33 protein-coding genes and 3 tRNA genes (1 of these 36 only partly in view) are annotated in these 44,070 nt (G+C 37.6%); 6 read left to right on the forward strand and 30 right to left on the reverse strand.

The annotated features are described in order from the left end of the window. The 4 genes from sufD to PVV70_RS02035 form a co-directional block, all read right to left on the reverse strand. A protein-coding gene (gene sufD, locus PVV70_RS02020) for a Fe-S cluster assembly protein SufD (RefSeq protein ID WP_273757743.1) crosses the window boundary here: on the reverse strand, window positions 1-312 show its 5' end (the start). It extends 951 nt beyond the left edge of the window; 312 of the gene's 1,263 nt are visible here — the first part of the coding sequence; its start codon is at window positions 310-312; its stop codon lies beyond the left edge, outside the window. 11 nt (window positions 313-323) lie between these two features. Then, the gene (gene sufC / locus PVV70_RS02025) at window positions 324-1,079 is read right to left on the reverse strand and encodes a Fe-S cluster assembly ATPase SufC (RefSeq protein ID WP_273757744.1); all 756 of its coding nucleotides are present in this window, start codon (window positions 1,077-1,079) and stop codon (window positions 324-326) included. A 159-nt stretch (window positions 1,080-1,238) separates the two neighbouring features. After that, on the reverse strand, window positions 1,239-2,750 hold the full coding sequence (sufB, locus tag PVV70_RS02030; RefSeq protein ID WP_273757745.1) for a Fe-S cluster assembly protein SufB: 1,512 nt from the start codon (window positions 2,748-2,750) through the stop codon (window positions 1,239-1,241). 158 nt (window positions 2,751-2,908) lie between these two features. After that, window positions 2,909-4,066 (reverse strand): cysteine desulfurase family protein, encoded by a 1,158-nt coding sequence (locus PVV70_RS02035; protein ID WP_273757746.1) that lies wholly within the window; start codon window positions 4,064-4,066, stop codon window positions 2,909-2,911. A 161-nt stretch (window positions 4,067-4,227) separates the two neighbouring features. On the opposite strand from PVV70_RS02035, the gene PVV70_RS02040 reads away from it, so the two are divergent. From PVV70_RS02040 to PVV70_RS02050, 3 genes are all read left to right on the forward strand, one after another. Beyond that, a complete protein-coding gene (locus PVV70_RS02040; RefSeq protein ID WP_139413204.1) occupies window positions 4,228-4,908 on the forward strand; it encodes an alpha/beta hydrolase in 681 nt (226 codons plus the stop codon). 318 nt (window positions 4,909-5,226) lie between these two features. Beyond that, window positions 5,227-6,480 (forward strand): tyrosine--tRNA ligase, encoded by a 1,254-nt coding sequence (tyrS, locus tag PVV70_RS02045; protein ID WP_273757747.1) that lies wholly within the window; start codon window positions 5,227-5,229, stop codon window positions 6,478-6,480. Between the two features lie 214 nt (window positions 6,481-6,694). Further along, window positions 6,695-7,180: a peroxiredoxin gene (locus PVV70_RS02050; RefSeq protein ID WP_273757748.1), complete on the forward strand. Its 486-nt coding sequence runs from the start codon at window positions 6,695-6,697 to the stop codon at window positions 7,178-7,180. Window positions 7,181-7,506: 326 nt separating this feature from the next. Here PVV70_RS02050 and prfB read toward each other — a convergent pair. From prfB to PVV70_RS02065, 3 genes are all read right to left on the reverse strand, one after another. Further along, a protein-coding gene (prfB, locus tag PVV70_RS02055; protein ID WP_273757749.1) for a peptide chain release factor 2 occupies window positions 7,507-8,635 on the reverse strand; the annotation gives its coding sequence in 2 pieces (ribosomal slippage) (window positions 7,507-8,565 and window positions 8,567-8,635; 1,128 coding nt in all). 168 nt (window positions 8,636-8,803) lie between these two features. Next, window positions 8,804-11,272 carry a penicillin-binding protein 1A gene (locus tag PVV70_RS02060; RefSeq protein ID WP_273757750.1) on the reverse strand — a complete coding sequence of 823 codons (2,469 nt, stop codon included), beginning with the start codon at window positions 11,270-11,272 and terminating at the stop codon, window positions 8,804-8,806. A gap of 170 nt (window positions 11,273-11,442) precedes the next feature. Beyond that, complete coding sequence (locus PVV70_RS02065) at window positions 11,443-12,672, reverse strand: N-acetylmuramoyl-L-alanine amidase (protein ID WP_273757751.1); 1,230 nt, start codon at window positions 12,670-12,672, stop codon at window positions 11,443-11,445. A gap of 611 nt (window positions 12,673-13,283) precedes the next feature. Between PVV70_RS02065 and PVV70_RS02070 the strand changes: the two genes are divergently transcribed. After that, window positions 13,284-15,914: an Rne/Rng family ribonuclease gene (locus PVV70_RS02070; protein ID WP_273757752.1), complete on the forward strand. Its 2,631-nt coding sequence runs from the start codon at window positions 13,284-13,286 to the stop codon at window positions 15,912-15,914. An 88-nt stretch (window positions 15,915-16,002) separates the two neighbouring features. On the opposite strand, the gene PVV70_RS02075 is transcribed toward PVV70_RS02070, so the two are convergent. The 23 genes from PVV70_RS02075 to PVV70_RS02185 all read right to left on the reverse strand — a co-directional run bounded on the left by PVV70_RS02075 (window position 16,003) and on the right by PVV70_RS02185 (window position 42,428). Then, a complete protein-coding gene (locus PVV70_RS02075; RefSeq protein WP_273718327.1) occupies window positions 16,003-16,614 on the reverse strand; it encodes an invasion associated locus B family protein in 612 nt (203 codons plus the stop codon). Window positions 16,615-17,516: 902 nt separating this feature from the next. Next, window positions 17,517-21,017 carry a transcription-repair coupling factor gene (mfd, locus tag PVV70_RS02080; protein ID WP_273757753.1) on the reverse strand — a complete coding sequence of 1,167 codons (3,501 nt, stop codon included), beginning with the start codon at window positions 21,015-21,017 and terminating at the stop codon, window positions 17,517-17,519. A 5-nt stretch (window positions 21,018-21,022) separates the two neighbouring features. Further along, window positions 21,023-21,310 (reverse strand): succinate dehydrogenase assembly factor 2, encoded by a 288-nt coding sequence (locus tag PVV70_RS02085; RefSeq protein WP_273757754.1) that lies wholly within the window; start codon window positions 21,308-21,310, stop codon window positions 21,023-21,025. Window positions 21,311-21,376: 66 nt separating this feature from the next. Continuing rightward, window positions 21,377-22,057 (reverse strand): ABC transporter ATP-binding protein, encoded by a 681-nt coding sequence (locus PVV70_RS02090; protein WP_273757755.1) that lies wholly within the window; start codon window positions 22,055-22,057, stop codon window positions 21,377-21,379. Beyond that, window positions 22,057-23,325, reverse strand: a complete 1,269-nt coding sequence (locus PVV70_RS02095; protein ID WP_273757756.1) for a lipoprotein-releasing ABC transporter permease subunit — start codon at window positions 23,323-23,325, stop codon at window positions 22,057-22,059. Before PVV70_RS02095 ends, PVV70_RS02090 begins: the two co-directional genes overlap by 1 nt. An 11-nt stretch (window positions 23,326-23,336) precedes the next feature. After that, a complete protein-coding gene (proS, locus tag PVV70_RS02100) occupies window positions 23,337-24,662 on the reverse strand; it encodes a proline--tRNA ligase (RefSeq protein ID WP_273757757.1) in 1,326 nt (441 codons plus the stop codon). A gap of 201 nt (window positions 24,663-24,863) precedes the next feature. Beyond that, a complete protein-coding gene (locus tag PVV70_RS02105) occupies window positions 24,864-26,540 on the reverse strand; it encodes a ribonuclease J (RefSeq protein WP_273757758.1) in 1,677 nt (558 codons plus the stop codon). A gap of 47 nt (window positions 26,541-26,587) precedes the next feature. Next, window positions 26,588-27,397 (reverse strand): biotin--[acetyl-CoA-carboxylase] ligase, encoded by an 810-nt coding sequence (locus tag PVV70_RS02110; RefSeq protein WP_273757759.1) that lies wholly within the window; start codon window positions 27,395-27,397, stop codon window positions 26,588-26,590. After that, window positions 27,397-28,851, reverse strand: a complete 1,455-nt coding sequence (gene nuoN / locus PVV70_RS02115; RefSeq protein WP_273757760.1) for an NADH-quinone oxidoreductase subunit NuoN — start codon at window positions 28,849-28,851, stop codon at window positions 27,397-27,399. The genes PVV70_RS02110 and nuoN overlap by 1 nt, the downstream gene beginning before the upstream one ends. A gap of 17 nt (window positions 28,852-28,868) precedes the next feature. Continuing rightward, on the reverse strand, window positions 28,869-30,338 hold the full coding sequence (locus tag PVV70_RS02120) for an NADH-quinone oxidoreductase subunit M (protein ID WP_273757773.1): 1,470 nt from the start codon (window positions 30,336-30,338) through the stop codon (window positions 28,869-28,871). Then, entirely contained in the window at window positions 30,338-32,302 is a 1,965-nt protein-coding gene (gene nuoL / locus PVV70_RS02125) for an NADH-quinone oxidoreductase subunit L (protein ID WP_273757761.1), read from the reverse strand. The genes PVV70_RS02120 and nuoL overlap by 1 nt, the downstream gene beginning before the upstream one ends. A gap of 6 nt (window positions 32,303-32,308) precedes the next feature. Beyond that, a complete protein-coding gene (nuoK, locus tag PVV70_RS02130; protein ID WP_120102367.1) occupies window positions 32,309-32,617 on the reverse strand; it encodes an NADH-quinone oxidoreductase subunit NuoK in 309 nt (102 codons plus the stop codon). A 13-nt stretch (window positions 32,618-32,630) separates the two neighbouring features. Next, window positions 32,631-33,251: an NADH-quinone oxidoreductase subunit J gene (locus tag PVV70_RS02135; RefSeq protein ID WP_273757762.1), complete on the reverse strand. Its 621-nt coding sequence runs from the start codon at window positions 33,249-33,251 to the stop codon at window positions 32,631-32,633. 95 nt (window positions 33,252-33,346) lie between these two features. Continuing rightward, a complete protein-coding gene (nuoI, locus tag PVV70_RS02140) occupies window positions 33,347-33,838 on the reverse strand; it encodes an NADH-quinone oxidoreductase subunit NuoI (protein ID WP_004860049.1) in 492 nt (163 codons plus the stop codon). A 14-nt stretch (window positions 33,839-33,852) separates the two neighbouring features. Then, window positions 33,853-34,899, reverse strand: coding sequence for an NADH-quinone oxidoreductase subunit NuoH (gene nuoH, locus PVV70_RS02145; RefSeq protein ID WP_273757774.1), 1,047 nt, complete (start codon window positions 34,897-34,899; stop codon window positions 33,853-33,855). A gap of 22 nt (window positions 34,900-34,921) precedes the next feature. After that, window positions 34,922-36,991: an NADH-quinone oxidoreductase subunit NuoG gene (gene nuoG / locus PVV70_RS02150; RefSeq protein ID WP_273757763.1), complete on the reverse strand. Its 2,070-nt coding sequence runs from the start codon at window positions 36,989-36,991 to the stop codon at window positions 34,922-34,924. A gap of 63 nt (window positions 36,992-37,054) precedes the next feature. Then, the gene (gene nuoF, locus PVV70_RS02155; RefSeq protein ID WP_273757764.1) at window positions 37,055-38,362 is read right to left on the reverse strand and encodes an NADH-quinone oxidoreductase subunit NuoF; all 1,308 of its coding nucleotides are present in this window, start codon (window positions 38,360-38,362) and stop codon (window positions 37,055-37,057) included. 145 nt (window positions 38,363-38,507) lie between these two features. Beyond that, on the reverse strand, window positions 38,508-39,182 hold the full coding sequence (gene nuoE, locus PVV70_RS02160) for an NADH-quinone oxidoreductase subunit NuoE (RefSeq protein WP_273757765.1): 675 nt from the start codon (window positions 39,180-39,182) through the stop codon (window positions 38,508-38,510). Next, a complete protein-coding gene (locus PVV70_RS02165; protein ID WP_273757766.1) occupies window positions 39,182-40,372 on the reverse strand; it encodes an NADH-quinone oxidoreductase subunit D in 1,191 nt (396 codons plus the stop codon). The genes nuoE and PVV70_RS02165 overlap by 1 nt, the downstream gene beginning before the upstream one ends. A gap of 120 nt (window positions 40,373-40,492) precedes the next feature. Continuing rightward, entirely contained in the window at window positions 40,493-41,101 is a 609-nt protein-coding gene (locus PVV70_RS02170; RefSeq protein ID WP_273757775.1) for an NADH-quinone oxidoreductase subunit C, read from the reverse strand. 17 nt (window positions 41,102-41,118) lie between these two features. Beyond that, entirely contained in the window at window positions 41,119-41,700 is a 582-nt protein-coding gene (locus tag PVV70_RS02175; protein WP_273757767.1) for an NADH-quinone oxidoreductase subunit B family protein, read from the reverse strand. Then, entirely contained in the window at window positions 41,691-42,056 is a 366-nt protein-coding gene (locus tag PVV70_RS02180; protein ID WP_254474079.1) for an NADH-quinone oxidoreductase subunit A, read from the reverse strand. Before PVV70_RS02180 ends, PVV70_RS02175 begins: the two co-directional genes overlap by 10 nt. A 295-nt stretch (window positions 42,057-42,351) precedes the next feature. Further along, window positions 42,352-42,428, reverse strand: a tRNA-Asp gene (locus PVV70_RS02185). A gap of 173 nt (window positions 42,429-42,601) precedes the next feature. On the opposite strand from PVV70_RS02185, the gene PVV70_RS02190 reads away from it, so the two are divergent. After that, a tRNA-Val gene (locus tag PVV70_RS02190) sits at window positions 42,602-42,677 on the forward strand. 1,114 nt (window positions 42,678-43,791) lie between these two features. Beyond that, window positions 43,792-43,881: transfer RNA gene (locus PVV70_RS02195), tRNA-Ser, on the forward strand. The last annotated feature ends 189 nt before the right edge of the window (window positions 43,882-44,070 follow it).

Below are 44,070 nucleotides of genomic sequence, written 5' to 3' on the forward strand. Positions count from 1 at the left end.
TTTGTCTACCTTTGGCTGTATCGATGTTTTTCCATTGTTCATGGAAAAAACAGCACTATCTGAGAATAATGCGTCAACAGATTGATTGTCTTGAATTTTTAAAAAATTGCTCACAGACTTCAATAATGTACGCAAATTGGTATAATGCCAACTTTCAATTTTACGGGAAGGAAGCCGTGACCTTTGAAACTGCTCAATAGCTTTCTTGCGGATTGCTCGCACAGCTTTATCACCAGGTAAGTCGTTGACATACTGATTGAAACTCCTGAGTATATCTTCTTCAACTGCTAACAAATTTTGCTGTGTCTTCATACTCAATATCCTCAAACCGCTTCCTTGATAAGATCAGCATATCCATTTTGCTCTAAATAGAGTGCTAAGGATTTATCTCCGCTTTTGATAATTCGTCCTTTATAAAGAACATGTACCGTATCAGGGATAATATAATTAAGTAGCCGTTGATAATGGGTAATCACCAAAAATGAACGTTTTGAATCTCGAAGTTTATTAACACCGTCTGCAACAATTTTTAGTGCATCAATATCTAAACCAGAATCCGTTTCATCTAAAATGCAAAGTTTAGGTTCAAGAAGTGCCATTTGCAAAATTTCAGCGCGTTTTTTTTCTCCCCCTGAAAAACCTACATTTAATGGACGTTTTAGCATATCCATATCTATTTCAAGTTTAGCTGAAACCTCTTTAACATATTTTATAAATTCAGGAATTTTAAGCTCTTCATCACCTCGCGCCTTGCGTTGAGAATTCATCGCAACTTTTAAAAATTCCATCGTTGCTACTCCTGGTATTTCCATTGGATATTGAAATGCAAGAAAAATACCATATGCAGCACGCTCTGCTGGATCCATTTCTAAAATTGATTGGCCATTATAGAGAATATCTCCTTCTGTTATTTCATAATCATCACGACCAGCAAGCAAATAAGACAAAGTTGATTTTCCAGCTCCATTTTGTCCCATGATAGCGGCAACTTCTCCATCTTGAACCGTCAAGTTTAAACCACGAATAACTTCTGTATCCGTCCCAACAATACGGGCGCGTAAATCTTTTATCTCTAACATTATTAAATCCTGTTCTGGCTGTTTTTTCAGATACCGATGCGTATTATTTCGCCTTAGCATCCATCTCTTTTTGTAATCACCATAGAGGTCATTTTTACATTATTTTCTACTGTTACAGCCTTTTTGCAACAAGTATTCTATTTATCTCATTAAATAAAATTATCCAACACTACCTTCAAGACTAATACCAATAAGCTTTTGCGCTTCGACAGCAAATTCCATGGGAAGTTTTTGAATGACCTCTTTTACAAAACCATTGACAATTAATGCGATAGCTTCTTCTTCGGGAATTCCTCTCTGCATAACATAAAAAAGTTGGTCATCAGAAATTTTTGATGTTGTGGCTTCATGTTCAAACTGAGCTGTTGCATTTTTTGCTTCAATATAAGGAACTGTATGCGCACCACAATCATTCCCGATTAACAAACTATCACATTGTGTAAAGTTACGCGCGTTTTTTGCTTTTCGATAGGCTGTGACTTGTCCTCGATAAGTATTATTTGAAAAACCAGCAGAAATGCCTTTGGAAATAATACGACTGGAGGTATTTTTTCCTAAGTGAATCATTTTTGTACCGGAATCAATTTGTTGGTAACCATTTGCAACAGCAATAGAATAAAATTCTCCACGCGCATTATCACCGCGGAGTAGACAGGATGGATATTTCCAAGTAATCGCAGAACCAGTCTCAACTTGTGTCCATGAAATTTTAGAGTTGTGCCCTCGACAATCTCCACGCTTTGTCACAAAATTATAAATACCGCCCTTTCCCTCTTTATCGCCAGGATACCAGTTTTGTACCGTAGAATATTTAATCTCTGCATTTTCAAGGGCAATAAGCTCAACAACAGCAGCATGAAGTTGATTTTCATCACGTTGGGGAGCTGTACATCCTTCAAGATAAGAAACATAGGAATCTTCGGCGGCAATAATCAATGTACGCTCAAATTGTCCAGTGTTACGTTCATTAATCCTAAAATAAGTTGAAAGCTCCATAGGACAACGAACCCCTTTGGGGATATAAACAAATGAACCATCTGTAAAGACAGCTGCATTTAAGGCCGCATAATAATTGTCCCCTACTGGTACAACCGTTCCCAAATATTCTTTAATAAGCTCAGAATGTTCAATAATCGCCTCTGAAATAGAACAAAAAATCACACCAGCACGTGCCAGCTCTTTTTTGAATGTTGTTACAACAGAAACAGAATCAAAGACCGCATCAACAGCCACTTGCCCCGATACAGATACATTATCATCAAAAGTAGAAGGATCAGACTGTTTTCTTACCCCTGCCAAAATCTCTTGTTCTTTAAGAGGAATACCAAGTTTTTCGTACGTTGCTAATAACTCCGGATCCACTTCGTCCAGAGATTTTGGTCCTGTATGATTTTTAGGAGCAGCATAATAATAAAGCTCCTGAAAATCAATTTTAGGATATTCAAGACGCGCCCAATGAGGCTCTTTCATTGTCAGCCAACGGCGGTAAGCTTGTAAGCGCCATGTTAGCATCCATTCAGGCTCGTTTTTTTTAGCAGAAATAAATTTGATAATATCTTCATTCAAACCTTTCGGCGCTTTATCCGTTTTAATTTTTGTTTCAAAACCATATTTATATTGGTCAACATCTATTTCACGGACTTGGCGTATCGTTTCTTGTACTGCCGGCATAAATCTTCTCCATTTTTTGGCATCAAAAACCGGTAACTAAAAGTCTTGTTTTTACAAGATTAAAATTAAGCAAGTTATCTCCTAGGCTATAGGTAAAGTGCTAAAATTTCAATCAAAGTTATTTTATTTTTAAAATAATTCTAATTTTTATAATTTTCTCACAATAAAATTTTATCCTTTTTTTTGCTTATCATTTGAGAAAAAAACAATAGAAAATCATCAATATCTTCAGAGGTTGTATCACGTCCCAGCGAAATGCGAATGGCACCATTTGGAACATGATACCCCATTGCTTCCAACACTTTGCTTTGTTTTACTTTTCCCGAAGAACAAGCAGAGCCTGCTGATACAGAAAAACCTTCTAAATCAAAAGCAATTTGCATAGTTTCAGCTTTTATATTTTTCATGGTAAAGTAAGTTGTATTTGGCAAACGTTGAACTCTTTTGCCAAAAATTTCAATATTTTGACTTATTTTTTGGAGTCCATCTTCTAATTTATTACGTAAATATAGTAACTGTTTTATTTCTTCTTGTGTGAGACAATCAGCCATTGCTGCTCCAAAAGCAGCAATAAGAGGCAATGCTTCTGTTCCTCCACGTAGGCCTTTTTCTTGCCCTCCTCCGATAATAAGAGGATGTGGCATCAGAAGATTGCCACATGAAACAAAAGCACCAACTCCTTTAGGACCACCAACTTTATGGGCAGATAGTATAAAAAAGTCTCCTCCTAGCTGATTAATATCAACAAAATTTTTATCGATATATTGTGATAAATCAACAATAAGAGTACCGCCTAAATCACGAACAATAGCCGCTATTTCTTTTAATGGTTGGATAACACCCGTTTCACTATTTGCAGCTTGAATAGCAACAAGAGGTAAACCTTTTGTTTTATCGTGAGCCCTTAAGAGTGATATTAATTTATCTTGTTGAATAAGCCCATCTTGATCAACAGCAATGACACTTATCAATTCTTTAGAGAAACGCCCTCCTTCTGCAACAGAGGGATGTTCAGTCGCTCCAAGGTAAAGATGGGAAAATTGAACCTTTGCATTCCCCATCGTGTAAAAGGGGGTTAACAAAGTCATTGCTGCTTCACTCGCACCAGAGGTAAAGACAACGTTATCCGGATCTGTTTTAATATTTTCAGCGATTTGTCGGCGCGCCTTTTGCAATAAAGTTTTAGCAGCACGCCCTTCCGTATGAACAGATGATGGATTACCAAATATCTCTAAAGATTCCAGTAACGCCATCCGCGCCACTTTTTTGAGCGGTGTTGTTGCGTTATGATCAAAATATCGGCGTTTTATAACCATTTTACGTCGCAATCATTAATCTTATGAATTGATGAAAAAAATAGCGCAATTTTCTTGAAAAGTGCACTTAAAAAAGAATATCTAATGATTATTTAAGAGATTCTATGGTAAAAGTCGACCAAGGTCAATGAGAGCGTTTTATAGCATTTAAGGAGCATTTTATGCCAGAAATTATTTTTAACGGTCCCGCGGGTCGGCTCGAAGGGCGTTATCAACCTTCACAACAAAAAAATGCGCCCATTGCAATCATTTTGCATCCTCATCCTCAATTTGGTGGAACGATGAATCATAAAATTGTCTATGATCTCTTTTATATGTTCCAACAACGTGGCTTTACAACTCTCCGTTTTAACTTTCGTGGTATTGGTCGCAGTCAGGGGGAATTTGATTATGGAATAGGAGAACTTTCAGATGCGGCGGCGGCTCTCGATTGGGTGCAAACACAACATCCAGACTCTAAAAATTGCTGGGTAGCAGGATATTCATTTGGAGCATGGATTGGTATGCAGCTTTTAATGCGCCGACCAGAAATTGAGGGATTTATCTCTGTTGCCCCTCAGCCTAATGTTTATGACTTTTCATTTCTTGCACCTTGTCCCTCCTCTGGGCTTATTATTCATGGTGGTATTGATAAAGTCGCCCCCCCAAAAGACGTTCAAATGCTTGTTGATAAATTGAAAACACAAAAAGGTATTATCATCACGCAAGAAATACTAGAAGGAGCTAATCACTTTTTTAGTGGATGCCATGAAGAGCTTATTGAACGATGTGCCCACTATTTGGATAATCATATTACCAATGAATTTCTCGCTCCCCCTCCTGAAATACTTTCACTCACTTAGGAAAACACAACAGATTTATAAAAAATCAGTAAAAATCGCCTCTGATCATAACTAAAGTGATTTTTTTTCAGATTGTATTCGTAACTTTTCTGAATTTTATTTTAGGATAAAAAGTGTCTTTTTTTATTTACTGGTTTCCGTTAAATTATCTTTTTAAGCGTAAAAAGGGAATAATACTCGTATTATTATCTTCATTGCCAATATGTCTGGTTCTCTTGTGGTTTATGTGTCATTCATGGTAGATAAGGCATTAATGATCTATTATATAATCACCTGTTATATAAAATGAAAACCCTCTTAAATTAGGAAATTGACTCTGTGTTTGCCTTTAAATCTGATTTTTTACACATTATGAACGAACGTGGTTTTATCCACCAAGTTTCAGATGAAAAGGGCTTAGATGATCTTTTTTCAAAAGAAACTGTAAGCGCTTATATCGGATTTGATCCAACAGCATCGAGTTTACATGCTGGAAGTCTTCTCCAAATTATGATGCTTTATTGGCTACAAAAAACGGGGCATCGCCCCATTGCTTTGATGGGCGGAGGGACAGGATTGATCGGTGATCCTTCCTTTAAAGATGAAGCACGACGGCTTCTAACACAAGATGATATTGCTACCAATATTGATGGTATTAAAAGGGTATTTGCTAACTATTTGACATTCGGTGATCGAGAAACCGATGCTTGTATTGTGAATAATGCTGAATGGTTGTGCAATTTAAATTACTTAGAATTTTTGCGTGATGTAGGAAAGCATTTTTCTGTCAACCGTATGTTGTCATTTGATTCTGTTAAACTCAGACTTGAGCGTGAACACTCTTTGTCCTTCTTAGAGTTTAATTATATGATTCTGCAAGCTTATGACTTTGTTGAACTTCATAAACGCTATGGATTGCGTATGCAAATGGGGGGGTCTGATCAATGGGGAAACATTATTAACGGAATTGAATTAGGGCATCGCTTAGGAACACCACAATTATACGCGTTAACATCACCATTGCTGACAACCTCTTCCGGTGCCAAAATGGGTAAATCATTGCATGGTGCTGTATGGCTTAATGCCGATATGCTTTCACCTTATCAATTTTGGCAATATTGGCGCAATACAGAAGACGCTGATGTAACACGATTTTTAAAGCTCTATACCACATTACCCATGGATGAGATTCTCAAACTTTCTCTCTTACAAGGGAGCGAAATTAACGAAGCAAAAAAAATTCTGGCAACAGAAATTACCACAATGTTGCATGGACGCGATCTTGCTGATGCAGCAGCAGAGACTGCTCGTAAAACGTTTGAAGAAAAAACACTTGGAGAAAATCTTCCAACAGTTGAAATGAACGCAATAGAATTAAAAACGGGTGCTGGATTACTCTCTCTTTTAGTAAAAGCAGGACTCGCCAAATCCAATAGTGAGGCGCGCCGTCACATTCAAGGTGGAGGGATACGTGTTAATGATCAAATCATAAAGGATGAAACACACCTTATTATTGAAAAAGATGTCACGACAAAAGGAATCATTAAACTTTCTTTTGGTAAGAAAAAACATGTATTGATCAAACCTCTATAATCTATTGATATATCATTCATTTTATAGATTTTTATCCCATGGTAGTGATATTTTTTTACGCTTTTTTTGTTCATTTTTTCATTTAGTTTTTATGACAGAATAATTTTTCTAGGATAGCGAAAAATCTTTGAAAATTTTATTCTAAAGAGTTGAAACTTTATTCCTTCTCTGTATGCTACTCATTGATCTTTTCACTCAAAAAGAAAGATAAAACATGACAAAATCAATGAAAGGGACTCTTGCTCCTGATTTTAACTTGCCACGTGATGGAGGAGAGATAGCCTGTCTTTCTGACTTTAGAGGCAAACCTGTTGTCTTATATTTTTATCCCAAAGATGATACAAGTGGATGCACAAGCGAAGCTCTTGATTTTACAAAATTAAAGACAAAATTTGATGAAATCGGTGTTGCTGTTATTGGCATTTCTCCAGATAATGTAAAAAAACACGATAAATTCAAAGTAAAACATGGACTTGATGTTATTTTGGTTTCTGATGAAGAAAAAACAACCCTTGAAGCTTATGGTGTTTGGGTAGAGAAAAGCATGTATGGACGCAAATATATGGGTGTCGAACGGAGTACTTTTTTAATTGATGCAAATGGAAAAATAGCAGAAGAATGGCGCAAAGTCAGTGTAGCTGGACACGCTGAAGATGTTTTAGCTGCTGCAACGCTTTTACATCGTAAGGATGGGATATGAACTACGGGGTATAATATATACTTTTAAAAGCAACAGACTCCCTCCCCAATAGATTTTATTTTTCCAACGGATTCAGTTTTTGCAATACATTGATTTATAAAAATAACTGATTATTTATATTTAAACCAACCTTCTGGATATCGTGAATTTTTCTCCAAATTCACTCGTTCCTGTCATAAGCATGATTGGCTTGTGAGAAAAAACTTTGAAAAAAGAACAATAAAATGTGAATCTTTCACGTATCAAGGGCTATCAATATATCACAACATCCACAAAACGAGCAATTTAAGAAATAAATCTGCATAGTTTGAAGGTGGAATATATCATTAACGAATATCCTCAACTTCTTTGTCTTTTCCATAAATACGTTGAGAAAGTGCGGCCTCTATAAATGCATCTAAGTTCCCATTAAGGACGGATTGTGGATCAGTATTTTCAATCCCTGTACGTAAGTCTTTTACAAGTTGATAAGGTTGAAGAACATAAGATCTAATTTGATGTCCCCATCCAATTTCTGTTTTAGAAGCTTCAACAGCATTGGTTTCTTCTTCTCTTTTTTTGAGTTCTTCTTCATAAAGACGTGCACGGAGCATCGACCAAGCCGTGGCGCGATTTTTATGCTGTGAACGCTCAGTTTGACATTGCACAACAATACCCGTTTTTATATGTGTGATGCGAACGGCAGAGTCTGTCGTATTAACATGTTGTCCTCCTGCTCCCGAAGCACGATAGGTATCGATACGCACATCTGCTTCTGAAACATCAACCTCAATATCATCATCAATAACCGGATAAACCCAAATGCTTGCAAAAGAAGTATGGCGCTTTGCATTCGAATCAAATGGGGAAATTCGTACCAAGCGATGAACGCCTGATTCTGTTTTTAACAATCCATAAGCATTATGCCCTTTTACAAGAATCGTCGCTGACTTTATTCCTGCTTCTTCTCCATCATGAATTTCTAAAACTTCAACCTTCATTTCATGTTGTTCAGCCCAGCGCATATACATACGCAACAACATAGAAGCCCAATCTTGGCTTTCAGTTCCCCCTGCCCCTGCATGAACTTCTAAATAGGTATCATTAGGGTCTGCCTCTCCTGAAAGAAGCACATCAATTTGCCTTTTATCGATTTCACTTTTAAGATTACGTATTGAATTTTCCGCATCAGCAATAATTTCAACATCACTTTCTTCTTCCCCCATTGCAATGAGCTCAATGCATTCTTCAAGTGTTTTTGTAAATGATAAAAGACCATTGATTGAATCATCAAGACGTTGACGCTCACGCATCATATCCTGTGCTTGTTGCGCATCATTCCATAATGATGGATCTTCTGCTTTTTGATTAAGATATTCGAGACGCTTTAGTGATTGATCCCAGTCAAAGATGCCCCCTTAGCAACTGAATTGCTTGTCGGATTTCATCAACTAACGTTTCTATTTCTGCTCGCATAATTTAACACCGTATTTTTTTACACTCTTTCTGATTATGTCCTCAGCATTCTATACAAATTTAATAGCCTTTATCAAAAAATGGAATGGATCCATCATTCTATTTACAGGACCAATACTGTAAAAAACAGATAAAAACCAAGACTCATAGCAAAGAAGATTTTGTTGGTTAATACAGTCCCCCTGTGCCACTTTCAAGGGCTTTATTGACTTGTGGAGAAGTGGTTATTGCTGGAACACCTTCTTGAAAAGAATTCGTCCCCCCAATGACTTGATATATATCAGCAGGACCAGTCCCTGGTTTAAATGCTTCTATAATGACATCCTGATCTCCTCTTTCCGCAAGCATTCCTGTTTTTCGATTAATTGGCATTAAAATCATACCTTTTGGCATCTTAAAGGGAACATCTGGCTTTCCTTTAAGAGCATCTTCCATAAATTCACCAAAAATAGGTGCTGCCAATGAACTTCCCGTCCCGTTGTATCCCAACGATGCTGGTTGATCGTAACCAACAAAAACACCAACAACGAGGTCAGGGGTAAATCCCATAAACCAGACATCTTTAGAGTCATTGGTTGTTCCTGTTTTAGCGGCAATATGTCTATTGAGATACCGTAAACGCGCTGCAGTACCACGCTGAACAACCCCTTCCATCATCGATGTAATCTGATAAGCTGTCATAGGATCAAGAACTTGATCTCTCTCATCAATTAAAGTGGGTTCACTTTGATTATTCCATGAATTCGCATTACAATTTTCGCAAATACGATCATCATGACGATAAATTGTCTTCCCATAACGATCTTGAATTCGGTCTATCAGAGAAGGTTTAATAGAGCGTCCCCCGTTAGCTATGACAGAATAAGCTGTAACCATTCGTAAAACTGTTGTTTCAGCGGCTCCTAGGGCCATGGGAAGATAAGGTTGCAATTTATCGACCACGCCAAAACGCTCTGCATATTCAGCGACAAGAGGCATTCCCATATCATTGGCAAGCCTTACTGTCATAAGATTACGAGAATGCTCAATACCATAACGCAACGTTGAAGGTCCTGCAAAAGTACCGCCATAATTTTTAGGTTGCCAAACCTCACCATTATATTGGCGAACTTCAATGGGACCATCTAAAATAACCGATGCTGGTGTATACCCGTTATCAAGTGCCGCTGAATACACAATGGGCTTAAATGCAGAACCAGCCTGACGATAAGCTTGTGTTGCACGATTAAATTCAGATGCAGCAAAAGAAAAACCTCCCACCATTGCAAGAACGCGCCCTGTGTGCGGTTCCATAGCAACAATCGCACCTTCAACCTTAGGGATTTGTTGTAAACGATAAGTGTTATTTGTATTGGGTAGTTTTTCAACAAAAATGACATCCCCAACTTGCAGAACATGAGACAAGCTCTGAACAGCTCTTCGATAACCATTTTCTTTCACAACATGAAGTGCCCATTTTGAATCAGCTTCAGATAAAACAGCAATTTCTCGTTTTTTTGAAAGCATACCAGAAGCTTCACGCTGCGGCTGTAAACCAATCTCTATTTTATTAGGATTTGCAGAAAGAACAACCGCTAAACGCCATTCAGGAACATCACTTAACTCTGTGATATTTGCAAGCTCAGCCCCCCAATCATCATCTTTCTTATCAAGATGCGCATAAGCTCCACGCCATCCATGTGCATGATCAAATTTAATTAATCCATTTTGCAAAGCCCGCCGAGCAATCATTTGTAAATGCGGATCAAGCGTTGTACGGATAGACAAACCACCTTCATAAAGTGTTTTAGCCCCATAGCGATGCATTAAACGGCGACGCACTTCTTCAGTAAAATAATCAGCCGCAAAAACATAGTTATCACTTCCGCGTATTGTCGCTCCCAAAGGTTTAGCTTTTGCTTTTTCGCCTTGTTCACGGGTTACATACCCATTTGCAACCATCCGGTCTATAACCCAATTGCGCCGATCAATAGCACGCTGTGTATTCTTAAATGGATCATAATTTGCTGGCCCTTTTGGAAGAGCTGCCAAATAAGCACATTGTTCTAACGTCAAATCATTGACGGATTTATTGAAATAGTTCAAAGAGGCAGCAGCTATACCATAAGTACCACGCCCCAAATAAATTTCATTGAGATAAAGTTCGAGAATATGATCTTTTGAGTAAGTTTTCTCAATACGCATTGCTAAAATAGCTTCCTTAAATTTACGCTCTAACGTTGTTTCTGAACTTAAAAGAAAGTTTTTAGCGACTTGTTGCGTTATGGTTGATGCGCCTTCTGGACGTCTTCCAGAACCAATATTACGAATATTATTGATCAAAGCGCGAGAAAGTCCTTCGGGATCTAAACCAAAATGATGGTAAAAATTTTTATCTTCAGCCGAAATAAAAGCATCTTTAACAAGCTTTGGGATTGATTGAATCGGTAAATAGAGGCGATGTTTTGTTGCAAACTCTGCCATAAGACGGCCATCAGAAGCATGGACACGGGTCATTACCGGTGGTTCATAAAGTGAAAGAACTTCATAATCAGGAAGTGCATTTGCTTGACCACTGGTCATAACACCCCATGTTATTGCGCCACAAAGTCCAGTCGCAACAAAAAAACGAAGAAGATATTTAAAAAAAATTATCATAAAAACGGCTATCGCTTTCTTAAGAATTGATCAAAGAAAAAATATGTTATTTCAATCACACCACGTGGATATCACCACAAGATTGAGAAAAAGAAAATTTGTTTTCTATCTTTATATTTATACTAGGCTAAACTAAAATCCCATATTAATTACTCTATTTTCTTACAAATTTAAAGAGGCTGTACCATTTTCTGTCTATATTCAGCGAATTGACGAATAGAATGAGCAATTGAGAGAGCCATTTGTTTTCTCCAATGAGGATCGTTTAATAACTTTTCATCCTCTTTATTGGATAGATACCCGATCTCTATTAAGACAGAGGGAATATCTGAAGCTCTTAAAACTTGAAAATTAGCATAGCGATGAGGATTATTGATTAAGTTGATATGACTCCTTGATAAACTTGAAATAACACTATTTGCAAAATTAACCGAAAATGTATGCGTTTCACGTCGTGTAAGATCCATCAAGATATCTGTAACTTCAAGTGTTTCATCTGCAGGCAAACCATCAAGCAAATCAACTTTATTTTCACTTTCAGCTAAAGATTTTGCAATGGCATCAGAGGCTTTATCTGATATGGTATACACTGTAGCACCGCGAAGAGAATGAACATCAATCGTATCCGCGTGAATGGATATAAAAAGATCAGCATCAAACTCTTGCGCTTTTTTAACTCTTTCGCTTAATCTTAAAAAAATATTAGAATCACGCGTTAAAGCAACGCTAATATGCGGGTCTTTTTGTAATTCCTCTCGCAATGCACGCGCAAAATCTAAAGTTACATCTTTTTCTAAAATTCCAGTAACCCCTCGTGCACCACCATCAATACCACCATGACCAGGATCAAGAACAACACGAAAATTTTGTACCGGAATCAACGGCAGTTTTGTATCAAAATTGCTTCTTTGCTGGCTCTTTAATATCTTATCAAATTTTTCTTGTGTACTTTTACGAATATCGACCAGCAACTGCCATAAACCATTGTCTAATTTTTTTACGATACTTTTTTCAACAACAAAAGCTGTTTTGCTTGTCAAAATAATGCGTGAAGTTTGTATGTCAGAGAAAGCATAACGGACATCTAAGAGCATAACGGACAACGCATTCTGTTTCTTTAAAGGCGTATTTTGCATCGAAAAGTCAATTGTAGGTAAATTGATAACCAAACGTGCAGGCCTATCTAAAATCTGCAAACGAATATTTGGTTTTGAATTGAAAAGCGCAATTATACGTGTATGAGCGCTATCACCAATGGTTCGAAAATTAATAAGTCTCAAAGGATCCGCAGCTTGAACAGTGGTTTGGCATAACAAAAAAAATAATAAAAAGCATATGAATTGCACAATAACATCCCAATAGGCTGTTTTCAGCTTTTGGGTAAAAAAAACTCTTATCATAAGCCCTCTTATCATAAGCAAAGTACTCTACACGACATTTGTAATAATTTATTTCGGTTATATAAAAACAATACACCAGATTTATTTTCTATTTTCAATAAATGTAAAACCTCTTCATTATAAACACTCAAAAATGAAATTAAGGTCATAAAAATATTATCATGATACATGATTTACATTGTTACTTGCCAAATGCATGATATCAACATAAAAGAATATTGGTGCTTCCTAGCTGATAATAGATCTAATTATCTGTAACTCATAGTAAGTTGTCTTTAAAGGGGTTATTGCATGTTATGCGTGGATACTTTGTTATGGATGAAAAATTTCTATGTTATAAAATTAGGATTGCGTTATTTAAGATTCGTTGGTTCGGATATCCGAACTGTTTTAAAGATTATTTTACCAGAGACTTTTAAGAAATATGAGTCATAAAAAACAGATGGAGATAATGATGAGAAATAGTGTAAATGCAGTCATGCATCTACACGTGGTGTTCCGTCCTGTTTTTCTGGTACCTCCCTTTTATGGCAGACAGCCCTTTACCTCTACGAATAATTACACCGTTCGTTTGAATAAAATTGTGCATGTCGCCTTCAGGATATTAACTTATGTCAAACAAAATGCTTATAGATGCCTCTCATCCGGAGGAAACACGTGTTGTTGTTATTCACGGCAACAAAATTGAAGAACTTGATTTTGAATCAGAACACAAAAAACAGCTCAAGGGGAATATTTATCTTGCACGTATTACGCGTGTAGAACCATCTCTCCAAGCAGCGTTTGTTGAATATGGTGGGAACCGACACGGTTTTTTAACATTTTCTGAAATTCATCCTGACTATTATCAAATTCCTATTGCTGATCGCCTTGCTCTTCTTGAAGAAGAAGAAAAGGCAGCTATAGGAGAAAATCCAGCAGATGTTTTTACGGAAGAAACAACTAAAAATAAAAAACGCTCCAGAAGAACAAAAAAAAATGCGAAAAACAATGTTATAGCAGCTGATGTTGAAAATGATAACACCTCCGAAACCGTAACTATTGATCATACAGAGGAAATATTAAATGCCGATGTTTCTTACGATGAGATCGAAATGGTTGGTGCTGAAGACATCCGTGAAGAACTCCCAACGTATCAAAGAAAACAAGGGCGCCAGTATAAAATTCAAGAAGTGATTAAACGACGTCAAATTTTGTTGGTGCAAGTTATCAAGGAAGAACGTGGGAATAAAGGTGCCGCCCTTACAACATATCTCTCTCTAGCAGGTCGTTATTCTGTTCTCATGCCCAACACAGCACGCGGTGGTGGCATTTCACGAAAAATTACGAATGTGCAAGACCGTAAGCGTCTTAAAGAAATCGTAAAAGAATTAGCCGTTCCAAAGGGGATGGGCGTTATCTTACGAACTGCCGGCGCCAATAGAACAAAAGCTGAAATTAAGCGCGATTATGAATATCTTATGCGGTTATGGGATACGATTCGCACTTTGACACTCGAGTCAACGGCACCATGCCTTGTTCATGAAGAAAGTAATCTCATAAAGCGTTCTATACGAGATCTTTATAATAAGAACATTAGTGAAATTCTTGTCTCTGGAGACCAAGGATATCGTGAAGCAAAAGACTTTATGCGTATGCTTATGCCAAGCCATGCAAAAGTTGTGCAACCTTATCGCGATCCTACGCCTATTTTTGCAAGAAATAATATTGAAATTCAGCTTGATAAAATGTTGCAACCACAGGTTTCTTTAAAATCTGGGGGGTATCTTGTTATTAATCAAACAGAAGCCCTTGTTGCTATTGACGTCAATTCTGGACGCTCTACGAGAGAATTCTCTGTTGAAAAGACAGCTCTACAAACGAACCTTGAAGCTGCAGAAGAAGTAGCGCGTCAATTACGCTTACGTGACCTTGCTGGTTTAATCGTGATTGATTTTATTGACATGCTTGAAGAACGTAATGTGCGACTGGTTGAAAAAAAATTAAAAGACTGTTTAAAAAATGATCGTGCTCGTATTCAAGTTGGCCATATTTCACACTTTGGCCTTTTAGAAATGAGCCGTCAACGTATTCGCATATCAGTTTTAGAAAGTACAACACAACCCTGCCCCCATTGCGCAGGAACGGGAAGTATACGTTCTGAATCATCAATTGCTTTACATGTCATGCGCTCAATTGAAGAATATCTTCTTCATAATTCGCAATATAATATTATTGTGCGCACACCCGTAGCAACAGCGCTTTATGTGTTAAATCATAAACGCAATATTCTTGTTAATTTAGAAGCACGCTTTAAACTTAATATTAGTATTGAAGCAGATGATAGTATTGGAACGCAACATCTTGTTATTTCTAAAGGCACAATAGCAGAAAGCATTTCTCAATCTTCATTGGAAGATGACAATAAGCAAGAAATTGAAGATTCTATTTTCATAAAAAGTGAATCTATTGAAAATTCTCCTTCCATTGAAACAAAACAAAAGTCTCAACACAAAAATCGCCACGATGAAATTACTGATCCGTCTCTTTCCACCGTTCATAAAAAAGAAGATACATTGAGTGATGATTCTTATCGTCGAGGACGCCGTCGAGGTCGTCGTGGTGGTCGACGCAATCAAGATAATAGTCTTTATCAGATTCGCATTCCTTACGCAGAACCAGTAGGAGATTTTGCTAAGCAGGCTTTAGCAGAAATTAAAGCTGCGCACCGCAAACGTCGTGGTCCATCCGCTAAATCTTCTAAACTTGAAGAAATAAAAAATGATACACAAGCTCTCGATGTAGAACAGCAAGATGAAGCAACAAAAGCTGATACAAGTGTTAAACCTAAAAAACGTAAAACACGTTCTTCAAAGGCGGTAGAAAATAATCTCTCTCTAGAGAGTGATCAAAATGTCGCAGAACAAAAATCTCTTGAAGAAAAGCCCAAAAGCCGTTCAGTACGTAAAATTAGAACAAAAAAAGCAGAGAAATCTGTTCATGAGGGTGAGGATAAAACCCCAGAAGACACTAAGAAATCAACACGTAGAACACGTAAAAATTCATCCTCTAAAGAAACAACAGAAATACAAAAAACATTAGAAAAAGAAACTGATATGAAGATGGAGAAAGCTGTCGAACCTTCTCCTTCCAAAATTGAAGAAACAATTAACCAACCTGTTGTTCTTTCATCAACACCTCATGATTCTCCTAAAACTGCGCGTATTGGTTGGTGGAAACGCAGAACTCTTTCAAAAAATTAACAATAAAAAGAGACCGCCACAAAAAATTGTGGCGGTCTAAATAAACAATCATAGAAAAAGTTTGAACCAATTCTATGACCTATGTGTATTATTTTTGTTTTGCTTTTTCTTGCTCAGCCCGCATACGCTCTTCAATTTCTTTTTGATTTGATTGAATAGCTTGCTGCAGCTTTATTTGCTCTTGTTGGAAATCTTTTTCTTCCATACCAGGACCGGTATACGCCGTTGTAAATCCATTAAGAGAAAATTCAATAGGATTAGCTGAACCACGGAAATTAACAGTAGTTACAACCATTTTTGTACCACTTTTCATAGCTGCAATAAGCTTATCATCTAAAACATCATTGGCAATACAACTTGGTCCATTACAAATGATATAAGGAATTTTTTTAGAGAAGCCATCACCTATTTGAATGTGAACACCTTCTGGCAAAAAACGACCTGTAGGCACTTGAATACCTATACGCTTTTCATTTTGCTTCCCTTTTATTTCAACAAGATTAAAAGCCGTTAAAGGTTGTCCCGTATTCGATAATACAGTATTCATTGTATTACAAATATCAACATCATGCTGCTTACTGCAAACTTTGTACCAACCTTGCGACAAAGTCTGCGCATTTGCAGAAATACCAGCTACAAGAAAAAGGGCAGCTGCTCCAACTAATACCGAAACAGCAGAATAAAAATTTTTATGCGACATGATTAAGTTAATCCTTTCAACGCGCTTTTAAGTAATTTTAAAAAATATTAAGTATAGTTCCAATTTAAATTTTATTAAATTATAATGAAATAAAACTTAATTTTATTATTTTTACTTCAATATAAAAAAAATCAAATTTAGAGAAAAAACTACGATGATCTATGTAAACTTTTATATACCCATATAGCTTTCCCCTCTTTATCACAATCACATGGGTATTTTATGCAATTTATCCATAATACACCTCTGTGCAATTGTGCTAAGATTACACAAACGAATCAATATTGCAATATCAATTAAAACAAACTCCTATGCACTTCTAAAAATCTTACGAATTTAAACTTTTTACTCTTCATGTTAGCCTATAAGGCTTTAGAAATAAGTATTGCAATGCATGAAGCTCAAAAATATTCGATAAAATGTATATTTCGAGATGTCCCTAATATAAAAGTATAAATGAAAAAGATAAAATTAACCTATAAGGACATTTGATAAACTAAATCCATTCCTAACCTGCAGTTTTTGAAAAATTGTAAGAAATTTTTTCTGTAGGCACTTTTCTATCCCTATTTATGAAACAATAGTGGTATGCTTTTGTCATAAAACCGCTTTCGTAGTGAAAACTGCGTAATGAAGAAAGCATGCTATTTTGATTTAAATTTTTCTTTTTAGAGAGTTTACAAAAAATACTTATATGCAAATGCTATTATTGTGGTTACACGATCTAAGATATTTTCTTTATTGTATCAATATGTATTATAATAAAGAAGGCCAAATTAATATGTTAAACAGTTCTTTTATTCTAAACTTAAATTTTTTTCTTATAAAAAATCAATAAGCGATTATTTTTATAGAATATTCTATAAAAATAAGAAATAGTTCTGAAAAGTAGAGAAACTGCTTTAAACAGAATGTTGTTCTGCCATTTCTACAAGCTCAGTCATAATCGTTGCTGCTCCAATAAGTCTTTCATCAACGGTAGACCAATCCCGAATAAGAGCAATACTTTGATCTGGACGAATTTTTGCCATTGAACCTTGTTTTCCCACCCACTGAACAAGAGCAATACTATTGGCGAAATAGTTATTGCGAAACTGTATGACAATACCCTTTGGTCCAGCATCCAATTTTTCTACATGGGCTTTTCGACACAATGTTTTGATATGAAAAACTTTAAGGATATGTTGAACTTCAAGGGGTAAAGGACCAAAACGATCGATTAACTCAGCTGCAAATTCATCAATCTGTTCTAAATTCTCGAGTTCTGTCAAGCGTCGATAAAGCCCCATACGTAATGATAAGTCAGGCACAAAACTTTCTGGTATCATCACGGTTGTAGCGAGTGAGATTTGAGGTGACCATTGCTTATCCTCACTTAGCTCTCCATCTTTTAATTCAGCAACAGCTTCTTCAAGCATTTTTTGATAGAGTTCAAATCCAACTTCTTTGATATGTCCTGATTGTTCTTCACCTAAAAAGTTCCCTGAACCACGAATATCCATATCGTGACTTGCCAATTGAAATCCAGCCCCCAATGTATCAAGAGATTGTAACACTTTAAGACGACGATCAGCAGCCGGTGTTAAAACTTTACCAGACGGAAAGGTAAAAAGTGCATAAGCGCGTTGTTTTGAGCGCCCTACCCTCCCTCGTAACTGATAGAGTGCAGAAAGACCAAACATCTCAGCGCGATGCACAATTAATGTATTGGCTGTTGGAATATCAAGACCGGATTCAATAATGGTTGTCGATAGTAAAACATCATATTGTCCATCGTAAAATGCATTCATAATATCATCAAGTTGTCCAGCCGGCATTTGTCCATGTGCTATAACGAACTTGAGCTCTGGAACATGTATTTTAAGGTATTCTTCTACAAAAGCCAGATCAGAAATACGAGGACAGACATAAAAACTTTGTCCACCACGGTAGTATTCTCGAAGTAATGTTTCGCGTATAACAAGTGCATCAAATGGTGAAATAAAAGTACGAACCGCCATTCTGTCAATTGGTGGGGTTGTTATTAATGAAAGTTCACGTACCCCCGATAATGCCAATCCTAAAGTACGTGGTATGGGAGTTGCTGAAAGTGTGAGAACATGAATATCACTTTTAAGCTCTTTTAAACGCTCTTTGTGTTTGACACCAAAATGTTGCTCCTCATCAATGATAAGAAGACCTAACCGTAAAAAATTAACTGCACCACTTAATAATGCATGGGTTCCAATGGCAATATCAATCGTACCATCTGAAATCCCCTTTTTGACTTGTGTGAGTTCTTTCCCTTTCACAAGCCTTGATACATGACCAATTTTAATAGGTAATCCTTGAAAACGCGAAATAAATGTCTTGTAATGTTGACGTGAAAGCAAAGTTGTCGGTACAACGACTGCCACCTGATATCCATTTAAAGCTGCAACAAAAGCACTTCGAATAGCTACTTCTGTCTTTCCAAAGCCAACATCACCGCATATCAAGCGATCCATCGGCTTTCCTGAGGCTAAATCATCTAAAACGGCATCAATGGCATTCATTTGATCTTCTGTTTCTTCATAAGGAAAACCAGCAACAAACTCATCAAATGGTCCAACTGGTGGAAGTAAAGAAGGGGCAGCACGGATCCTACGCTCCGCAGCTATACGAATTAATTGCCCTGCCATTTCCAATAAATGTTTTTTAAGCCGAGCTTTACGTGCTTGCCAAGCAACTCCCCCTAATTTATCTAAAATTACCTCTGTTCCTTCTGAGCCATAACGCGAGAGAAGCTCAATATTTTCAACAGGTAAAAAGAGTAAATCACCTCCGGCATATTTAATTTCAAGGCAATCTCGTAAAATTCCAGTCGTGGTAATGGTTTTTAGACCAACAAATTGGCCAATACCATGATCAATATGCACAACAAGATCACCAGAATTTAAAGCAGAAATCTCAGAAATAAAATTTGTATTATTCTTACGCCGCTTTGGCGATCTGATGAAGCGATCACCTAAGATATCTTGCTCTGCTATAATAGCTAAATCTTCAGCCTCAAAACCATGTTCTATCATGATAACAGCTGCTAATATGCGATCCCGTGGTGTTGCTTTGACTGTTTGCAAGGATTTTACAACTTCTATTTTTTTCAATCCATGCTCATCAAGAACTTGTACCAAACGATTAAGAGATCCTTCACTCCAACATGCTAAAAGTACTTTTTTGCCAGCAGCGCGTAAAGATGTGATGTGATCAATAACACTTGAAAAAACATTCTTTTCTTGCGCATTACGCTCTTTTACAAAATCATATCCCTGTTTAACTTGTGCGTGAATAACTGTTTGTTCCAAACTTTGTGGAATATTAAAAGGCGAAAAATCAATACGCTGTGAAGATTGTTGCACACATTTCAAAACACGCTCTGGCGTTAAATAGAGAAGACTAGGATCTATCGGATGATAAGACGTCGTATTTTCTTTATCATTTTCGCGCTCTTTACGCGCATTATAATAGTCTTCAATAAGGCGATAGCGCTCAATGAAGATTTCTTCTATGAGATGTTCAAAAACAAGCGGTAAGTTGCCACAGTGGTCAAAAAAAGTATCAAGGCTTTCATAAAAAAATGGGAGCCAATGTTCCATACCAGCAAAACGCCGACCTTGAGCAATTGCTTCATAAAGCATGTTATTTTTTTGTGATATACCAAATGTACGGGTATAATTGCTTTTAAAACGGTTGATGCCTTCAGCTGTCAAAACAACCTCGCTCATTGCCTGTAATAAAAGTTCAGTTTTTTGGCGTGTTGTTCTTTGACTTTCTGGATCAAATACGCGGATGGTTTCTAGGGTATCTCCAAAAAAATCAAGACGTAAAGGTTCAATATCCATAGGAGAAAAGATATCAAGTATCCCTCCTCTTACAGCAAACTCACCAACATCACGGACAACCGTAACGCGTTCAAAACCATTAGTTTCTAGGAATTGAATGAAATGCCTCATGTTATGGCGCTGGCCAACATGTGCATGAATAAGCTGAGCTTCTATCATTTCACGAGGAGGCAACTTTTGCATAATTGCATTTGCTGTTGTTAATATAATTGCAGGATGTGGATTTTGACGTAAATTGGCTAGGCGTGCCAATGCTGATAATCGACGTGCCATAATAGCAATTCCTGGTGACACGCGATCATAAGGCAAACAATCCCAGGCAGGAAATTGAAGGACGGGCAAATTGGGCTCAATAAAATTTAAAACTTGTTGTAAATGTGCAATTTTTGTTCCGTCTCGAACAACATAGATAAGTGGTTTACCTTGTGCAATTTCTGAACTTAATTTAGCAAGGGCAAAGGCTTCAAATCCATCAGTAACGCCATCAAAAATCATATGAACAGAACTATTTTGGGGAATGATATTTTTTTTAAATATAGGCATTTAAATCAATAAGTTAAGTAAGTACGGTAATTGGCAATATCACGAAAAAGTGGACTATCAATTTCAAAGGGTGGTGAAATTTCTCCGGTCATCCATGTGAGTAAGTCGCGATCATCAAAAGACATAATATACTCAAGTTCAGAAAGCGTTTTATCATTCATCCCTGTGATATGAGCATCAACATAATGTCCAAAAATGAGATCCATTTCACGAATACCGCGATGCCATGCACGAAAAATCAACCGACGACGACGCGTATCCAATTGATTTTTGTCAACGACAAAAATTGTCATAAACAGTCTCCTTGAATAAAGTAATATAAACCATTCAATTAGCCTTACAAAATTTATACCTTGCCTTTAAGGAAGTTCAATAATCTTCTGTTCTTTAAGTGTAATTCGACGATGCATTTGCTTCGCCAAAGCGTAATTATGTGTTGCAATAAGAGCAGAAAGACCAGACTGACGAACAAGGACAGATAAAGCTTGAAAGACATAAGCTGAAGTTACGGGATCAAGATTTCCAGTAGGTTCATCCGCTAAAAGAACCGAAGGACCATTTGCTACGGCACGTGCAATAGCAACACGTTGTTGCTCTCCTCCCGATAACTCTGAAGGACGATGGTTCGCCCGATGAGAAATGCGCAGATACGTCAATAATTTACGCGCACGATCTTCTGCGATGGACTTGTTTAATCCTGCTATCATTTGCGGTATCATGACATTTTCTAACGCCGTAAACTCTGGAAGTAAATGATGAAATTGATAGACAAAACCAATATCATTTCGTCTGATAGCTGTTCGCTCGCTATCAGAGCGCTTTGCACAAGAAACACCCCGTAATATCACATCACCGGCTGTTGGTTTTTCTAATAATCCCGCAATATGAAGAAGTGTTGATTTTCCAGCACCAGATGGTGCGACAAGTGCAACAAGCTCTCCACGATTAAGAATAAAATTCGCTTTATCTAAAACAATGAGAGGCTTATGACTCTCAAAAAAGCGTCTTTCAATTTCTACAAGCTCTAAAATAGCTGTCATTATTCATACCTCAAAGCTTGTACGGGATCTAGCTTAGCAGCACGCCATGCCGGAATGAGAGCAGCAAGAAATGACAAGAATAAAGCCATAAGAGCAACCAAAACAGTTTGTTTCCAATCAATTTGTGCAGGCAGTTTTGTTAAAAAATAAAGTTGAGGATTAAAAACATCGACATTAAATAACCAAGAGATAAAGTCTTGGATATGATTAATATTCGCGGTTGCGATAACACCTAAAATTAAGCCCAATATCGTTCCAATAAAACCAATCATCATTCCTGTGATGATAAATATACGCAAAATAGCACTCTGTTGAGCACCCATCGTGCGTAAAATTGCGATATCATGACTTTTATCTTTTACAAGCATAATAAGGCCTGAAATAATATTTAAAGCAGCAACAAGAACAATCAGAGAAAGAATGAAAAACATAACATTTCGTTCAATCTGTAAGGCTGAAAAAAAAGCCTGATTGCGTGTACGCCAATCAATTAAATAGACCTGTTGGTCAACAGCTTTTTCTACAACAGGTTTTATTTGATCAACAGCATCAGGATCGTTTAGAAAGAGTTCTAAAGACTGAACCTTATCGCCTAAATTAAAAAACATTTGCGCTTCATGGAGAGGCATAAAAATAAATATGGAATCATATTCAGACATCCCAACTTCAAAAATAGCAACGACTTTATAAGCTTTCACACGTGGGGTAACGCCAAAAGGAGTCTCATCACCATCGGGGGTAATAATACGAAGATCTCTCCCGACTGTAAGCCCCAATTTTTCTGCTAAGCCACTTCCAATTGCAACCCCTTCTTCTTGATCAAAGTGAGCAATTGATCCTAATTTAATGTTTTGAGAAACTGTTTTAAGCTTTTCTAGATCTTGTTTTCGCATACCACGAACTAATGCGCCAGAGCCACCTTGAGCTTCACCTTGAACAAGCGCTTGACCTTCAATAACAGGCAAAGCAAACTTTACAGCATTTTTAGATTCTAAAGAAGAAATAAGAGTCTTATAATCAGAAAAACCAGAATCAACTGTTTGAACGATAAGATGCCCATTCATACCAAGAATACGATTGAGAAGTTCTGTACGAAAGCCATTCATCACTGCCATAACAACAACCAGAGCAAAGACTCCCAACATAATCCCAATAAGAGAAATAATGGAAATAACAGATGCAACAACATGCTTTTTGTTGGGAATCATATAACGAAAAGCGATCATCCACTCATAAGATGAAAACCATTTATTTTTCAGCCTCTTCATAACATTTCCTATTAAATTATAGAAAGTTGGCTGAGCGCATCTTCAACCGTTAGAGATTTTTTTTCACCTGTTTTTCGATCTTTAATTTCAACTTCATTTTGTGCAATGCTGTTAGGACCAATAATGATTTGCGTGGGCAAGCCAATCAAATCCATTGTTGCAAATTTTGATCCAGGACGTTCATTTCTATCATCTAATAATGGATCAAAACCAGCATCCTTTAATCCCTGATAGAGAAACTCACATGCCTTTGTACAGTTTTCATCATCGGGTTTCATATTGATAATCCCAAAATCGAACGGTGCCATCGACTTTGGCCAAATAATCCCCTTTTCATCATGAGAAGCCTCAATAGCGGCCGCAACAAGACGTGAAGGTCCAATCCCATAAGATCCCATAGAGACCACATGCTCTTTTCCATCTTGTCCCATAACTTTTGCCCCCATTGGGGCAGAATATTTAGTACCAAAGTGGAAAATATGCCCAACTTCAATACCACGCGCTGAAAGACGATATTCTTCAGAAATTTTAGCCCACTCTTCTTCATCATGCATTTCTTCTGTCGCGGCATAAAAAGATGTCCATTGTTTAACAGTATCATCTAAAACAGCTTTATCACTAAAATCAATTGAACTGTTGGGAACGCTAAGTTCAAGAAATTGTCTATCACAGAAGATAGCGCTCTCTCCCGTTTCAGCCAAAATGATAAACTCATGACTAAGTTCTCCCCCTATTGGACCTGTATCTGCACGCATGGGAATGGCTTTTAAGCCGAGGCGAGAAAAAGTGCGTAAATAAGCCACAAACATACGTTTATAAGATGTTTTAGAGCCTTCATAATCAAGATCAAAAGAATAAGCATCTTTCATTAAAAACTCTCGTGCCCGCATCACACCAAAACGTGGGCGAATTTCATCACGAAATTTCCATTGAATATGATACAAATTAAGCGGAAGGTCTTTATAAGAACGAACATAGGAGCGAAAAATATCTGTCACCATCTCTTCATTGGTCGGGCCGTAAAGTAAATCACGCTTTTGACGATCTTTAATGCGGAGCATTTCCAAACCGTAATCATCATAACGACCACTTTCACGCCAAAGATCAGCAGATTGAAGTGTAGGCATCAATATTTCTATTGCGCCAGCACGTTCTTGCTCTTCACGAATAATTTTACAAACTTTATCAAGCACTTTTTTTCCCAAAGGAAGCCAAGAATAAATCCCGGATGTTTGTTGTCGAATCATCCCAGCACGTAACATGAAGCGATGAGAAACAATTTCTGCTTCTTTAGGATTCTCTTTTAAAAGTGGAAGGAAATATTGAGAAAGACGCATTGAAATAATTAACTCCTACTCAGATCTATCATATTGGAACAATTTAACATACCCTCTCTTCATCTATAGCCGCATTCTGAATACTTGCAAATATAACGATCTTATTGTTTAAAAATTTGTTGTGCTTTATTCTCTATTTTTCTTATTGAGCAATAAAATAAGAATGCTCTTCTTTTTTTAATAACGTAATATGGAAATGCTTTATTTTGACTGATGTAAAAAAACTGTACAGAGAGGTTTTTTTTGCCAAATTTCATAAACAGCCGCTCTCACTGCACGTCGTGTTGCCTCTCGAATAACTTCATTATTTTTCCGCTTCATGCGTGGAATATTATAAACTGTATTTTCCACAACCTCTAAAAGAATATCTTTCAATTTTTTCCCCTCTCCATTACTCTCAGGGAGTCCAAATATACTTAGACCGATATCATCCAATAACTCATGCTTGCTATTCATATGGAGAGAAACAGCAACATGACCAGCGTAACTTAATTTTCTACGCTCACGAATCCCTAGCTCATACTCATCTCCAAGAAGACAGCCATCTTTATAAATACGACCAACAGGCACTTGATCAATAACTTCTACAGGCGCTGGTGCAAGACGTAGCATATTACCATTTCTAATATCCCTAACAATTTTAATCCCTGCTTGACGCGCTAAAGCGGCTTGAGCAGTAAGATGTATTGCCTCACCATGCACAGGCACAAGTATCTGTGGTTTTATCCAATCATACATCTGTAAAAGTTCTGAACGACGGGGATGACCTGAAACATGAACAAGTGCATCTTCATTCGTAATAACTTTAATACCCAAATCGATGAAACGATTTTGTATCTCAAGAATCGCTTTTTCATTTCCTGGAATACTTCGCGATGAATAAATAACAGTATCTCCAATAGAAAGCGCAATATTCCTCATCCCCTCACGTGACAGTTTAGCCAAAGCTGCACATGGCTCACCTTGGCTCCCTGTGACAATTAAAACAAGTTCTTTTCGTGGGATATAACCATAATCATCTTCCGTTACAAATGGCGCTAACCCATCCATATAACCAAGCTCTTGCGCAACCATAATACTTCGCTTAAGGGAACGTCCAATGACAAGAACCTTACGCCCAGCAGCTTGAGCCGCAAGAGCAATAGAACATATCCGACCAATATTAGAAGCAAAAGTTGCTATTGCAACACGTCCTTCAGCTTTCGAAATAATCTCAGAAAGACTGGCTTGGACCTGCTGCTCTGATGGAGATATACCATCCCGACATGCGTTTGTGGAATCACAAAGCAATGCTAAAATACCTTTATCGCCTAACGCTCGGAATCTTTTTTCATCCGTTACAGCTCCAAGCGAAGGAGTATGATCAATTTTCCAATCACCCGTATGGATTACAGTCCCCAAAGACGTTGTAATGGCTAAAGATACAGATTCTGGTATCGAATGATTAACAGCAATAGCCTCTATGGCAAAGGGACCAACCTGAAAACAATCCCCTGCTTGAAAAATATTGAGTGAAATTTTTTGAGATTCAAAATCTGATTGCCTTTTACTTTCCAATAATCCTGCCGTGAAAGCTGTACAGTAAAGTGGAACTTTTAACTTTGGCCATAAATCAAGAACAGCCCCATAATGATCTTCATGTGCATGGGTTAACACAAGACCACGTATATTATGTTGTTCACTTTCTAAAAAACGAATATCAGGGAGAATAAGATCAACTCCTGGTAATTCAGAACCAGCAAAACTAACGCCCATATCAACAAGCAACCATTCACGAAGATTTTGGGAGCCAAATCCATAAGCAGCCAAATTCATTCCTATTTCACCCACACCTCCCAGAGGTAAAAAAACAAATTCACATCTATTGGTTGCAACCATAAACATCTCCCAAATCATTAAGATAATCGGATGGTAAAATAATTTTTTTAATAACGACCTGCATTAACAGAAGCAGCCGAACCAAAATGAACATCTCCAGCTGTTATAATGGCTGTCTGACCATTTTTTTGTTTTATGATGCAGTTAAAATCATGATCAAGACCATTAAAAATACCCTCAACGATTTTGTCATCATTCACTACTTTGACATATTTTCCAAGGTGAGCAGAATATAAAAGCCATTTCTTTCGGATTATTTCACATCCTTTTGGTTGTTTCCAAAGAAGATAATTTCTAGAAAAAGACTCCGTCAAAACCGTAAATAATTGTTCTGCCTCAACATGCAAACCGATATTCTGTAAGCTTGAAGTGGGATAGGGTGCATCTTCATAATTATATTTCACATTTATTCCAATACCAATAACCAATGCATATTGTTGTGATGGCAATTTAAAAATCTCGAGCAAAACTCCAGAGCTTTTCGCTCCTCTGAGTAAAATATCGTTGGGCCATTTTAAGCTCACAATATTGTTTGTTTGTTTTTCATCTTTTGTAAATTGTTTTATTGCCTCTGCCACACTAACTCCAGCAACAAAACCAAGTTGAGCAGCAGTTTGATGAACAATATCATCCATTAACAATAGACTAGAATAAAGGTTCCCTTTTGGACTAGACCAAGTCCTCCCCCTTCTCGCTCTTCCCTGCGATTGTTCTTGTGCAACAATCCAAAGATAACCTTGATGACCAATTTGCGCTTTTCGTTGCGCAATGAGATTGGTTGAATCAACACTTTCGTACGATTCAACAGTGTATCCTTGTTTCTGGGCAAAATCTGATAAAATATAAACCATATTCATTAAAATAACGCAGCGGCTGCTTTTTCTGCCAATTCGGCAAACCAAATTCCAAAAAAAGTGTAAAATAAAATAAATAATGCAGAAAGGCCAAGACAAAATTGAAGCTCATTTGATAAAGCAACAAAATGCGCTTTTGCGTCATCAAACCACATAATTTTAATGACTCGTAAATAGTAAAAAGCGCCAACGACAGACGCTATCATACCAACAATAGCAAGTGGTGTCAGACCAGCATGAACAGCAGCAGAAAATGTATACCACTTCCCAAAAAAACCAGCCATAGGTGGTATACTGGCTAGCGAGAAAAGCTGTATTGTCATGACAATCGCCATAAACGGATTGGTCTTTGCTAATCCTGAAAGATCATAAATATTTTCTACGTTACCATTCTGAGAGCGCATTCCAAGAATAAAAGCAAATGAGCCAAGAGTAACACCAAGATAAATGGTCATATAAAGAATAACACTTTTTATTCCTAGCATATCTCCAGCCGATAAACCAACAAGTGCATAGCCCATATGGCTAATCGACGAATAAGCCATTAAGCGCTTAATATTATTTTGACCAATTGCGGCAAACGCACCAAGTATCATTGATGCAAGTGCCATGAAGACCAAAATTTGTTGCCATGCAGGCATCACACTATCAACACGCCCTAGGGGAATAAAGGTCATCACAATAATACGGATAATTAAAGCCATTGCAGCAACTTTAGGCGCTCCAGCAAAAAATGCTGTAATCGGTGTCGGGGCACCTTCGTAAACATCAGGTGTCCACATATGAAATGGAACAGCAGAAATTTTGAATGCCAAACCAGCTAAAATAAAGACAATTCCAAAAATCACTCCCAATTGTAAATTTTCACCTTTTAAAGCAAGAGCAATTTCGTGAAAACCAATTTGACCGGTAAAACCATAAAGCAAAGAAATACCATAAAGAAGCAATCCGGAAGATAATGCTCCTAAAACAAAATATTTTATACCTGCTTCAGAAGATTTTACATTATTACGATTAATCGCCGCTAAAACATATAAAGCTAAAGATTGTAGTTCTAATCCCATATAAAGCGATAACATATTCCCCGCTGAAATCATAAACATCATACCAAGGGTTGCTAAAAGAACAAGCACTGGAAATTCAAATATATTGAACTTTTGTGCATTGGCAAAACCAACAGACATGATAAGAGCAAAGAGTGCACCAATAAGCATTAAAACTTTCATATAACGACCGAAAGAATCAATAATGAGCGCATTGGTTTGAAATAAGCCAGTTTTTGGAAAAACGATGAGAATAATAATGGTCGCCACAAGAAGTGCCATGGCTAAACCTGTTACTGTTAAAGAAGCACGTGCATTGGAATAAACACCAATCATAAGCAACACGACAGCCCCTAATGCAATCAAAATTTCTGGAAGAATTAAAACTAATTGCTCTATTATTTCAGTTTGCATGTACATTCTTCCCTTATCTAGTGCAGTTTATTGATGAGGGCTTCTACGGAAAACGCCGTTGCTTTAAGAAGTGGCGTTGGATAGATACCAAAGAATATTGTAAGAATAACCATCGGATAAAGAATAAACTTTTCTCTTAAAGAAAGATCTATAAGTACTTTTAAACTTTCTTTATCCAAGGAACCAAAAACCACGCGCCGATAAAGATAAAGGGCATAGGCTGCTGATAAGATAACACCTGTTGTCGCTAAAATAACAACCAATTTATTCACTTGAAAAACACCTATTAAGGTTAAAAACTCACCCAAAAATCCTGAAGTTCCAGGGAGTCCTACATTTGCCATCGTAAAGATTAAGAAAACAACAGCATATTTTGGCATATTATTCACTAAACCACCAAACGCTGAAATTTCACGTGTATGCAAACGATCATAGATTACTCCAACACAAAGAAACAAAGCTGCTGAAACAATTCCGTGCGACAGCATCTGATAAATAGCCCCTTGTATTGCCTGTTCATTCGCAGCAAAAATACCCATCGTTACATATCCCATATGCGCTATTGAGGAATATGCAATAAGTTTTTTGATGTCACTTTGAACAAGTGCAACCAACGAGGTATAAATAATTGCAATAAGCGATAATGTGAAAACAAAAGGTGCAAAATCTGCTGAAGCAATAGGAAACATAGGTAAAGAAAAACGAAGAAAACCATACCCCCCTAATTTGAGTAAGACACCAGCTAAAATAACAGAACCTGCTGTCGGTGCTTCCACGTGAGCATCAGGGAGCCAAGTATGAACTGGCCACATCGGCATTTTAACCGCAAAAGAAGCAAAAAATGCAAGCCATAACCATATTTGCATATGGGCAGGAAACTGATAATTGAGTAAAGTTGGTATATCAAGTGTTCCTGCCTGCCAATACATAGCCATAAGTGCAACCAGCATAAGCACTGAACCAAGTAAAGTGTATAAGAAAAACTTGATACTTGCATAAACACGACGTGCACCACCCCACACCCCTATAATGATAAACATTGGAATGAGGCTGCCTTCGAAAAAAACATAAAATAATATTGCGTCAAGAGCACAAAAGACTCCAATAATGGCAACTTCAAGAAGAAGAAAAGCAATCATATAAGCTTTTAATCTCTCTTTAACATTCTCCCAACTTGCTAAAATACAAAAAGGCAAAAGAAAAGCCGAGAGAACAACAAAAAGAATTGAAATACCATCAACCCCCATATGATAGCTAATACCATTCCCTAGCCAACTGAATTTTTCAACCATTTGAAAATTCGGGTTGCTAGAATCAAATCCTATCCAAATAATTAAAGAAATAATAAAAACAAATATCGTCGTAAAAAATGCGACATTGCGTATATTATGGCGCGCAACTTCACTATCATCTTTGATAAACAAAATAAGCAGCACACCCACAAGTGGCAAAAATGTAACCGTAGAAAGAATAGGCCAATCGGTCATTAGTTTACGCCCCCGATCATCATCCATGTAATCAGCAATGCAACACCTATAAGCATCGCAAATGCATAGTGGTAAAGATAGCCTGTTTGCATCCGAACAACTCTATTTGTGATATCAACAACACGCGCTGCGACACCATTAGGACCTAGACCATCAATAATTTTACCATCTCCCACTTTCCAAAGAAAAGAACCAATCTTAAAGATAGGACGAACAAACAAAAAGTTATATAATTGATCGAAATACCATTTTTGGTAAAGAAATTGATATGCTCTTGGCATAATACGAGCCATTTTCTTGGGAAGAGATGGAAAAGAAATATAGAACAAATAGGCAAACATAAACCCAAGAATCATTGCTATAAATGGCGACCATTTTACCCAATTAAAAACGTGGTGGGCATCATGAAGAATATGATTGTGGCTGCTTGTAAACAATGCTCCCTTCCAAAAAGCATCATAAAAGTCACCAAAAAAATAAGGTTGAAACACAACACCAGCAAATATTGCCCCAAGAGATAAAATAAAGAGTGGCATTAACATAACTGGAGGTGATTCATGAACATGATGCATAACATCAGCTGTTGCCCGTGGCTTCCCATGAAATGTCATAAAGATAAGCCGCCATGAATAAAAGCTTGTTAAAAATGCCGCAAAAACAAGGAGATAAAAAGCATATCCTGAAGCAATATTATGAGATACAAAAGCAGATTCTATAATCGCATCCTTTGAGAAAAAGCCAGCCGTTCCAAAAAGTGTTCCTGGAATCCCAACACCGGTTAATGCAATGGTTCCGACCATCATCATCCAATAAGTAACCTTTATATACTTGCGTAAGCCACCCATTTTTCGCATATCTTGTTCATCAGATACAGCGTGAATGACAGAACCCGCCCCAAGAAATAATAAGGCTTTAAAAAAAGCATGCGTAAAAAGATGAAAGACAGCAGCACTATAAGCTCCAACACCTAATGCCACAAACATATACCCGAGTTGAGAACATGTAGAATAAGCAATAACACGTTTAATATCATTCTGCACCAACCCCACAGTTGCTGCAAAAAACGCTGTTGTTGCGCCAACAATAATAATCACGGTTAAAGCAATCGAAGAAAGTTCAAAAATTGGCGACATACGCGCAACCATAAAAACACCCGCCGTTACCATTGTAGCGGCATGAATAAGTGCTGATACAGGCGTAGGTCCCTCCATTGCATCAGGAAGCCAAGTATGTAAAAGAAATTGTGCTGATTTTCCCATCGCACCAATAAACAATAAAAGGCATGTAATGGTAAGTGCAGCCTGTCCATCAAGCTGCCAACCTAAAAATGTCATATTTTGTACAAAGCTATTGTCTGCAGATTTTGCAAAAATAGTGGCAAAATCAACCGATTGGAATAAAATGAAAATACTAAAAATTCCTAAGAGAAACCCAAAGTCTCCAACACGATTAACCACAAAAGCTTTCATTGCAGCTTTATTAGCAGAATCGCGCTGAAACCAAAAACCAATCAAAAGATAAGAAGCAAGCCCCACACCTTCCCAGCCAAAAAACATCTGGATCAAATTATTGGATGTCACCAACATAAGCATCATAAATGTAAACAAAGAAAGATAAGAAAAAAAACGGGACCTTGAAGGGTCATTATGCATATAACCAATTGAATAAATATGCACTAATGCCGAAACACTGTTCACCACAACAAGCATTACAGCTGTTAATGTATCAATATGAAAAGCCCAGTTAAAGCTTAAATCACCAATGTCAAGCCAATGTAATACTAATACATCAATCGCTGAATTAGAACCAAGTGCAAGACTGAAAAATGCTATCCACGACAATATGGCAACAATCACCATAAAGCTACATGTTATCAATTCGCTTGCACGATCTCCTATCGTTTTTCCACCTAATGCAGCAAATAAAAAACCCAAAAGCGGAAGAAAGACAATCGTATAATACATCACGGGTTAGCCTTTCATTACATTAACATCTTCAACCGCAATGGAACCACGATTACGGAAAAAAACGACAAGAATTGCTAAACCAATGGCTGCTTCAGCAGCTGCAACGGTTAAGACAAATAAAGCGAATATCTGACCAACGAGATCATGAAGAAATGCTGAAAATGCAACAAAATTGATATTAACGGAGAGTAATATAAGCTCAATGGACATCAAGATAATAATTACATTTTTTCTGTTGAGAAAAATTCCAGCAATGCCAATCGTAAACATCAAAGCAGAAACAGTGAGATAATGCGCAATATCAATATACATATCCATAGCCCCCTTAAATGCCTTTACCTGATTCAACTTGCTTGATCTCAATGGCACTTTCTACCGTTCTAGAAACTTGCTCCGCAATAGATTGTCGTTTGACTCCCGACTTATGGCGAAGTGTTAAAACAATAGCACCAATCATTGCAACTAATAAAATTATTCCAGCAATTTGAAAATAGAAAACATAATCCGTATAGAGAATATCTCCTAATGCTTGTGTATTTGTTCGCTGCCCTAAGTCCGGCATTGGTTGCGTAACATGTGCTCTCAAGACTGGAGAAAAATGGCTACCCACAAAAACAACAATCAATTCCACAGCGATAATAACGCCAATAAGAGCTCCAATAGGCGCATATCGAAGAGCTCCACTCTTTAACTCAGCAAAATCAACATCCAGCATCATAACGACAAATAAAAATAAAACAGCGACAGCTCCAACATAAACAACAAGCAGAATAAGCCCTAAAAACTCCGCTCCTGCAAGTAAAAATAAAGCCGCTGCATTAAAAAATGCAAGGATTAAAAATAAAACAGAATGCACAGGATTGCGTGCTGTAATAACAATCACTGCACTTGTTAACATCATAAAAGCAAACAAATAGAAAAATGCCGCCGCTAGATCTGTTAGCATAGGCTTCTCCTTAATTATCCAAACAATTGGTACAAACTTTATACCAGATTACAATTTATCGGAAAAATTATCCGACACCTCATTGAGCGATACACTTAACGATAAGGTGCATCCATCAATATATTGCGAGCAATTTCTCGCTCCCAACGATCACCATTCATTAAAAGCTTTTCTTTATCATAATAGAGTTCTTCACGCGTTTCTGTTGCAAATTCAAAATTTGGACCTTCAACAATAGCCTCTACTGGACAAGCTTCTTGACAAAAACCGCAGTAAATACACTTAACCATATCAATGTCATAACGAACAGTTCTACGCGTACCATCATTACGTCGCGGTCCTGCCTCAATTGTTATCGCTTGTGCAGGGCAAATTGCTTCACATAATTTACAGGCAATACACCGTTCTTCACCATTTGGATAGCGACGCAATGCATGTTCACCACGAAAACGTTGAGAAACAAAACCCTTTTCATAAGGATAATTAATCGTAGGTTTTGGTGAAAAAAATTGACGCATTGCTAAGAAAAAAGCACTCACAAACTCCAATAAAAGGAGTGACTTTGCCGCCTGAATAAAACCTGACATCGTAAAATCTCCTCTTAAACGAAATTCGTAAACTTTAAAAAAGCCGCAGTTATCACAACCATTGCTAGTGAGAGAGGAAGAAAAACCTTCCAACCAAGCCGCATGAGTTGATCATAGCGATAACGTGGAACAAACGCTTTAACCATAGCAAACCAAAAAAATACAAAACAAACTTTTAAAACAAACCAAATAACACTAGGAACCCAATTAAGCCACCAAACATCCAAAGGAGGCAGCCATCCCCCTAAAAATAAAATGGTTGTCAAAGCACACATTAAAACAATAGCAACATATTCACCAAGAAAGAAGAGCATGTAAGGCGTTGAAGAATATTCTACCATATGACCAGCAACAAGCTCAGACTCCGCTTCCACCAAATCGAATGGAGGACGGTTTGTCTCTGCGAGCGCAGAAATAAAAAATATAATAAACATTGGAAAAAGAATAATCCAATTCCAATCAAGAAAACTGTTAAAAGGAAGACCAAGATTTGTTCCAAGCCCGTGACTTTGTTTCTGCACAATTGTTGTAAGATCCAACGAACCACTGACTAAAATGACGGTCACAAGCACAAAACCAATAGAAACTTCATAAGAAACCATTTGTGCGGCCGAACGAAGAGCTCCTAAAAAAGGATATTTTGAATTTGATGCCCATCCCCCCATAATAACACCATAAACTTCAAGAGATGAAATGGCTAAGATATAAAGCAATCCAACATTAATCTTTGCGACCTCCCAGCCCTCATTGACAGGGATAACAGCCCAAGTTGATAAAGCAAGTGTCGCTGAAACAAAAGGAGCTAAAAGAAAAACCCCCTTATTTGCACCTGCTGGGATAATAGGTTCTTTCACAACAAATTTAATTAAATCTGCAAAAGACTGTAGTAATCCCCACGGACCAACAACATTAGGACCACGCCGCAATTGTACTGCGGCCCAAATCTTTCTATCTGCATAGAGAAGATAAGCAACTAAAACCAACAGAACGACCAAAAGAAGAAGTGTTTTTCCAACAATAATAAGTAATGGCAACAGCCAAGTCATAAAGAAATCATACATCATTATTCCTTTTCCTTTGCCCTTACTTTACAGCTTGCACAGCGCGGCTGTTTGCAAGAGATGAACATTCAGCCATAACGGCAGAAGCACGTGCTATCGGATTTGTCAAATAAAAGTCCTTAACCATAGAAGTAAATGCTTGACTTTCTAGGGAAACCGTTTTTGAACCAAGTGCCTTAAGATCACTTATATCAGAAGGCATTATATCATCAACAGCATCAAGATGTGGATAATCATTAAACAAGCACTGTCTTAATTGAGAAAGAGAATCAAAGGGGAGCCTTTGTCCTAAAACATCCGATAAGGCACGCAAAATAGCCCAATCTTCTTTTGCTTCACCTGGAGCAAAACCAGCTCGATTTGTCATTTGAACACGCCCTTCTGTATTCACATAAAGTCCTGATTTTTCAGTGTAGGCCGATGCAGGTAAAATAACATCAGCAGCATGTGCACCATTATCACCATGGCTACCAATATAAATTTTAAAAGCTTTTATATTGGCCAACTCCACTTCATCTGCACCAAGCAAAAATAAAACTTCACAGGTTTTAAGAATATTTGCAACCCCAAGTTGAGATATAAAGCCTATATCCAACCCTCCAACGGTCGACGCTGCATTATGAAGAACCCCAAATCCATTCCATTCCTCACTAAGAGCTCCAATATTATTCGCTAATTTAGCAAGGCTTTTTAAAACAGATAACCCTTCATTCCCGCAAACAGCCCCCTCTCCGATAAGAATAAGAGGCCTCTTTGCTTCTTTTAAGACATTAAAAAAAGCATCCTCTCCACGAATAAGTGTCTTTAATGCGTCACTCCCAGATCCAAGGTAAGAATAAGGATACCGTAAATCGACTTCCTCTCCAATAAGCGCGATAGGAAAATTTCCCATCCGTTGGCGCTTTAAAATACGTGCATTTAAAACAGCAGCTTCATGGCGTGGATTAGACCCCACAATGAGCAGAGCATCAGCCTGTTCAATCCCCGCAATTGTAGGATTAAAAATATAACTCGAACGCCCAAACTCTGGCGATAAAGCAACTCCTTTTTGACGACAATCAAAGAGTTTTGAACCCAAAGAGATCAGTAATGCTTTAAGGGCATACATTTCTTCAACAGAAGCAAGATCCCCAGCAATAGCTCCAATTTTTTCTGGCAAGATCTTTGAGAGCATCATTTTAATGTTTGCAAAAGCTTCTGTCCAACTGACAGGTTGAAGTTTTCCGTCTTTACGTACATAGGGTCTATCAAGCCGCTGAGTCCGTAATCCATCCCAAATAAAACGGGTTTTATCAGAGATCCATTCCTCATTTACATCTTCATTCGTACGCGGCATAATTCGCATAACTTCACGGCCACGGCTATCAATACGGATCGCACTACCAAGCGCATCCATAACGTCTATCGATTCTGTTTTAATCAATTCCCAAGGACGCGCATGAAAGGCATAAGGTTTTGAAGTTAAAGCCCCTACTGGACAAAGATCAATAACATTTCCTTGTAATTCAGATGTCATCGCTTTTTCAAGATATGTCGTAATTTCAGCATCTTCACCACGACCGATTAAACCAAGCTCAGAAATACCTGCTACTTCCGTTGTGAAACGAACACACCGTGTGCAATGAATGCACCGTGTCATAACCGTTTTGACAAGAGGCCCAATATATTTATCTTCTACAGCACGTTTATTTTCTGTATAACGAGAACAATCACGCCCATAAAACATTGCTTGATCTTGAAGGTCACATTCCCCTCCCTGATCACAAACAGGACAATCCAAAGGATGATTGATGAGAAGAAACTCCATCACACCTTCACGCGCTTTTTTTACCATCTCGGTATTGGTAAAAATTTCCGGCGCTTCACCATTAGGACCCAATCGTAAATCGCGAACCCCCATAGCACAAGAAGCCTGAGGTTTTGGAGGTCCACCCTTGACCTCAACCAAGCACATACGACAATTTCCAGCAATTGATAAAGTTTCATGAAAACAAAAACGCGGGACTTCAGCACCAGCCGCCTCCGCTGCCTGAAGCAACGTGTAGTAATCAGGGACTTCAATCTCTTTACCATCAACTTTGATATTTATCATCACCCATCCAACCTGCGGACAATCCACTTAAAATTTGCATTCGGTTGCTCTTAAAAAAATCTTCTATCCCACTGCTTCCAAAGCAATATTCTTTCTTTGAACAACATTTCGCGTATATTCATCAATTCTACGCTCGATTTCCGGACGAAAATTGCGGATCAAACCTTGTACAGGCCATGCCGCCGCATCACCAAGCGCGCAAATTGTGTGCCCTTCAATCTGTTTAGAAACCTCAAATAACAGATCAATTTCACGCTTTTGCGCTCTTCCCTCAACCATACGTCCTAAAAGGCGCATCATCCAACCTGTGCCTTCACGGCATGGTGTACACTGACCACAACTCTCATGTTTGAAAAAAGCCGATATCCGCCAAATTGCCTTGATGATATCAGTCGATTTATCCATCACAATCATCCCCCCTGTGCCAAAAGAAGATCCGACATCGCGCATGCCATCAAAATCCATGATTGCATCAACCATATCCTCACCACGAACAACCGGACAAGAAGCGCCTCCTGGAATAACAGCTAAAAGATTATCCCATCCGCCACGAATACCTCCCGTATGTTTTTCAATCAATTCACGAAAAGAAATACCGAGAGCTTCTTCAAAGGTACAAGGAGCATTCACATGCCCAGAAACCATAAACAACTTCGTTCCGACATTATTCGCACGCCCAATTGACGAAAACCACGAAGCTCCACGACGTAAAATCGTTGGAACAACCGCTATAGATTCGACATTGTTAACTGTCGTTGGACAGCCATAAATTCCCATATTTGCAGGAAATGGCGGTTTGAGACGAGGTTGTCCTTTTTTTCCCTCAAGACTTTCGAGAAGCGCTGTCTCTTCACCACAAATATAAGCACCGGCCCCATGATGAATAATAATATCACAAGAATGACCATATTTTGTTTTTTTGCCAAGCAAGCCTGCTTCATAACATTCATCCACAGCTGCTTGAAGCGCTTCACGCTCACGAATATATTCACCACGAATGTAAATAAAAGCGACATTTGCTCCCATTGCAAAAGTAGCAATTGCACATCCTTCGATCAGGGTATGGGGATCATGACGTAAAATATCGCGGTCTTTACATGTCCCAGGCTCTGATTCATCAGCATTCACAACCAAATAATGAGGACGACCATCATTCTGCTTTGGCATAAAAGACCACTTCATTCCGGTAGGAAACCCCGCCCCACCGCGACCGCGTAAACCTGACGCCTTCACCTCATCAATAATCCAATCACGACCTTTATCAATAATCTCTTTCAGGCCACTCCAATGACCACGCAACAGCGCAGCCTTTAACGATTTGTCTTTTAAACCATAAATATTGGTGAAGATACGATCTTTATCAGCAAGCATACCCCACCTTTTTTTCTATTACCCGTAGCATTTTTAGCTTTTCCTCAAATGCAATTTTTAAAAAACTTCTTAAAACTTTCTACTTTCAATTAAACGTCGTTATAACCTGGACAAAACAATGAAATATCTTTTCAAAAAAAATATCTCACTCAGACCCCTTTCCTTTATGATCCTTTTTCTTTGAAGATTTGAGAGATTTCCTTTTTTCTTCATCCTCAAGAAGAGAGGTTAAACCACTAATCGGTTCCGATGATTTACGACTGTTTTGTGGCCCCACCGTTATTTCAGAACCTTTTCCTGCTTCAAATGCATCAATAATCTCTTCAAGACGCTCTGCTGTAAGATCTTCATAAGTATCTTTAAAAATCATGACCATAGGAGCATTCACACAAGCACCAAGACACTCCACCTCCTCCCATGATAATGTTCCATCCTGATTGGTCGTAAAAGGTTCATGATGAATTTTTTTCTGACAAACTTTAATCAATTCATCAGAACCACGTAACATACAAGGAGTTGTACCACACACTTGAATATGTGCTTTTGTCCCTACAGGCTTAAGCTGAAACTGAGTATAAAAAGTGGCAACCTCTAGGACACGGATATACGCCATAGAAAGAATTTGAGCGATATGCTCAATTGCAGCACGCGTCACCCAACCATCTTGCTCTTGCGCACGCATTAACAACGGGATAACAGCCGATTGTTCACGCCCTACAGGATATTTTTCTATAGTATTTTTCACCCATATCTGATTTTCCTTTGTAAAAGAAAACTCTGCTGGCTGATAGACATCATCTGCAAGACGGCGTACGGACATTAACGATCAACCTCCCCAAAAACAATATCAATCGACCCTAAAATAGCTGTAGCATCTGCCAACATATGGCCTCGGGTTAAAAAATCCATAGCTTGGAGATGAGCAAACCCAGGAGCACGCAACTTAACACGATAAGGTTTATTGGTTCCATCAGAAACAAGATAAACACCAAACTCACCCTTTGGTGCTTCCACCGCAACATATACTTCTCCAGGAGGCGTATGAAAACCTTCCGTATAGAGTTTAAAATGATGAATCAGCGCTTCCATCGAGCTTTTCATTTCGCTCCGCTTTGGTGGTACAATTTTGCGATCCAAACTCGAAACCGGACCATTCTTTTCAGTCCCCAATAATCGTTCTACGCATTGACGCATAATTTTTGCTGATTGGCGCATTTCTTCCATACGAATAAGATAACGATCATAACAATCACTATTTTTACCTATAGGAATATCAAATTCCATTTCATCGTAACATTCATAAGGTTGACTTTTACGCAAATCCCATGGCACGCCAGCTCCACGGATCATAACTCCAGAAAAACCACGTGCCCAAGCTTCGTCAACACTGACAACACCAATATCCACATTACGCTGCTTAAAAATTCGATTCGGTGTCACAAGCGCATCAAGTTTCCCAAGAGAAACAAGAAACGGATCAATAAAATTACCAATATCCTCAACTAAAGATTCTGGTAAGTCTTGGTGCACACCACCGGGGCGAAAATAATTGGCATGAAGACGAGCACCACAAGCACGCTCATAAAAAATCATCAATCTTTCACGTTGCTCAAACCCCCAAAGCGGTGGGGTCAAAGCACCAACATCCATCGCCTGTGTCGTTACATTAAGCAAATGATTAAGAATACGCCCAATTTCAGAAAACAAAACACGTATTAATTGCCCTCTTTTAGGAACTTTAATATCCAATAACTTTTCAATTGCAAGAACAAAAGCATGTTCCTGATTCATAGGAGCAACATAATCTAAACGGTCTAAATAAGGCCCTGCTTGAAGATAAGTCTTTGTTTCCATTAATTTTTCGGTACCGCGATGCAATAACCCAATATGTGGATCTACACGCTCAACAACTTCACCGTCCAACTCCAAAACCATGCGCAAAACGCCATGCGCTGCAGGATGCTGCGGACCAAAATTGATATTAAAGTTTCGAACATTGACTTCAGCCACAATCAACCCCTTGCTTTTTAAAAAACTTCATATCAAATATTAAACAAATCTATCATACTAAAAACATTTAATTATTTAAGAAACACATTATTCTAATTTAACGCCTTATCAAAACCAATCTTATTTTTTTCCATCTTCTTTTCCATCACAGGGTAAAATATATTCTGCTCCTTCCCAAGGAGAAAGAAAATCAAAATTACGCATTTCTTGGCGCAAAACAACAGGCTCATAAATGACCCTTTTTACTTCATTATCATAACGGCACTCAACAAATCCTGTCACAGGAAAGTCTTTGCGCAAAGGATAGCCTTCAAACCCATAATCTGTTAAAATTCGTCTTAAATCTGGATGATCCGAAAATAAAATCCCATACATATCATAGGCTTCTCGTTCATACCACTCTGCACCAGGATAAACCGCACAAGCTGAAGCAACAGGCGTATTTTCATCCGTACGAACTTTAACACGTAAGCGTAAATTCTCACGAGGAGATAAGAGGTGGTAAGAGACATCAAAGCGCTTCTCGCGAGAAGGGTAATCCACACCACTAATGTCTGTAAGATTAATAAATTGACAGCGAGAATCATCACGAACAAACATTAAAACATCGGTAATTGCATCAAGACGTGCCACAATGGTTAATTCACCAAAGGCAAGAACGGCCTCTTCAAGTTTATTGCCTAACTTGTTTTCCAAATAAACCGCAAGTTCAACCAATGCTTCATCCATCATGACACGAAAACTCTCTATCGCTCTATGGATCCGGTACGACGGATTTTTTTCTGTAACAACAATATGCCGTATAACAATGCCTCTGCTGTAGGAGGACATCCTGGAACATATATGTCAACAGGCACGATACGATCACATCCACGCACCACTGAATAGGAATAATGATAATATCCCCCACCATTTGCACATGATCCCATAGAAATCACATAACGTGGCTCTGGCATCTGATCGTACACTTTTCTTAAAGCAGGCGCCATCTTATTTGTTAGAGTACCTGCTACCACCATCACATCGGACTGACGAGGCGAAGCTCGTGGTGCATATCCAAAACGCTCATTATCATAATGAGGCATTGAACATTGCATCATTTCAATAGCACAACACGCCAAACCAAAACTCATCCACATTAAAGAACCGGTACGTGCCCAAGTAATCAAGGCATCTGCTGAAGTAACTAAAAAACCTTTATCTGATAATTCAGCATTAATATCACGAAAAAACTCATCATTTGATCCTATCAGTTCACCCGTATTTGGGTCAATGATTCCCTTTGGTTTTGGAGCTGTGATCGTTGAATTATTAGATCTTAATTCCATTCAAGAGCTCCTTTTTTCCATTCATATATAAATCCAATAGTCAAAATCGCTAAAAATACAATCATCGACCAAAAGCCAAACATACCTATCGATTCGAATGAAACAGCCCAAGGAAAAAGAAAAGCAACTTCAAGATCAAAAATGATAAACAAAATTGAAACCAAATAGAAACGAATATCAAACTTCATGCGTGCATCACTAAATGAATTAAACCCACATTCATACGCCGATAACTTTTCAGGATCGGGAGAACGATACGCTACAATGTAAGGTGTAATCAATAAAACCCCAGCAATAACCGCTGAGACAATAATAAAAATCAGGACTGGCAAATAAGAGTTCAATAAATAAGCCATAACCCTCTTCCATCTTAACAAAATGCCTGAATTTAACATAATGACTCGATATTGCGAGATCAAACAGACAAATTTAATAATCGCTCTATTCATTCTACTCATACTGCTTGAAAGGTATACAGAGCGATACTTTTCTTATCGGCATAGGTAACGCAGAGCAACAAAAGACGCAAGCCCTATTCTTATAAACCATGTAAAAAGGAAGAAAAAATGTATCCCCCCCCTAAATTAGACACTCTACCTAATTCACAGCACACGAATATCGTAAAAAGAAATTCCATAAAGAAATACAAAATGGCGCGAGTGACGGGGCTCGAACCCGCGACCTCCGGCGTGACAGGCCAGCACTCTAACCAACTGAGCTACACCCGCGCATTTTTTCGCACCAATTTATTCTTGGTACAAGCGGTCGTGTAAGGGGTTCGTTCGTTTATGTCAAGAAGGATTATGCATTTTTTAAAAAATTTATCAAATACCATCTTTATTCTTGCGTTTAGAAAATTTTTTCCTTAAAGAGGACCCATTCAGTTGCTGATCATTGCTTTGGGCGATTAGCTCAGCTGGTAGAGCGCCTCGTTTACACCGAGGATGTCGGGAGTTCGAGTCTCTCATCGCCCACCATAGGCTTTTACTTCTTATACAACTTACTGATTTTATTTGTATTTTTAAACGTGAGGGATACCCGAATAAATGTAAGGGAATAGGATTTTGAAACTTGTCTGTTAAGCTTTATGTTCTTGGATTATGCGCAATTAGCACTGTTAAGTTCTATTCTTGAAAATACACAGTTAACAAAATTCTAGCATTTTCAGGATCGCTTTCCATCTCCTTATATCATTCAAAGAATTGAAAGATGTTATTACGAGGTCTTTGATTCTTTCATAAAAGGATTTCTCTCTATTGATCTAAGTGTATCGCTCAGAAAGCTTGTTCTTCTATTCAAATAGATCCCTTACTGAGCTTATAGAAAAAAGTGTTATAAATATAGCTAATTTTCAGTTACACTTGGAAGAAGTTTTACACCGTCAATGCAAATCTTGCGTAAAATTTTATTCAAATAGTGTAAGAATTTTAAAAAACTCACTGTTAATCAATAAAAACTTTGCCGTGATTATTACTGAATTTTTTAGTTTTTTCTCTATGAGAGCAAATCAGCTATTTTCTTCAAGTGACTCTTTAACTGTACAAGATATCTAAAATATTTTTATTAAAAAATTAAAATCTTTTAAAGAGTTTTCTTATTAAATCATACTTATTTAAAATCAATACAAACTTCCCTTGATTAATACGTCATTCTTACAAATTTATCTCTCATAAACTGTTAGAACAATGATATTTTCTTTTCGCACAATATGAACGATCTAAATAGAATAAATATCTGGAAAGGTAAAATAATTCAAAAATATACATCCGAAAAGAATTTAATGTAATTTATAAAACATCTCCAACTGAACATATCTTGTCATTATGAAAATGATTGTCAGAAATTTTGAAAATATTGCTTTATGAAAAACTTTTAGACAGGAAAATGAAATGCTAAATGTCATATTTGCCTTTCATTTTTTTAAGAATTATTATGTTTAAAAGTAAAACTATTAAGGTAACACACTCAAAGAATTGACTTATGAGGAATTATTTTGCTTGAAACTTAAAATAATTTTACAAAAACGCTCTAGAATGCGTATTAAAATGATTGACCTTTTGTAAGAAGTTTGTCAAAAAGCATATCTAATTTGGAGGGGTGGCCGAGCGGTTTAAGGCACCGGTCTTGAAAACCGGCGTGCAGGAGACTGTACCGTGGGTTCGAATCCCACCCCCTCCGCCACAGCACTTTTATCGTTGTAGCTTGTCGGCGGGTTTTGTATATTTTGACACTGTAGCTTGTCGGCTGTAGCTTGTCGGCGGGTTTTGTATATTTTGACACTAGGTTTTGTACCAAATTATTTTTTTTCAAAGGATTTTTAAGGGGTTCTCAAAGGGTCTTCAAAGACCTTTAAAAGGGTCTTTAAAACCT

The sequence above is a fragment of the Bartonella sp. AU55XJBT genome (assembly GCF_028618525.1).

What these genes read in the sequence shown, in the direction of transcription:
- sufC (WP_273757744.1), bottom strand. Translation starts at nt 1,079, where the DNA reads ATGTTAGAGATAAAAGATTTACGCGCCCGTATTGTTGGGACGGATACA.
- sufB (WP_273757745.1), bottom strand. Translation starts at nt 2,750, where the DNA reads ATGCCGGCAGTACAAGAAACGATACGCCAAGTCCGTGAAATAGATGTT.
- PVV70_RS02035 (WP_273757746.1), bottom strand. Translation starts at nt 4,066, where the DNA reads ATGGTTATAAAACGCCGATATTTTGATCATAACGCAACAACACCGCTC.
- PVV70_RS02040 (WP_139413204.1), top strand. Translation starts at nt 4,228, where the DNA reads ATGCCAGAAATTATTTTTAACGGTCCCGCGGGTCGGCTCGAAGGGCGT.
- PVV70_RS02050 (WP_273757748.1), top strand. Translation starts at nt 6,695, where the DNA reads ATGACAAAATCAATGAAAGGGACTCTTGCTCCTGATTTTAACTTGCCA.
- PVV70_RS02060 (WP_273757750.1), bottom strand. Translation starts at nt 11,272, where the DNA reads ATGATAATTTTTTTTAAATATCTTCTTCGTTTTTTTGTTGCGACTGGA.
- PVV70_RS02065 (WP_273757751.1), bottom strand. Translation starts at nt 12,672, where the DNA reads ATGATAAGAGTTTTTTTTACCCAAAAGCTGAAAACAGCCTATTGGGAT.
- PVV70_RS02070 (WP_273757752.1), top strand. Translation starts at nt 13,284, where the DNA reads ATGTCAAACAAAATGCTTATAGATGCCTCTCATCCGGAGGAAACACGT.
- PVV70_RS02075 (WP_273718327.1), bottom strand. Translation starts at nt 16,614, where the DNA reads ATGTCGCATAAAAATTTTTATTCTGCTGTTTCGGTATTAGTTGGAGCA.
- mfd (WP_273757753.1), bottom strand. Translation starts at nt 21,017, where the DNA reads ATGCCTATATTTAAAAAAAATATCATTCCCCAAAATAGTTCTGTTCAT.
- PVV70_RS02085 (WP_273757754.1), bottom strand. Translation starts at nt 21,310, where the DNA reads ATGACAATTTTTGTCGTTGACAAAAATCAATTGGATACGCGTCGTCGT.
- PVV70_RS02090 (WP_273757755.1), bottom strand. Translation starts at nt 22,057, where the DNA reads ATGACAGCTATTTTAGAGCTTGTAGAAATTGAAAGACGCTTTTTTGAG.
- PVV70_RS02095 (WP_273757756.1), bottom strand. Translation starts at nt 23,325, where the DNA reads ATGAAGAGGCTGAAAAATAAATGGTTTTCATCTTATGAGTGGATGATC.
- proS (WP_273757757.1), bottom strand. Translation starts at nt 24,662, where the DNA reads ATGCGTCTTTCTCAATATTTCCTTCCACTTTTAAAAGAGAATCCTAAA.
- PVV70_RS02105 (WP_273757758.1), bottom strand. Translation starts at nt 26,540, where the DNA reads ATGGTTGCAACCAATAGATGTGAATTTGTTTTTTTACCTCTGGGAGGT.
- PVV70_RS02110 (WP_273757759.1), bottom strand. Translation starts at nt 27,397, where the DNA reads ATGAATATGGTTTATATTTTATCAGATTTTGCCCAGAAACAAGGATAC.
- nuoN (WP_273757760.1), bottom strand. Translation starts at nt 28,851, where the DNA reads ATGCAAACTGAAATAATAGAGCAATTAGTTTTAATTCTTCCAGAAATT.
- PVV70_RS02120 (WP_273757773.1), bottom strand. Translation starts at nt 30,338, where the DNA reads ATGACCGATTGGCCTATTCTTTCTACGGTTACATTTTTGCCACTTGTG.
- nuoL (WP_273757761.1), bottom strand. Translation starts at nt 32,302, where the DNA reads ATGTATTATACGATTGTCTTTCTTCCGCTTTTGGGTTTTTTATTTGCT.
- nuoK (WP_120102367.1), bottom strand. Translation starts at nt 32,617, where the DNA reads ATGTATATTGATATTGCGCATTATCTCACTGTTTCTGCTTTGATGTTT.
- PVV70_RS02135 (WP_273757762.1), bottom strand. Translation starts at nt 33,251, where the DNA reads ATGCTAACAGATCTAGCGGCGGCATTTTTCTATTTGTTTGCTTTTATG.
- nuoI (WP_004860049.1), bottom strand. Translation starts at nt 33,838, where the DNA reads ATGTCAGGTTTTATTCAGGCGGCAAAGTCACTCCTTTTATTGGAGTTT.
- nuoH (WP_273757774.1), bottom strand. Translation starts at nt 34,899, where the DNA reads ATGTATGATTTCTTTATGACTTGGCTGTTGCCATTACTTATTATTGTT.
- nuoG (WP_273757763.1), bottom strand. Translation starts at nt 36,991, where the DNA reads ATGATAAATATCAAAGTTGATGGTAAAGAGATTGAAGTCCCTGATTAC.
- nuoF (WP_273757764.1), bottom strand. Translation starts at nt 38,362, where the DNA reads ATGCTTGCTGATAAAGATCGTATCTTCACCAATATTTATGGTTTAAAA.
- nuoE (WP_273757765.1), bottom strand. Translation starts at nt 39,182, where the DNA reads ATGTCCGTACGCCGTCTTGCAGATGATGTCTATCAGCCAGCAGAGTTT.
- PVV70_RS02170 (WP_273757775.1), bottom strand. Translation starts at nt 41,101, where the DNA reads ATGGATGAAGCATTGGTTGAACTTGCGGTTTATTTGGAAAACAAGTTA.
- PVV70_RS02175 (WP_273757767.1), bottom strand. Translation starts at nt 41,700, where the DNA reads ATGGAATTAAGATCTAATAATTCAACGATCACAGCTCCAAAACCAAAG.
- PVV70_RS02180 (WP_254474079.1), bottom strand. Translation starts at nt 42,056, where the DNA reads ATGGCTTATTTATTGAACTCTTATTTGCCAGTCCTGATTTTTATTATT.